Here is a 57671-nt window from a genome sequence, read left to right as displayed (position 1 = left end):
CCAGCGCGGCGGGGTCGGGGGCCGGCCGCTGGGGCACGGCCGGGCGCCAGGGCCCGGTACGGGGGACGGGTTCGCCGGCGATCTGCTCGGCGAGTTCGACGTAGACCGGTCCGGGCGTGCCGTTGACGGCGAGCGCGGCGGCCTTCTCCAGGGCGCCCGGCAGCCGCTCGGCGTGGTCGACGCGGACCGCCCACTTCACGTACGGGCGGACCGCGGCCAGCTGGTCCAGCTCCTGGAAGGCGCCGGTGCCGACCCGGTCCAGCCGGGTGCCGTCGGCGATCAGGATCAGCGGTACGGCGGCGGAGCGCGCCTCCAGCAGGCCGGTGAGCGCGTTGGTCACCGCCGGGCCCTTGCCGATCACACAGACCCCGGGGCGGCCGGCGGCGAGCGCGTAACCGGTCGCCATGAAGACGGCGTTGCGCTGGTCGCGGCAGAGCACCACGTGGACGTCGGAGTCCTCCAGCGCGCCGAGCGGTGCCATGTCGTCGCCGGGCAGCCCGAAGACCGCGGTGGTGCCCAGGTGGTGGAGGTGGTCGGCGATCGCCGCCCAGGCGGACGGGTGGGCCGCGGGATGCTGGTTCATCGGCCGCCTCCCGGACGGTGGGCGGCGACGGCCTTGGAGATCAGCACGGGCTCGGCGCGCAGCTCCCGGCCGTCGGAGATGTAGTTGGCCATCCGGCCGTAGCCGCCGAAGGGGGCGTTGCCGTCGTCGATGGACAGCAGGGTGGTGTCCAGGGTGACGGTGGTGCGCCGGCGGAGCGCCTCGACGAGGGCCGGGGCGTGACCGTAGACGCTGGAGCCCAGGGCGCGTTCGGTGAAGGTGCCGGTGGTGAGGGTCGCGGCGAGCGCGTCCTCGTCGCGGTAGGAGGCGACGTTGAAGATCGGGGCGAAGAACTCCGGCACGTGGGTGCGCGGGGTGACCTCGTCGCCGACGACGACGGCGGGGTCGAGGCGGCGGGCCCGGAAGTCGACGTGCCCGCCGTGCACGATGCCGCCGCGGTTGCGGGCCAGGAACTGCGCGCCGTCCTCCAGCGCGCTCTCGTAGAAGATCGGCCCGAAGTCGGCGTCCGGGTCGGTGTACGGCCCGTAGCGCAGCCCCTTCAACTCGCTGACCAGGGCGTCCACGAACGGGTCGAGGAGCGAGGCGTGGACGGTGAAGAGGTCCGGGCCCAGGCAGTCCTGGCCGGTGTTGAGGACACGGATGGCGAGGGCGTCGCGGGCGGCCCGCTCGACGTCGGCGCCGGGGGCGACCACGAACGGGTTGACGCCGGAGCCGAGGAAGAGGAACAGCTGGCCGGGGGTGAGCCGGGCGCGGATCTGCTCGGCGTTGGCGTAGGCGCCGGTGAAGACGACGACGTCGGCCGGGCTGACGTGGTCCTGGAGGAACTCACGCTGGCTGGCGGTGGTGAGGGTGATGGGCAGGCGGTGCTGCTCGGCGAGCAGGGCGTGCAGCCGGCGCATCTGGTCCTTGACGCGGCTGGAGGGGCGGAAAACCAGCCGCTCCGTGTAGAGCGCGGGGACCAGGAGGTAGAGGGCGTAGGAGTAGAGGATGACGTTCGACGGCATGAAGGCGGCCAGCCGGGGGACCCGGCCGGGCCGGTGGGTGGCCACCTCGTCCAGGGCCCCGTCGAGGGTGGCGACGGTGGACTCGATCTCGTAGCGCGCGGCGCGGTGGGTGGAGATCTCGCACAGCAGCGCGTGCACGGTGTCGGCGTTGTCCACCAGAAAGTCCCGGACCCGGCGGACGGCCGCCGCACGTCGGCCGTCGACACGGTCCTCCGGCTCGGCGGCCACGGTCGGCCATGCGGGAGCGGAGCTCATATGTCCCTCCTCGGGGCGTAGTCCATGGAGGGTCAGCGTCAGCCAATTGTCATTTATTGTCAAGTAAAGTCATTACACTCGACCGGCCTTTGTGACAAGCATCCCTCGTCGCACCCCGTCCGCAACCCCCGCCGCGGACCTGCCGATCCCGCCCCATCGGCCCGAACACGCCTCCGAACTGTCGCGATGTCCGTCGAACAGACAAGAGGAATACCGACCTCCGTAAGTGACAAAAAATGACTCCTCGCCGGAGCGAAGGTCGTCCACAGGGGCCCCCGAGCGGGCCTCCGGTGAGTAGACTCCCCGTCATCACGTTCCACTGTCCGGCGCCGTCCGTACACCGTCACTGTCCGTCCGCCCAACTCAACTGCGAGCGATTCCTTGGTGATTGAGCAGCCTGCTTTCGGGAAGCGAGTGCGGGAGGTCCGCCGCGCGCAGGGCCTGTCCCAGGGGGACCTCGCCGGGGGCGATCTCTCGCCCAGTTACGTCTCGCTGGTCGAGAACGGCCGCCGGATCCCGAGCCCCAAGATCGCCCGGTCGATCGCCGAACGGCTCGGCACGACCGTCGAGGCACTGAGCGCCACCGAGGAGCCCGGCGCCCGGCTGACCCAGCGCCTCGGCCTGGTCGGCCAGTTGGTGGCGGCCCGCGCCAGCCAGCTGGCCGGCGACTGGGCCGCGGCGCGGCGCCAGCTGGAGGCCGTGGTGGAGCAGGCCGGCGGCGCCGACCAGGACGAGGTGCGCTGGGAGGCCCACTGGGAGCTGGCCACCGTCCTCGGGCGGCTGGACGATCCGGCCCGCCACGAGGCCGCGCTGCGTCGGCTGCTCGACGACCCGCTCACCCGCACCGCGCCGGTCCTGCACGCCCGGGTCGCCATCGAACTCGCCCAGCTGCTGCGCACCGAGGGCCGCCTCCCCGAGGGCGTCCGCTTCGCCGAGGAGGCCGTACGGGTCACCACCGAGCTGGAGCCCGGCCGCCCGGAGCGGGCCCAGGCCCGGATGGCGCTGCTGTCCGCGTCCGTCGACAGCGGCGAGTGGAGCCGCGCCGAGCAGCTCGGCACGGAACTGCGCGCCGAGGCCGCACCGCTCCCGGCCGGCGAACTGCGGGCCGGCGCCCTGTGGGCGGTGGCCGGTGCCCAGTATCTGGCCGGACATCCCGACGAGGCCCTGGAACTCCTCGCCGAGGCCGAGGACCTGCTCGCCACGACCGACGGCGTACGGCTCCGCCTCCGGCTGGCCCGGGCCCGTGCGCTGCTGGCGCTCGCGGCGGGCCCGGCGGACGAGGCGGACGCCCTGCTCACCCGCGCCCGGCAGGCCACCGCGCTGGTCGGCACCCCCTCGGCCCGGACCTGGCTGGCGGTCCTGGAGACCGCCGCGGCACTGCGCCACGACGACGGGCCGGCGGCCGCCGACCACGCCGCGGGGATCGACCTCACGGCCGGTGACCTGTCCCCGCTCGACCGCGCCCGCTGCCTGCTCCACCTGGCCCGCGCGCACCGCGCGGGCGGCCACGAGGACGCCGCCGAGGCCGACTTCAAACTGGCCGCCGAGGGCTACGAACAGGCCGGCGCCTTCCGCCTGGCCCTGGAGACCTGGCGCGAACTCACGGCCGCCGCCCGCCGCCCGGAGAGCGGAGACCCGCACGCGGTCCTCATGCCGTAGTTCCGCTTTGCGGTTCCTCCCACGTACTTGGCCGTCCCGCCGCGGGGCTCCCTCGCCGTTGCGCTTTGCGGCGCCTCCCACGTACCCGTCTGTTCCGCCGCGGGGCTCGCTCGCCGTTGCGCTTTGCGGCGCCCCGCACGTACCTCGCCGTCCCGCCGCGGGGCTCCCTCGCCGTTGCGCTTTGCGGCGCCCCGCACGTACCTGTCTGTCCCGCCGCGGGGCTTGTTCGCCGTTGCGCCTGGCGGCGGGCGTGGTGTTGTCGGGTGCGGTGCCGGCCCTCCAGACTTCGTCCTCCGGTCCAGCCCCTCCCGTGAGTGGGAGTTTCAAAGCTGGTTGGGGGCGGATCTGGTCTGTTGCCTGCGGGCGCGTGGGCATTACGTGCACCCCCACCGTCGTTTTCTTCCCCTCTCACGGGAGGGGACGGGCCGGAGGGGCCGGTTGTGTGGACGTAAAGCGTCAGCAGTCCACACGACCGGCCCCGGAGGCCCGTCACCGCACCCACCACAACCCAGCCCGCCGCAGGCGCAACGGCGAACAACACCCGCGGCGGGACAGACAGGTACGTGCGGGGCGCCGCAAAGCGCAACGGCGAGAAACCACCACGGCGGGACGGCCAAGTACGTGGGAGGCACCGCAAAGCGCAGCGGAACGGCTACCTGGAAGGCACCGCAACGCGCCACGTACGAAGCCCCGACGCCGGGGCGGCCATGGCCGCGGAGGCGACCGTGCGCGGGCCGGTGGGGAGGTCGCGGACGTAGGCGATGCCGCCGGGGTGGGCCGGGGACGCCGGGATGACGACCTTGCCGTCGCGCGCCTCGCTCAGCGCGTCGATCTCGTCGGCGAGGGCCAGCCCGCCCCGGCCGGTCAGCCGCAGGGCCGCCTCCTTGCGGGTCCACAGCTGGGCCAGCCGGTGGGCCCGCCGGTCCTCCGGGGCCTCCTGGACGTAGCGGCGTTCCAACGGGGTGAAGGGCAGCAGCAGTTCGCTGACCGGGCCGCGCGGCACGGTGTGGACGGAGAGGGCCACCGGCAGGTCCCTGGTCACGGCGAGGAACTGGCGGCCAGGGTCGGCGGCGATGCCGAGGCAGAGACGCGCACCCGGGGGCCAGCCGACCGCGGGCGGGGGTGCGGCGGAGACCGGGCGGCCGAACCCGTCGTGGGTCACCGGAATATCCCGGGGAGAACACTGGAGTAACCGTCCGAGAAATTCCGTCAAACAGGCGGTCTGGCGAATGTCTGCGCCGTCGGGCCAGAATATGTGCAATGCGCCGTCGGCTAATTCATCGGCGCGATCCGGGTGCCAAAGCCCCTCGTCACCAGGTGTGTTGGACGTGCCGCCGGGGTCGGCATGACTGAGCGAATGGCCGCTCGGGTGCGCGTCACAGAAAGGCTCGTCCCCCGCATAGATCCCCTCGCACCATGTCGACTTTCTGTGGACGGTTGAGATCCACAGAAAGCAGTGCACTGAGTCGATTTGATTTACCGTTCGGAGATCCTCAAGGTAACCCTGGTCTATGCCTGCGTCAACAAGCGACGACCGAAAATCAACTCTGGTTTACTCACGGGCATTACCAAATTTCGCCAAGTTGCGGCCGAGGATCATGTCGGACGCTCTTCGTCCCGGTCCGTCCAGGACTGCCGTGGTCGGCGCGCACAGGTCCCGGACCTGCGGAGAAGTCACAACTACCGTGCAGGGATCGCCCGTTGGGTCATCTGACCGATATTCAAATTGACCACCGCTCGGTGCGCCAGCGGCGCACTCCTGCCGGACGGGACCGTACGCGGCAGGAGCGCGCGCCGGCCGGGGGACCCGCGTGGCGTAGGCGTTCCCGGGCGGGGCTCAGGACGCCAGCTGCTTCTCGACCCGGAGCACAATGTCCAAAACTCTACGCATGTCCTTCATCTCCTCTTCGGGCAGTGCGATCCCGAAGCGCTCCTCGGCGACCACGATCACCTCGGCCATGGCCAGGGAGTCCACGTCCAACTCCTCGACCAGGGACTTCTCTTCGGTCACCTCGGCCGGCACGACGCCGGCCACCTCGTGCAGGATCTCGGCGAGCTCGGCAACGATCTCTTCTCGGGTCGGAACGGTCATGACGATCACCTCTCTGTCGGAGACGGGCGGGAACAGGGGTCCACGGCCGGATGTGCGGCCGGATGGATGCCGGGCCGTACGACACGCGTACGGCCGGGCGGGTGGCCGGGCGTACGGCCAAAGGCGCGGCACCGTTGCCGCCCACGCGAGGTGACGGAGTGCGGCGGACGCCGGCGCGCTGACGTGACACAAGAGTCACTGTTTTGACTATGCTTGACTATTCTAGTCAACTGGAGGTCGGATAGGTTGTCAATGACGACCTATCAAGACCAAGGCCGGACATTGGCGTTGAGTTTTGTCCGGTGACTCTGGAGTCGATGACGAGTCAGACGGAGGCACCGCATGAGCGGTCTGCTCGACGGAAAACAGCTGGTGATCACCGGAGTGATCACCGAAAGCTCGATCGCCTACGCGGTGGCCCGGCTCGCCCAGGAAGAGGGCGCCAAGATCGTCCTCACCGCGTACGGGCGGCCGAGCCTGGTGGCCCGGCTCGCCCGGCGGCTGCCGGAGGAACCCCCCGTCGTGGAACTGGACGTCACGGACGAGGCGCAGCTCAGCACGCTCGCCGACCGGGTCGGCGCCCACCTGGACGGGCTCGACGGTGTACTGCACTCGGTCGCCCACGCCCCCGCCACCTGCCTGGACGGCGGCTTCCTGACCGCCCCGTGGCGCGATGTGTCCGCCGCGCTGCACACCTCCACGTACTCCCTGGTGGCGCTCACCATGGCCTGCCGGCCATTACTGCGCCCGGGCGCCTCCGTCGTCGGCGTGGACTTCGACGCCTCGCGGGCCTGGCCCGGCTACGACTGGATGGGCGTCGCGAAGGCGGGACTCGAAGCCTGTTCCCGCTACTTGGCGCGGGACCTCGGCGGCCACGGCATCCGCGCCAACCTCGTCGCGGCCGGCCCGCTGCGCACCCTGGCCGCCCGGGGCATCGGCGGCGACGGCCCGTCCTTCGAGAAGGACTGGTCGACACGGGCCCCGCTGGGCTGGGACCCGCAGAACGCGGAACCGGTGGCCCGTACCTGCCTGGCCCTGCTCTCGGACTGGCTGCCCGCCACCACCGGCGAGATCGTCCACGCGGACGGCGGCCACCACATGATCGGCGACTGACCCACGATGACGGGCAGAGCGACCCCCGGCCCGGCCGGCCCCACCGGCCCTCCGGCGCCCGGCAGCGGCAGCGGCAGCGGCACCGATGTCCTCCGCTGCGGCCCGTACGTCCTCGACCGGGCGCGGATCGCCGGGTTCGCCGCCGCGCTCGGTGACCCGCACCCGGCCTACACGGATCCGGTCGCCGCCCGCGCTCTCGGCCACCCCGACACCCTCGCCCCGCCCACCTACCTCGTCACCCTCGCGGCGCACGCCGAGGACCAACTGCTGCGCGCCCGGCCGGACCTACCCGGCCTCGACGGTGCCGTGCACCGGGCCCAGAGCCTGCGGCACGCCCGCCCCGCGCACGCCGGCGACGTCCTCCACGCGACCGTCCGCCTCGCCGACGTCGCGCACCTCGCCGGCCGTCGGCTCCTCACCCTCGACTGCGCCTTCCACGACGCGGACGGCCTGTGGGTGGCCACCACCACCTCCACCCTGCTGTGCCGTCCCCTCGACCCCACGGGATCGGAGCACCCATGACCGACACCATCGCCCCTCCGGTCGCCGCCGCCCGGCTCGTCGACGGCACCGCGACCCCGCGCGGCGGCACCCCGCCCGACGCCACCGGCGCCCTCGACGGACCGGCGCTCGGCCGCCGGCTGGCGGCCACCGCGCGGGCCCTGCACGGGCTCGGCATCCGCGCCGGCGACCGGGTCCTGGTCCAGGGCGACAACAGCATCGACTACGTCGTGACGCTGCTGGCCCTGATGCGGCTGGACACCTCACTCGTCCCGCTCGACCACCGGCTCTCCGCCGGTGACGCCGCCGCGGCCGCCCGCCAGGCCCGGGTCCGCTGGCTCGTCACCGCCGCGGACCCCACCACCGGCTTCCCCGGCGTCCCCGACCACCGCATCGTCCACTATCCGCACCTCACCCCCGTTCCCCCCTCCGCATCCACATCCTCACCAGCGCCTTTGGCCGCCGAGGCCGACCCCCTCGACGCCTGGTTCCGCCGGTCCGACGCGCTGGTCCTGTGGTCCTCGGGCACCACGGGACGCCCCAAGGGCATCGTCAAACCCGGTCACGCCGTCCTCGACAACTCGCTGCGCACCATCCGGGCCATGGGCTACCGCGCGGACGACGTCCTCGCACCGCTGCTGCCCTTCTCGCACCAGTACGGGCTCTCCGTCATCCTGCTGTGGTGGCTGACCCGTTGCACCCTGCTGGTCACCCCCTACCAGCGGCTCGACGCGGCGGTCGGCCAGGCCGCCGCGCACGGCGCCACCGCCGTGGACGCCGCACCGTCCACCTACCACTCGCTGCTCGGCGTCGTCCGCCGCCGCCCGGAAGTACGCGCCGGTCTCGCCGGCGTCCGCGTCTGGGGCGTGGGCGGCGCGCCCCTGCCGGCCCCCTGGCCGAGTCCTTCCGCACGACGATGGGCCGCCCGTTGCTGGACGGCTACGGCCTGACGGAACTCGGCAACGTCGCACTGGCCACGCCGGACTCACCGCACGGCTGCGGGCGCCCCCTGCCCGGCGTACGGCTGCGCGTGCTGCGCCCGGACGGCACCGTTGCCGCGCCCGGCGAACTCGGCGGCATCGAGGTGCGCTCGCCCGGGCTGATGGCCGGCTACCTGCGCGAGGACGGCTCGCTCCGTCCCGTCGACCAGGACGCCTGGTACCCGACGGCCGATCTCGGCAGCGTCGACGCCGACGGCACGGTGCGGGTGGTGGGCCGCAATCAGGCCGTGCACCGGCTGGGCTTCACGCTCTATCCCGAGAGCCTGGAGCGCCGTGCCGAGGCCTGCGGCCGCCCGGTCAAGGTCCTGGCGGTGGAAGACCAACGCCGCGGCAGCGCACTGCACTTCGTCGTCGCGGACCCGGAGGGCGATGCTCCGCTCACCTGGCGCCGGCGCCTGGCCGAGCACCTCGCGGAGTACGAACAGCCCAACGTGGTCCATGTCGTCGACCACTTCCCCCTCACCGCCAACGGAAAGCCGGACGCGCGCGCGTTGCGTGCTCAGCTGGGGTTGGGGTCCTGAAGGGGAGGAACTCTCAAGTCTTTGGGTGTTGTTGAGCTAGGGATTCAGCTGGGGATTCCACTAGGGATTCCGCTGGGGATGGTGCGCTTCACGTCGTGCGAGGGCGAGGGGTCTGCGTCTCGCCGTACCCGCGTCTCGTCTGCGTCTCGTCTTGTCTGCGTCTCGCCTTGCCTGCGTCTCGTCGTCGGTCTGCGTCGCGTCTCGTCGGCGCGGAGCTGTCACGCGCCGTCCCGCCTGTGTCAGGGCCGGCGGGCCTGGCCGGTGGAAATGCTCGCGCGGAACTGCCGCTGCCCGGCTCAGACCGTACGGGCGGGGTGCGCACGGCGACGGGCGGCCGGGATGGCCGCGGGACGCGGGTTCACGCTGCCGGCGGTCTGCGGGGCGGCCCCGGCGGAGGCGGTGGACAGCGGCTCGGTGCCACGGATGCAGCGGCTGCGCAGACCGGGCGAGGCCCCGTGCGCCTCGGCGTGGATGCGCTGCTTGATGGTGGGCGGCAGCTCGGGCCGGGCGAGCATCGGCCGGGCGGGCGCGGCCTGGCCGTACCGCGTCACCGTGCGCGGAGCCGGCACCGTGGGCCCCTCGACGACCGGTGTCTCCAGAGCGGGCGTCTTTGCCGCGGGTGCCGGGGCAGCGGGTGCCGCCGCGACGGGTGTCCCTGGTGGCGGGGTGTCCCCGTCCGGGCCGGCCGCGCCCCGCGGCTCGGTGCCCGCGTCCGCGTCGCCCAGCGTCCGCTCGTAGAGCGCGGCCTCCCGGCGCGCCGCCGACGCCGGCGCGGAGACACCCAGCGATGCCAGCAGCTTGCCGAGCACGGCAAGGCACATCGCCCAGAACGTCATGACCTTGTTCGCAGCCATGGCTCCTCACTTCCGATCAGGATCTCCCGAGAGATCCGCTTGCTTCCCTCTGTACTTCGGTTGCACTGCCTCAGTTGCCGCGTTCCGCTCGCATCGCTTACGTTGCGCCGCTTCTGTTGCGTTTTCTTATGATGAGTACGCAATGGGAGGATTCACGGACCGACGCCCCCGGGTCGGCGTTCTTCCGATGAACACCACCCGTACGCAGTAGCCACCGCGGGTGCGCGCCACGGATTCCCGGGTTATGGCGGGTCGCGGGCAGGCCGGGGCGGGGAGCCCGCAGGCCAGGAGGGAGCCGGGATTCAGCCCGGGATTCAGGCTTCAGGCCGGGGTGACCGGGTGCGGCGTTCCCGTGCGGGCCATCTCCGCCATCATGCGGACGGCCTCGGGCTCGGGGGTGGCGGGCGGGATGATCTGCAGGTCCCAGCGGCCGTTGCCGGTGGAGACCAGGCAGAGGGTGTCCGGCCCGTGGTGGCCGCTGGTCCGGCGCAGGCGGACGACGTGGCCGTCGACGATGATCCGGGCCGGCAGGGCGGGCCAGGCGTCGCCGTTCACGGTGGCGTGGGTGATCCGCGGCCAGTCGAAGGGCAACGCCATCAGCAGCGCGGGGAGTTCGGCCAGCAGATCGGTCGCATGCGGCCACCAGATCCCGTCGATGCGCCGGACCGTCTCGCTGTGCGGGGCGATGGCGACCCGGGCGACGGGCGGCGGGGCGTGGTGCTGCCCGGCGGTCGTCACAGGTCGCCGCCCGTCTTGCCGGAGGGCGGTGGGGTGGGGGGCGGTGGGCCGGCCAGGGGGCCCGGGTGGGCGGCGTCGCGCGGGTGCCTGCGGATCCGCTGCCGCATCGACTGCTTCCAGTCCGCGTACCGGTGGGTGGCCATCCGTCCGGTCTGCTGGGCATTCAGCCGGGCGAGGAACAGCGCCCCAGCGCGATCAGCGCCAGCAGTACGACCACGGTCAACAGAGTCTGCATGGTGCTCACCTCACTCGGGCGAACCGCGGCAGATCGGTGGACGGCGGACGGTCTGTGCGCGGCAGACGGTCGGTGGATCGCGGCCGATCCTGGTGCGCCCGGTGTTGTGGGTCCCCGAGTCCCTTGGTGCTTTTACGGTACCCCGCACGGGCCCGGCGCATCCCTCCGTAGCAGGTGAAAGGCCCTGTGCGCTCGGTAATCGGCCCGGAGGAGGGCGATCTCCGGGCCGGGGGGCGCGACCTCGCGAGGGACCTCGGGGCAGGCGGGCGCCGGACCTCCCCCGCCGCCCTCCCGGACCTCTCCGGGCCCGGCTCCGCCGCTCAGGCGCCGACGGGTGCCGGCGTCTAAGATGCCCGTCGTCCCGGCCGGCGGGACACCCCGCGCGATGGGAGGCGACGGCATGGGCCAGAAGCCCTTCGGGACGGCGCCGGACGCCGGGGGAACCGGCCGCCGGCGCGGGCAGGGCCAGCTGGAGTCCCAGGTGCTGGCCGCGCTGCACCACGCGCCCGGGCCGGTCACCGCCGCCTGGGTCCAGGAACGGCTCGGCGGCGACCTCGCGTACACGACCGTGATGACCATCCTGTCGCGGCTGCACGCCAAGCAGGCCGTCTCCCGTGAACGCTCCGGCCGCGCCTACGTGTGGACCCCGGCCGCCGACGAGGCCGGGCTCGCCGCGCTGCGGATGCGCCGGGTCCTGGACGGCGAACCGGACCGGGACGCGGTCCTCACCAGCTTCGTCTCCGCCCTCTCGCCCCACGACGAGCAATTGCTGCGCACCCTCCTCGACCGCGCCGCGGACGACGCCTCCGGCGCGGACGGGACGGACATTCCGCAGGGGACCGCCCACCCGGACGAAGCCCGCGGAGCCTGACCGGTGGGCGTCTTCGTGTTCCTGCCGCTGGTCCTGCCGCTCACCGCGCTGCCGATCGCCCGGCTCGCGGAAACAGCACCTCCACCCGCGCGCCGGCACCCGGCTGCTGACCCTGCTCGCCGCCGTCCTCGGGCTGTGCAGCACGCTCTGCCTGGGGCTGCTGATGGTCGTCGGCACGGCCCAGCTGCCCGGCAACCCACTGCCCGACGGCTGGTCGGACCCCGAGGTGCGGGCCGCCGTCCCGTACGCCGAGGTCGCCGGCGCCGCCGCGATCCCGCTGCTGGCCGCCGCGCTCGCCGGCTGCGGGACCGCGCTGCTGCGGCACCGGCGGATCCGGGACCGTACGCACCGCGCGCTGGACGGGCTGCCGGCCGGCGCCGACCCGGCGGTGCTGCCCGACGACGAGCCGTACGCCTATGCCGTGCCCGGCACCGCCGGCCGCCCCGGCCGGATCGCGGTCTCCCGGGGCATGCTGCGCAGCCTGGACGAGGACGAGCGGCGCGCCCTGTTCGCGCACGAGCGCGCCCACCTCGCCTGCCGGCACCACCGCTACCTGCTCGCCGTGCGCCTCGCCGGCTGCGTCAACCCGCTGCTGCTGCCGCTGCGTTCCGCGGTCGCCTTCGCCGCCGAGCGCTGGGCGGACGAGGAGGCCGCGCGGGAGGTCGGCGACCGGCGGCTGACCGCCCGGGCGGGGCAAGGCGGCGCTGGTCACCCGCGCCGCGCCGGCTCCGGGGCTGGCGCACTTCGCGGCCGCCGAACCGGGCCCGGTGCCGCGCCGGGTGGCCGCGCTGCTCGGTCCCGTGCCGCCGGCCCGGCACTGGCCCCCGGCGCTGACCCGGGCCGGCCTCGCCGCGCTGGTGGCGGCCGCGGGCACCGCGGCCTCCGCGCTCTCCGCGCTCAACGCGGCGGTGGCGCTGTTCCTCGTCCTGAAGGCGGCGACACCGCTCTGAGGGAAGACCCGCTCCGGGGGACGACGCCCCGAGCGACCGGAGTCCGGCGGCGAGCCGCCGGGGTCCGTTGTGCCGTTCCGGGGGCGGCGGGTCCGCACGGCGGGCACACTGTTCGGATCTGATCCGGCTCCGCTCCCGTTCCCCCTCATCGGCGTCCTTCTACACGCATGTAGAACTTGCCGGTACAGTTGCCCGCACACATGCGCAACGGGCGTGTCCGGAGGGGGAGATGGCGACGAGGTGCGGACTCCTGAGCCGGGACTGCCCGCCTCCAGAGGCGGAGGTGCGGTGGGTCTACCAGCCGGTGGAGGTCCAATACCGGACGACACCTGGGTCTTGGGCCGGATCAGCGGCTGGTGGACGGACGCCGCGGGCGAGGTGTGGTGCCGGCTGCGTACGCTGCCCGGCGGCGACGGCCCCCGCTGGTTCCACTACGACCCGGAATCCGTCCGGCTGTTGCCCAGCGCGGGCATCTGACCCACCGCCTCCGCACCGGCCCGTCCGGCCGGTGCCGCCGTCACCCTGCCGGCCGCCCTTGCCCGCGACTTTGGCGTCCCGTGCAACCTTCGGGGCGCCCGAACCATCTGCTTCAGCAGACCGGCGCACTCCTCGTACCGAGTGCGCCCGGCACGAGCAGTTCGACCAGCACCACCCCCGACCAGCAGAACCAGCAGCAGGACCGGCAGGAACGGCCTTTCCGGCAGGAACGGCTTCCCCGGCGGGTCCGGCGCGATCAGAAGAGCCAGAAGGGCCATCCGCGTGCATGACAGGCAGCCGCACCAGCAGACGGCCCCTGGGACGACGACGCGACCACCGACGCCACGCCCCACGCCTCACCCGACGGGCCCGGACGCCGCTCCGGCGGCTCCCGCAGGGCGAACCGGGCGAAGCCGTCGGGCCGGCGGAGCGCGTCAGGAGGGAAGGTCCGGATGACCCGACGCGGCCGGATCGTGGCCTGGACCGGCGGGGTGCTCGGCGTCCTGGTGCTCGGCACCGCCGGGGTCGGGGCGTGGGTCTACCAGCACCTGGACAGCAACATCCACGGCGTGGACATCGGCGTCGACGGCAAGCGGCCGGTCAACCTCAGCCCCGGCTCCAAGAACATCCTGGTCGTCGGGTCCGACAGCCGGGCCGGCGCCAACGCCAAATACGGCAAGGGCCTGACCACCATGCAGTCGGACACCCTGATGTGCTGCACATCGCGGCCAACCATAAGTGGGCCACCGCGGTGTCGTTCCCCCGTGACTCGTGGGTGCAGATCCCCGCCTGCAGCCGCAGCAACGGCTCGAAGTCGTCCCCGCACCACTTCAAGATCAACGAGGCATTCTCGATCGGCGGTGACGGCGGCAGCGTCACCAAGGCCGCGGCCTGCACCATCAAGACCGTCGAGAAGAACACCGGCCTGCGGATCGACCACTTCACCTCGATCGACTTCCAGGGCTTCAAGGGGATGGTCAACGCGCTCGGCGGCATCGAGGTCTGCCCCAAGCACGCCATCCACGACAAGAAGGCCCACCTGGACATGGACGCCGGCTGCCAGAACGTCCAGGACGAGAAGGCGCTCGGCTACGTCCGCACCCGCTACAGCGTCGGCGACGGCTCCGACCTCGGGCGGATCGGCCGTCAGCAGGAGTTCATGAAGGCGCTGGCCGCGAAGGCGCAGTCCAAGCTGACCAGCCCGGGCGACCTCTACGGCTTCCTGGACTCGGCGACCAAGTCCCTCACCACCGACAACGAGCTGGCCGGCCTCAAGCAGCTCTACGACCTGGCCTCGACGGTCAAGGACATCCCCTCCGACCGCCTCACCTTCCTGACCGTGCCCAACTACTACCGCGAGGCCGACGTCCCCACCGACCACGCCAATGTGATCTGGCAGTACCCGCAGGCCGGGCAGTTGTTCAGCGACCTCGCCCACGACCGCGAGATCGGCGCGGCCGGCAAGGCGAAGTTCGCCGAGGCCGCCAAGAGCCCGATGACCGCCCGCTCCGTGCGGGTACGCGTCCTCAACGGCACCGGCACCCCCGGCCAGGCCGCCACCGCGGCGGGGCAGCTGCGGCAGCTCGGTTTCACGGTCATCGGCACCGGCAACGCCCCCGCGACGGACAAGACCACGCTCACCTACCCCGGCTCCCTCAAGGCGCAGGGCGAGATCCTGGCCGCCCGCCTCCCGGGCCTGAAGCCGACCCAGGCCGCCGACGCGACACCGGACACGGTGACGCTGACCATCGGCCCGGACTTCACGGCGCTGATGGGCGGCTAGCCACGCGGCGGGGGCCACCGCGGGTGGCGCGGCGGATGACCGGCCACGCCGCCACGGCCCCGGCCAGCACCCCGGCCGTGTTGTTCGCCCAGTCGACCGGCTGGCAGGAGCGCACCGGGCGAGGCGAGCCGTCCGCCCGCCCCGGCCACGATCTGATCGGGCAGCGTGATCCCCAGACCGGACGGCACAGCGTGCCAGAGCAGCACAGTGTGCCCGAACCGCGCGGTGCGCGCCCGGGCCCCGTCCTTTCCCCGCGCCTCAGCCCCGCGTACTCCTCACGCCTGCAGCCGCTCCACCGGCCGGGCCGTGTGCACCTCGATGTCGTGCGCCGCCCGCTGCAGCAGCTGGTGGCTGAGGTCCGACATCGCCCGGGCCACGGCCAACTCGTCTCCGATGGCCGGGACGTTCTCGTCCGCGGGATTGCACCGCGCCGAGCCCTGGCCGACCATCTGGCCGCCTTCCTTGCCGCGCAGCCTGGCCTCCGCCCGGACCTCGCTGCCGGTCTCGGTGATGCTGATCTCGGTGTTCCATGTCTTCGTGGCAGTCACCGGAAGCCTCCTCATCCGCCCGTACGCAGCACATGAACCGCCCCCACGAAAATCCTCGCACCGGGGCCCGCGGGTCGCACCTGCAGCTATGTGCACCCCGACCCTCGGGTTTTCCCCATGGTCCGCGCCCCCGCCGGCGCCTTAACCTCTCTCTTCGCGGTCGTCCGGCGGCCCGCCTCTTTCGACCGCTTCCACCCACCAACTGCCTTTCGCACCGGGGGACTTCATGCCGCACCGCCACCACCACCGCACCCGCCTCCCCCGCCGCACCCTCGCGGCCGCCGCGGCGGCCGTCGTCGCGGTGTGCGGCATCGCTGCCTGCGGCCTTTTGCCCGGGGAGACGTTCGAGGACGACGCCGTGGTGTCGAAGAGGATCACGGCGGTCCGCCTGGACAGTGACTCGGGCGGTGTCACGGTGCGCGGCGGCGAGGGCGGCGGCAAGAACGGCGCCGCGGTCTCGCTGCACCGCTCGGTGGAGTACCACGGTGACCGCCCCCAGGGGGCGACGCACCGGGTCGAGGACGGGGTGCTGGTGCTCGGCGGCTGCGGCGACGAGTGCTCGGTGACGTACACGCTCGATCTTCCGGCCGGCATCCCGGTCAGCGGGGAGACCTCGAACGGGGCGGTGAACCTGAGCAAGGTGGGCGCGGTGAAGGTGACCACGAGTTCCGGGCCATCGACCTCGACGGCGTCACCGGCCCGGTCGACGTGCGGACCAGCAACGGCCGGATCACCGGACGCGGCCTGGCCGGCGGGCACATTTCCGCCGAGACGTCCAACGGCGCGATCGACCTGACCCCGGCCCGGCCGCAGCACGTCCGGGCGAAGACCTCCAACGGCTCGGTCACCGTACGGATGCCGAAGGGCAGCTACGACATCGCTGCGGACACCAGCAACGGCGCGAAGCACATCGGCCTGGCCGACGACCCCGAGGGCCGCTACCGGCTGATCCTGAGCACCTCGAACGGGGACATCACCGCGAAGGCGGCGTGACGCGCGAGGCGTAAGGCGTGAGGTGCCGGTGCCCGGCCGGTCGGCCGGGCACCCGGGAGGACTACTCCTCGCCCTCCAGCTCGCCCTCGGTCTCCAGGAAGACGTCGCGCAGCGCGGCCAGGGTCTCCGCGTCCGGCTTCTCCCACATGCCGCGGGACTCGGCCTCCAGGAGGCGTTCGGCGATGCCGTGCAGGGCCCAGGGGTTGGCGTCCTGGAGGAAGGCGCGGTTCTCGGGGTCGAGGACGTAGGTCTGGGCGAGCTTGTCGTACATCCAGTCGGCGACCACGCCCGTGGTGGCGTCGTAGCCGAAGAGGTAGTCCACGGTGGCGGCGAGTTCGAAGGCGCCCTTGTAGCCGTGGCGGCGCATCGCCTCGACCCAGCGGGGGTTGACGACCCGGGCGCGGAAGACCCGGGAGGTCTCCTCGACCAGCGAGCGGGTGCGGACGGTCTCCGGGCGGGTGGAGTCGCCGATGTAGGCGGCCGGGGCCTGGCCGCCGCGCAGCGCCTTCACCGTCGCCACCATGCCGCCGTGGTACTGGAAGTAGTCGTCGGAGTCGGCGATGTCGTGTTCGCGGGTGTCGGTGTTCTTGGCCGCGACCGCGATCCGCTTGTACGCGGCCTCCATCTCGTCCCGGGCCGGGCGGCCTTCGAGGCCACGGCCGTACGCGTAGCCGCCCCAGACGGTGTAGACCTCGGCGAGGTCGGCGTCGGTGCGCCAGTCGCGGGAGTCGATCAGCTGGAGCAGGCCGGCGCCGTAGGTGCCGGGGCGGGAGCCGAAGATGCGGGTGGTGGCGCGCCGTTCGTCGCCGTGGGCGGCCAGGTCGGCCTGGGTGTGGGCGCGGACGAAGTTGTCCTCGGCCGGCTCGTCCAGGCCGGCGGCGAGCCGTACCGCGTCGTCCAGCAGGCCGGTGACGTGCGGGAAGGCGTCGCGGAAGAAGCCGGAGATGCGCAGCGTGACGTCGATGCGGGGGCGGCCGAGCTCGGTGAGCGGAATGGCTTCGAGGCCCGTGACGCGGCGGGAGGCGTCGTCCCACACGGGGCGGACGCCGAGCAGCGCCAGTGCCTCGGCCACGTCGTCGCCGCTGGTCCGCATGGCGCTGGTGCCCCACAGGGACAGGCCCACGGACTGCGGCCAGTCGCCGTTGTCGGTGCGGTAGCGCTCCAGCAGCGAGTCGGCGAGGGCCTGACCGGTCTCCCAGGCGAGCCGGGAGGGCACGGCCTTGGGGTCGACGGAGTAGAAGTTGCGGCCCGTCGGCAGCACGTTGACCAGCCCGCGCAGCGGCGAGCCGGACGGGCCGGCCGGGACGAAACCGCCGTTCAGGGCGTGCACCGCGTGGTCGATCTCGTCGGTGGTGGCGGCGAGCCGCGGGACGACCTGGCGGGCGGCGAAGTCGAGGATGTCGGCGACCTGCGGGCCGTGGCCGGCGGCCACGCCGGGCACCGCGGCCGGGTCCCAGCCGGCGTCCTCCATCGCCTGGACCAGGGCGCGGGCCCGGGCCTCGGCCTCGTCGGCGGTGGTGCGGGTCGCGGCGGACTCGTCGAGGCCGAGGGCCTCGCGCAGGCCGGGCAGGGCGGAGGTGCCGCCCCAGATCTGGCGGGCGCGGAGGATGGCCAGGACGAGGTTGACCCGCGCCTCGCCGGCCGGGGCCGCGCCGAGGACGTGCAGGCCGTCGCGGATCTGGGCGTCCTTGACCTCGCACAGCCAGCCGTCGACGTGCAGCAGGAAGTCGTCGAAGCCGTCGTCGTCCGGGCGCTCCGCCAGGCCCAGGTCGTGGTCGAGCTTGGCGGCCTGGATGAGCGTCCAGATCTGGGCGCGGATGGCCGGGAGCTTGGCCGGGTCCATGGAGGAGATCTGCGCGTACTCGTCGAGCAGCTGCTCCAGGCGCGCGATGTCGCCGTAGGAGTCGGCGCGGGCCATCGGCGGGACGAGGTGGTCGACGAGGGTGGCGTGCACCCGGCGCTTGGCCTGGGTGCCCTCGCCGGGGTCGTTGACCAGGAAGGGGTAGACGAGCGGGAGGTCGCCGAGGGCGGCGTCCGGGCCGCAGGCGGCGGACAGGCCGGCGTTCTTGCCGGGCAGCCACTCCAGGTTGCCGTGCTTGCCGAGGTGGACCATGGCGTCCGCGCCGAACCCGCCGTCCTCGCGGGACGCGGCGATCCAGCGGTAGGCGGCGAGGTAGTGGTGGGACGGCGGCAGATCGGGGTCGTGGTAGATCGCGATCGGGTTCTCGCCGAAGCCGCGCGGCGGCTGGATGAGCACCAGCAGATTGCCGCGGCGCAGCGCGGCGAGCACGATGTCGCCGTCGGGTTGTGGGTGCGGTCCACGAACATCTCGCCCGGCGGCGGCCCCCAGTGCCGCTCCACCGAAGTGCGCAGCTCCTCCGGGAGGGTGGCGTACCAGCGCCGGTAGTCGGCGGCCGGGATGCGGACCGGGTTGCGGGCCAGCTGCTCCTCGGTGAGCCACTCCTGGTCGTGGCCGCCGGCCTCGATGAGGGCGTAGATCAGCTCGTCGCCGTCACCGGATGCGAGGCCGGGGACGGGCTCGGCGCTCTCGTCGCCGAAGTCGTAGCCGTCCGCGCGCAGCCGCCGCAGCAGTTCGACGGCGGAAGCCGGGGTGTCCAGCCCGACGGCGTTGCCGATCCGGGAGTGCTTGGTGGGGTAGGCCGAGAGCACCAGCGCCAGGCGCTTGTCGGCGTTGGGGAGGTGGCGCAGCCGGGCGTGGCGTACGGCGATGCCGGCGACCCGGGCGGCCCGCTCGGGGTCGGCGACGTAGACCGGCAGGCCGTCCTCGTCGACCTCCTTGAAGGAGAACGGCACGGTGATCAGCCGGCCGTCGAACTCCGGGACGGCGATCTGCGAGGCGGCGTCGAGCGGCGAGAGGCCCTCGTCGTTCTCCTCCCAGGCGCTCCGCGGCCCGGTCAGGCACAGCGCCTGGAGGATCGGGACGTCCAGCGCGGCCAGCGCGCCGGCGTCCCAGGACTCGTCGTCACCGCCGGCGCCGGCCTCGGCGGGCTTGGTGCCGCCGGCGGCGAGGACGGTGGTGACGATGGCGTCGGTGGTCCGCAGCGCGTCGATGAGTTCGGCCTCGGGGGCGCGCAGCGAGGCGACGTACAGGGAGAGCGGGCGGCCGCCGGCCGCCTCGATCTGCGCGCACAGTTCGTGCACGAAGCCGGTGTTGCCGCTCATGTGGTGGGCGCGGTAGTAGAGCACGGCCACGACCGGGCCGGTGCCGTCGGCGGCCGGTCGCTCCAGGCGGCCCCAGGTGGGGGCGGGCACGGGCGGTTCGAAGCCGTGGCCGGTGAGCAGCACGGTGTCGGAGAGGAAGCGCGCGAGCTGTTCGAGGTTCGCCGGACCGCCGTGCGCGAGATAGGCGTGCGCCTCGGCCGCGATGCCGACCGGGACCGTGGACTGCTCCATGAGCTGGGCGTCCGGGGCCTGTTCGCCGGTGAGGACGACCACCGGCCGGTGCTGGCCCTCGGCGAGCAGCAGGTCGAGGCCCTCCTGCCAGGCGCGGATGCCGCCGAGGAGGCGCACGACGACGAGGTCGGTGCCGTCGAGCAGGGCGGGCAGCTCGGTGACGTCGAGGCGGGCGGGGTTGGCGAGCCGGTACGCCACCGGGCCGGTGGCCGCGCGGGCACTGAGCAGGTCGGTGTCGGAGGTCGACAGCAGCAGGATTCGGGGGGCCGCGGGGTGGTCCCCGGACGAATGCAGCATGCGAGCGCTGGCCTTCCTCGGGGTGTCCGCGCCCCGGGTGGTCGTAAGGACGGCGGGAGTTCCTGACTCACCCGGCTCCGGCCGGGTTCACAGTGGCGGGACCGCGCCGGATTCTCACCGGGCTTCCTCCCTCGGGCCCGAGGGCCCGGCGCCGTCGCTGGCGTCCGACGGGTCAGCCGACCCGCCGACCTGCATAGTAAGGGCTGCGGGCGACGGAGGTAAGCGGGCCTTCACGGGGGCGGTGCGCGGCCGCGGGCAGGGGATTCGGTACGCCCGGTACGCGGGGCTCCATCACCCGTGCCGCGGTGGCCGGATTCGTCCGATTCATGGCCGGATCCGCCCCGGATCGGGCGCGCACGGTCGTAGGTATGCTCGCCGCCATGCCGCCCTCCCCCTCACCACGGCCCCGACCGGCCGAGCCGCCCGTGCGGGCCCGCGGTGACGCCTGCCCGGGAGCGCTGCGGCTGCATCCGGCCGCCGACGGCCAGCTGGCCCGAGTACGCATTCCCGCGGGCGATTTGACGGCCCATCAGGCCATGGCGCTGGCCGATGCCGCGGACGTGCTCGGCGACGGCCGGCTGTCCCTGACCTCGCGCGGCAACGTCGAGCTGCGCGGCCTGCCGGACGGCTGCGGCGGCCGCCTCGCCGGGCTGCTGCACGACGCCGGCCTGCTGCCGTCCGAACGCCATGAACGCATCCGCAACATCCTCGCCTCCCCGCTCGCCGGACTGGACCGGAACACCCCTGCTGACGTGCGGTGGTGGGCCCGTCGGCTGGACGCGCTGCTGTGCGCGAGCGACTCCGCGACCGCGCTGTCCGGCCGTTTCCTGTTCGTCCTGGACGACGGGCGGGGCGATGTGGCGGCGCTCGGCGGCGATGTGACGTTGATCGCAGAATCGGGCATCACGGGTGCGGCGGGGTCCGGTGGCGGGGCGCTGCTGCGGGTCGGCGACGACCCGGCGGCGCTGCGGATCGCCGGCCCGGACGTACCGCGCGCGGCGCTGGCCGCCGCCGAGACGTTCCTGGCCGCCGCGGCGGCCGGCGGCAGCGGCGCCTGGCGGGTGCGCGAACTCCCGGACGGCCACGGGCTGTCCGCGCGGGACCTGGCGGAAGCACTGCGCGCGGCGGGCATCGAGGCGTCGTACGTGGCGGAGACCACCGGGGTGCGGGGCGCGGCGCCCGGCCCAGCGGGTGCGTACGCGGACTCCTCCGCCCCCGGCATCGTCGAGGGCCGCGACGGCCGCCGCGCGCTCTCCGTACTGGCGCCGCTCGGCAGGCTGTCGGCGGCCCAGTGGCGGCTGCTCGCCTCCGTCGCGGCCGATGACGGATCCGGCGAACTCCGCCTCACCCCGTGGCGCGGCATCGTCGTCCCCGGCCTGCCGGCCGCCGCGGCCGCGCCCCGCCTCCGCGCACTGGCCGCCGCGGGCCTGGTCACCGACCCGTCCTCCCCCTGGCACCGCATCGGCGCCTGCATCGGGCGGCCGGGCTGCGCCAAGTCCCGCACCGACGTCCGGGCGGACGTGGCGGAGGCGGTCGAGGCGGGCTCACCGTTGCCGCGGGGCGTAACCCCGCCCGTCGACTCCGCAGCCCTGCCCGTCCACTGGTCCGGCTGCGAGCGCCGCTGCGGGCACCCGCACGGGGCCTGGATCGACGTGCTGGCGACCGAGGCGGGCTACCGGGTCGCGGTCGTCGACCCGGAGGCAACACCCGCCGCACCCACCACGCCGAAGACGACGCCAACCGCACCACCCGCAACACCAGGAACGCCAGAAACGAGGCCAGAGTGACCGCGTTCGACTACGAGAAGGACGGTGCGGAGATCTACCGCCAGTCCTTCGCCACCATCCGGGCCGAGGCGGACCTCTCCGGCCTGCCCGCCGACGTCAGCCGGGTCGCGGTCCGGATGATCCACGCCTGCGGCATGGTCGACCTCGTACGCGATCTGGCCTTCACCCCCGGCGTGGTGGCCGCCGCCCGCAAGGCGCTGCGCGACGGCGCGCCGATCCTCTGCGACGCCAACATGGTCGCCAGCGGCGTGACCCGCAAGCGGCTGCCGGCCGGCAACGAGGTGCTCTGCACGCTGGCCGACCCCGCGGTGCCGGACCTGGCCGCCCGGATGGGCACCACCCGCAGCGCCGCGGCCCTGGAACTGTGGCGGGACCGCATGGAGGGCGCCGTCGTCGCGTTCGGCAACGCCCCGACCGCCCTCTTCCGGTTCCTCGAAATGATCGAGGAGGGCGCGCCCCGCCCGGCCGCCGTGATCGGCATACCCGTCGGCTTCATCGGCGCGGCGGAGTCCAAGGACGCCCTGATCGCCCATCCGTCGGAGCTGGACCACATCGTGGTGCGCGGACGGCGCGGCGGCAGCGCCATGGCCGCGGCCGCCCTCAACGCCCTTGCAAGCGAGGAAGAGTGAGCGTGAGCGAGCAGCAGGAAATCGGCACCGGCACGGGGACCACCGGCCGTCTCTACGGCGTGGGCCTCGGCCCCGGCGACCCGTCCCTGATGACCGTACGGGCCGTCGAGGTCATCGCCGAGGCCGACGTCATCGCCTACCACAGCGCCCGCCACGGCCGCTCGATCGCGCGCTCCATAGCGGCCGGGCACCTGCGCGCCGACCACATCGAGGAGCCGCTGGTCTACCCGGTCACCACCGAGTCGACCGACCACCCCGGCGGCTACCGCGGCGCGCTCGACGAGTTCTACGAGGAGGCCGCGGCGCGCCTCGCCGCGCACCTCGACGCCGGCCGCACGGTGGCGGTCATCTCCGAGGGCGACCCGCTCTTCTACGGCTCCTACCAGCACATGCACAAGCGGCTCGCGCACCGCTACCCGACCGAGGTGATCCCCGGCGTCACCTCGATCAGCGCCGCCGCGGCCCGCCTGGGCAAGCCGCTCGCGGAGGCCGACGAGGTCCTGACGATCCTCCCCGGCACGCTGCCCGAGGAGGAACTGACCGCCCGTCTGGCCGCCACCGACACCGCCGTGGTCATGAAGCTGGGCCGCACCTTCCCGACCGTCCGCCGCGCCATGGAACGCGCCGGCCGCCTCCCCGAGGCGCACTACGTCGAACGCGCGACGATGACGGGCGAGCGCACCGCCGCACTCGCCTCGATCGACTCCGACACGGTCCCCTACTTCTCCGTCACGGTCGTCCCCAGCCGCATCGCGGCCCAGTCCGTGACGCCGCCGCAAACCGAGGCGCCGTCGCAAGCCGAGGCCGCGGAACCCGTCCACGGCGAGGTGGTCGTCGTGGGCACCGGCCCGGCGGGCCCCCTCTGGCTCACCCCCGAGTCCCGCGGCGCCCTCGCCGCCGCCGAGGACCTGGTCGGCTACACCACCTACCTGGACCGCGTCCCGCCGCGCCCCGGCCAGCGCCGCCACGCCTCCGACAACAAGGTCGAGTCCGAACGCGCCGAACTCGCCCTGGACCTGGCCCGGCGCGGCCGCCGGGTGGCCGTGGTCTCCGGCGGCGACCCCGGCATCTTCGCCATGGCCACCGCCGTCCTGGAGGTCGCCGCCCAGGACCCGTACCGCTCGATCCCCGTACGCGTCCTGCCGGGCGTCACCGCCGCCAACGCCGCGGCCGCCCGCGCCGGCGCCCCCCTCGGCCACGACTACGCGGTCATCTCCCTCTCCGACCGCCTGAAGCCCTGGGAGGTCATCGCCGAACGCCTGCACGCCGCGGCCGCCGCCGACCTGGCCCTCGCGCTGTACAACCCCGGCTCCCGCAGCCGCACCTGGCAGGTCGGCAAGGCCCGCGAGCTCCTCCTGGAACACCGCGCCCCGGACACCCCGGTCATCCTCGCCCGCGACATCGGCGGCCCCGAGGAATCCGTCCGCACCGTCCCGTTGGCCGACCTCGACCCCGCCCAGGTCGACATGCGCACGCTCCTGATCATCGGCTCCTCCCAGACCCAGGCGGTACGCCGCGGGGACGGCACGCAGGTGGTGTGGACGCCGCGGAGGTATCCGGAGAAGTAGGCCGGAACGAGCGGGTGGCATGACTCCCTGGGAGCCCAGGGGTCATGCCGCCTGCCGGCAGACCGGACAGCGGTCCGTCCCGTCCCACTCCTCCCAGCCGAAGGTCGCGGGTGCGAGGAAGCGTCCCTCCAGTTCCTCACGCACGGCCACGCGGTAGGCCCAGACCGCTTCGAGGTAGGGGTGGTAGACGTCGTGGAAGGCGCGCGAGCTGTGCCCGGCGCCTTCCGCCACGGCTCGCTGGAGCGCCCGCAGCCGCTCGAACATGGCCTGTCCCGCGCCGGCGACGGCGGTGCTCGCGTCGATGAACAGCCGCTCGCGCACCTCGTGGATCCCGGCGTCGGTCAACGCCGCCCGCGCGGCGGATTCGTTCTCCGCCCCGTCGCCCGCCCCCTGCGCGATCTGCCGAAGCCGCGCGTGGCACACCCCGGCCGCGGAGATGAACTCGATGTAGACCGCCCGCCGCCGCTCCGCGCTACTACGGGCTTTCTCGTGCCGCTGCTTGAGCTGATCCGCGAACACGGTCCCGGAAATGGCGATCAGACCACCACTCACGGTCGCGACGAGAGTCCCCCAGTCCACGCGTCCCCCTTCACGCCGGCTATGAACGACGACCAGGCGGCGACGGGAATGCACAGCGTGGGGCCGTCCGGATTCTTGCTGTCACGGACCGGGACCGCGTTGGGAATGCCGTCGGCGACCTCGATGCAGTTGTCGTCCCCGCCGTCGCAGTAGCTGCTCTTGCGCCACGTGATGGTGGGGCTCGACATCCCCCTCACAGTTGGTCTTCCTTAACCGTTTCTATGAAGGCCGACCACGCCGTCGCACGGAACCACAGCACCGGGCCGTCCGGGACCTTGCTGTCACGGACCGGGACCGCGTTGGGAATGCCGTCGGCGACCTCCAGGCAGTTGTCGGCACCCCCGTCGCTGTAGCTGCTCTTGCGCCACGTGACCTCGACCAGTTCGGGGATGGTCCTCATGGTCTGTTGTCCTCCACCAACCGCTCGATGAATGCTGCCGAATCGCGAGGCGAGAGCGCTGCGTCGCGCAGTTGATCGTAAGACAGGCGGTATCGCTCAACCTCCCCTGGCTCATCGAGCAGTTCGCCTGACTTGTTGCCTTCCAGGTAGGCAACAGCGCTACCGTCCGCCATCCACAAGAGCCAGAGTGAACCACCCATCAGGCTATGCACCGCTGCGGCGAACGGAAGCACTTGGATGGCCACGTTCTGAGTCTTGGCAGCCTCCGCGATCCGCACCAGCTGGGCATGCCAGACCGCCGGATCGGGCGCCGGGCGCCGTAGTGCAGACTCGTCGAGGATGATCCGGACGCTCGGTGACCGATCGCGCTGTAGCAGTTCCTGCCTACCCAGGCGAGCGGCAACCGCTTCTTCGAGCTCGTCAGTGCTTATGGGCGTCGGCGACGAGGAGAGCACTACCCGGGCGAAGTCCTCGGTCTGGAGCAATCCAGGGACACTGATCGCGTACGAGTGCAGGATCGTCGCCTTCGCCTCATGCTGCATGAACAAGCGGTACTTGTCCTTGAACGCATCCAGTCGCGCCAGCTTCCAGAGCCTCACCAGCAGTCCCGCCGTCCCGTAGGCCCGATCCAGGGCCTCCATGACGGGCAGCTTCGACAGGCGTTCGCCGGTTTCCAGGCGGTTCAGGTACGTGCGGTCGTAGTTGGTGTCCTCGGCCAGTTGGGCCAGCGACTTCCCCGATGCCTCGCGTAACCGGCGGAGTTCACAGGCGAGGACCCAGCGGGCGGAATCCTCATTCTCGGAATTCTTTTCGACCATCCCCACTCACTCCCCTTGTTGCTTATTCTCACGACAACGCCCACCTGCTTTCGCAAGCGAGGCCGCATCCACAACTCTAGGCATCGGCAAGGGCGTTGGCAGCCCTTGCCAGGATCCGAACTTGAGGAAGGGAAGAAAAGATGGTGGAGCGCAGTCGGGCCGCCGCGACGATCAAGGATGCGGAGAACGCGCGGGATGAGTTGCGGGTGGCGTTGAAGGGCGCGGGGCTGACCTTGCCCTCGTTGACGCTGGACGGGGTTTCCTTGGCGGGGGATTTCCCGCGACCCCTCGTCGACCTGGGGCGTTGTACGCCGCAGACCGCGCGGCGGCTCGCCGAGGCGTTGCGAGGGGAGGTTCGGTGAATGCTTCGGTGAATGGTTCGGTGAGGGGCGAAGAAAAAGAGCCCGAGACGCCACGTGAGCCGGAACGCGCGGCACGGAATGTGGAAGTCGCGCGGCTGCGGCTCGAAGAGCTGGTGCAGCGGGTGCGGGAAGCGAATCGGCTCAGTGTGCAGCGGCCTCGTTGAAAAGAAGGCGGAGCCAATTCGCCGCCTCGGCCGGAGTGGCCGCCTCCGGAATTCCCTCCGGCGTCGGAGGCCGGCGTACGACCACGACCGGAATTCCCGCCTCCCGGGCCGCGGCCAATTTGGGGGCGGTGGCCGCCGCGCCACTGTCCTTGGTGACGAGGACGTCGATGCGGTGGGTACGGAGGAGCTCGCGCTCGCCCTCCAGGGTGAAGGGGCCGCGGTCGAGGAGCACCTCCATCCGGGGCGGGTGCGGGGGCTCGGGGGCATCGACGGAGCGGACGAGGAACCAGAGGTCGGCGAGGTGGGAGAAGTGGGCGAGGCCCATGCGGCCGGTGGCGAGGAAGATGCGGGACCCGAGGGCGGGGAGGGCCGTCGCGGCCCCCTCCAGGGAGGCGACCTGGTGCCAGGTGTCGTCGGGGCCCGGCACCCAGCCGGGACGGCGGAGCGCCAGCAGGGGAACATGGGCGGTGGCGGCCGCCTCGGCCGCGCTGAAACTGATCGTGCCGGCGAAAGGATGGGTGGCGTCGATGAGCGCGTCCACCGCGTGCTCGCGCAGCCAGCGGGCGAGGCCCTCCGGGCCGCCGAACCCGCCGATGCGCACCTCCCCGTCGGGCAGACGCGGCGCGGCGACCCGGCCGGCGAGCGACGACGTCACGCGCAGCGCCGGCTCCGCCGCCAGGGTCGCGGCCAAGCGGCGGGCCTCGGTCGTACCGCCGAGGATCAGTACGTGGCGTGGCGGGCGTGCTGCGTCGGACATGGGATGTGGGTTCCTCCGTGGGTGAAGCGCAACCGCAGGGTACGGGGCCGGGCAACGGGCAGGCCGCGGGAGGGCGGAGTGCGCAGCTGGCGCACACCGGGCTGCGGCACGGGTGGACGACCGGTGCCTGTGCGACGGCGGCGAGCACGGCCGCGTACACCGCGCTGCTGAGCGGCGAGTTCCCGGACCCGGTGACGATCACCCTGCCGAAGGGCCAGACGCCGTCCTTCGCGCTGGCGGTGGAGGAGCTGGACGCCGGGTCCGGCGGCGCCATGGCCGGGGTGGTCAAGGACGCGGGGGACGATCCGGACGTGACGCACGGGGCGTTGATCCGGGCGCGGGTGCGGAGGCTGCCGCCCGGGTCCGGCGTGGTGTTCAAGGCCGGGCCGGGCGTGGGGACCGTGACCCGTCCCGGACTGCCGCTGGACGTCGGCGAACCGGCGATCAACCCCGTACCGCGGCAGATGATGCGGGAGCATCTGGGCGCGGTCGCGCGGCGGTACGGCGCGGCCCCCGGCGAAGGCCGCGAACCCGACGTCGAGGTCGAGATCTCCGTCGATCACGGCGAGGAGATCGCCCGGAGTACGTGGAATCCGCGGCTGGGCATCCTGGGCGGGCTGTCGATCCTGGGGACCACCGGGATCGTGGTCCCGTACTCCTGCTCGGCGTGGATCGATTCCATCCGGCGCGGGGTGGATGTGGCACGTGCGGCGGGGCGTACGCATGTGGCGGGGTGTACGGGATCGACGTCGGAGAAGGTCGCGGTCGCGCTGCACCATCTGCCCGAGGATGCGCTGCTGGACATGGGGGACTTCGCGGGCGCGGTGCTCAAGTACGTGCGGCGGCACCCGGTGGAACGGCTCACGATCTGCGGCGGGTTCGCCAAGCTGTCCAAACTGGCGGCCGGACATCTGGACCTGCACTCGGCGCGGTCCCAGGTGGACAAGGGGTTCCTCGCGGAGCTGGCCCGGCAGGGCGGGGCCGACGAGGCGCTGGCGGAGGCGGTGGCCGGGGCCAACACCGGGCTGGCCGCGCTGCAGTTGTGCGCGGCGGCCGGGGTGCCGCTGGGCGATCTGGTGGCGGCGCGGGCGCGGGACGAATCGCTGGCCGTGCTGCGCGGGGCGCCGGTGGCCGTCGACGTGATCTGCATCGACCGGGCGGGGCTGGTGGTGGGCCGGGCGGAGCCGCGGGGGCCCGGGGCCGGCGGCGGGCGCCGCTGACGCCGGCCGAGGCCCCGTGGCTCCGCCCGTGGCCTTCAGTGCCTGGCGCGGAGGACGTCCTTCCGCCCCGTCTGGGCGGCGTCGCGGAAGCGGTAACCCATGCGGTCCGCCACGCAGTCGGGGCCGTTGGTCAGGCTGCCCAGGGCCGTGCCGAGGGCGCAGGTGGCGAGCCGCAGGGGGCTCTCGCGCATCCAGTCCGTGCGGTAACGGCGCTCGCTGGTCCGGCCGTAGTCACGCAGGCCCGTGCTCTCGTGCGTCCGGGCCACCGGGTCGGTGCTGCCGCCCACCGGTGCGGGGTCGGTCTTCGGCCGGGCGGCCGTCTGGTGGGCCGGGGTGTCGGCGACGGCGACGGTGCCGCCGGCGAGGGTGAGGAGGGCTGCGGCGGCGACGGATCCGGCGGCCAGTCTCGTGCGGGTGCGGGTGCGCATCGTGGGTGCTCCTTTGCTCGGGTGCCGCGGGCTTCCCTTGGTCCGCGCGTGTCCACGTTCCTTACCGGTCCCGAAGGGCCGGTAACGGACATTCACCCCGATGCGGTCATATGATCAGTCAGACGCCCGATCAGTGGGCGCGTCCCCGCCTCAGCCCGCGTCGGACGCCGTACGCCCGCCCGGGACGGCCCCCGGCGCGCCGTCGCACGGACCGTGCGGGCGTTCGCGGTCCGCCGAGTACAGGTGGCTGTCGCGGAACTGCTCGGCGCCCAGCGTGCGGCCGACCATGATGACCGCCGTACGGACCACGCCCGCGGCCTTCACCTGGTCCGCGATGTCGGCGAGGGTGCCGCGCAGGACGAGTTCGTCGGGGCGGGAGGCCATGGCGACGACGGCGGCCGGGCAGTCGGCGCCGTAGTGGGGCAGGAGTTCGGCGACGACCCGGTCGACGTACATCGCCGCCAGGTGGAGCACCAGCAGAGCGCCGCTGCGCCCGAGGGTGGCGAGGTCCTCGCCCTCGGGCATCGGGGTGGCGCGCTGGGCGACGCGGGTGAGGATGACGGTCTGGCCGACGGTGGGCACGGTCAGTTCGCGCTTGAGCGCGGCGGCCGCGGCGGCGAACGCGGGGACGCCCGGCACGACCTCGTACGGCACGCCGGCCGCGTCCAGGCGGCGCATCTGCTCGGCGACGGCGCTGAAGACGGACGGGTCGCCGGAGTGCAGCCGGGCGACGTCGTGGCCCTCCTCGTGGGCGCGGACCATCTCGGCGGTGATGGTGTCGAGGTCGAGCTGCGCGGTGTCGATGAGCCGGGCGCCGGGCGGGCACTCGGCGAGCAGTTCGCGCGGCACCAGGCTGCCGGCGTAGAGACAGACCCCGCAGGACGCGAGCATGCGGGCGCCGCGGACGGTGATCAGGTCGGCGGCGCCGGGGCCGGCACCGATGAAGTGGACGGTCATGGTCGTTCGGTCTCCTGGGGAGGCGGGCGGTACGAGGAGGTGGGCCGCGGGGTCACGACCGGTCTTCCGGCGGTTTGACCGCCGCCCACTGGGTCACCGGCATCGCCTGCCGCCAGCCCGTGAAGCCGCCGACCGGGGCGGCGTGGGCGACCGCCAGCCGGACCAGTTCGCCGCCGTGCCGCCGGTACCGGTCGGCGAGCAGCGCCTCGGACTCCAGCGTCACGGTGTTGGCGACGATCCGGCCGCCCGGGGGCAGCGCCTCCCAGCACGCGTCCAACAGGCCGGGGGCGGTCAGGCCGCCGCCGATGAACACCGCGGGGGTGGGCAGGCCGGCCAGCGCGGCGGGCGCGGGGCCGTGCACGACGTGCAGCGCCGGGACGCCGAGGGTGCGCGCGTTGCGGCCGATCCGTTCGGCCCGTACGGGGTCGCGTTCGACGCTGACGGCGCGGCAACTACGGTGCGCGCGCAGCCACTCGATGGCGATGGAGCCGGAGCCGCCGCCGATGTCCCAGAGGAGTTCGCCGGGGGCGGGGGCCAGCGCGGCGAGGGTGGCGGCGCGGACGTGGCGCTTGGTGAGCTGGCCGTCGTGCTCGTAGGCGGTGTCGGGGAGGCCGGGCACGGTGGAGAGCGGTGCGGTGCCGGGCTCCCGGACGCAGTCCAGCGCGATGACGTTGAGCGGGTCGGCCGGCGCGTCCCACTCGGCGGCCACCCCCTGCGTCAACTGCTCGCGCTCACCGCCCAGTTGCTCCAGTACGCGCATCCGGCTCGGCCCGAAACCGTGCGCGCGCAGGAGGGCGGCGACCTCGGCGGGGGTGCCGGCACCGGCGGACAGCACGAGCAGCCGGTGGCCGTCGTACAGCGCGCGGGCCAGGTTCTCGACGGGCCGTCCGACGAGCGTGACGACCTCGGTCTCCTCGACCGGCCAGCCGAGGCGGGCGCACGCGTAGGAGACGGAGGAGGGGTGGGGCAGCACCCGCGGCCGGTGCCCGGCGCCGCTCTCCGCCAGCACCTCGGTCAGCGTCCGCCCGATCCCGTGGAACATCGGGTCACCGCTGGCCAGTACGCACACCCGGCGCCCGGCGTGCGCGGCGAGCAGCCCGGGGACGGCGGGGCGCAGCGGCGACGGCCAGGTGACGCGCTCACCGGGGCACTCCCCACCGGGCAGCAGCGCGAGCTGACGCGCACCGCCGATGACCACCTCGGCCGCCCGCAGCACCTGCTGCGCGGCCCCGGACAGTCCCTCCCAGCCGTCGGCTCCGATACCGACGACGGTGAGCTGCTCGGAACCGGCCGGTGCGGATGGTGCGGGGCTCACTGCCGTCTACCTCTTGCCTCTCGCCTCGGGACCTTCGCGCGTCGGGGCCTTCGCGCGCGTGTCGTACGGGAGCGGAAACTCTACTGACCGGGGTGGGCGGGGCCTCGACCGGGACGGTCACACCGCGTCTCGGGCAGCCGGCAAGGTTTCCGCAAGGGTGTGGCAAGGCTTCCGTCCGGCCGCCCGGGCACTCCCCCCACGACGGACCGTCCGCGACGGTCCGAGCAGCGTCGACATCGCACAGACTGGGGGATGCCATGACGGCATTGCGAGTGTTCGAGGGCAGGCAGCAGCAGCCGTTACGGGAGTGGCTGACGCTCACGGGACGCAAACGCGTCCTGGTCGTCGTACACACCGTGCCCTACGGGAAGCGGCTTCAGGAGGTCTTCTGCCTCCTGGAGTCGGACCTCCGGGTCCAGGTGGTCTTCACCGCCCCGCCGCACCCGTTCAGCGACGGGGTGGCCCGGCTCATCGAGCGGCTGGGCGGCGCCGTACTGCCGTGGGAGGTCGCCGTCCGGATGGAGTTCGACCTCGCGCTGGCGGCCGGGCCGCGCGGCGTGGAGCAGATCCGGGCGCCGCTGATCATGCTTCCGCACGGTGCCAACTTCCTCAAGCGCGTCACGGAGGGGGCGGTCACCCGCGTGGCGGGCCTCGGCCGGCAGGACCTCACGCCGGGGGGCCGGGGGCTGCCCGCCGCCGTGGTGCTGCCGCACCGGGACGATCTGGCGGGCCTGGCGTACTCCTGCCCCGAGGCGCTGCCGGTGGCGACGGTGGTCGGGGACCCGGTACACGACCGGATGGTGGCCAGTCTGCCCCGGCGCGGTGCCTACCGCCGTGCGCTGGGGCTCGGCAAGGGAGAGAAGCTGATCGCGGTCGTCTCCACCTGGGGGAGCCGTTCGTCCTTCGGGGCGATCGAGGCGCTGCTGCCCCGGCTTCTGGAGCTGGTGCGGCGGAACCGCAAGGTGGCGGTCCTGGTCCACCCCAACGTCTGGTCCGGCCACGGTGCCTGGCAGGTACGGGCCTGGTTGGCGCAGTGCGTCCGGCGTGGCATCGCGGTGGTGCCGCCGGAGGCGGACTGGCGTTCCGTGCTGATCGCGGCGGACACGATCATCGGGGACCACGGGTCGGTGACGCTCTACGGCACGCTGACCGGGGTGCCGATCCTGCTGGCCGCCTCTCCGGAACAGGAGATCAACCCCGCGTCGCCGGCCGCCGCCCTCGCCCGCACGGCGCCCGCGCTGTCACCGGCCCACTCCCTGGCGAGCCAGCTGACGTATGTGGCGGCCGAATACCACCGTCACCATCGGGAGGAGTACGGGGCGATCGCCGCGCGCATCACCTCCGAGCCCGGCCGGTTCAGCCGGAACATGCGCCGTCTGCTCTACGGGTTGCTCGGACTCGGCCAGCCCGCCCACCCGGCGCCCACCCGGCCGCTGCCGCTGCCACCGCCGCTGGCCTCCTGGTCGGCCGCGTCGGGCGAGCGGTACGGCTACGGACCGGACACCGGGACGGGGGTGTCGGCATGACGACCACGGCCACCACGGGTGCGGTCTGGGCCGTCCGGGGCCGACGCCGAGTGCGGGTGACACCGTGCAGGGCCGCGGGGAGCGGCACCTCGATCGCCGTCACGGTCTCCGTCGGGGAGAGCGGGGAGAGCGGGGGCGCCGCCCCGGCCGCCGATGCGCACTTCAGCAGTCGGGACACCGGCGCCACCGGGGAGCACGCGCACGCCGCCATCGGCGCGCACGCCGGTGTCGATGACCACTTCGCGGTGGACGCCGATGCCTGCACCGACGAGCGCTGGCTGGTCTGTGCCGATGTGCTGCACGGCGGACGGCCCTGGCCGGCCGGGAGCGCGGTGGCCTGGGCGCGGGAGCTCCTCCTGCGCTACCCGGGCTGCCGGCTCGCCGGGCTGCCGCTCATCGGTGGCGGCTGGGTGGTCGCGGAACGCCTCGGCGGCTGCCGGCTGCATCCGAAGGTGTTCCGCCGGTCCCCACGGACACACCCGGAGCGGGCGCGGGCGGCATGGGAGTACTCCCTGATGGCCTCGTGCCTGCACGGTCTGGTCGTGACCGGGCACTCGCTGGACGAGCTCCTGCCCCTCACGGTGCTGGCATTCGCCCGGCACGGCGCGCCACCGGCCCGTTAGACACCGGCGCACGGCGCTCAACGGGGCGCCGGCCCTTCAGGATCTGCTGGTTCCGCATCCGCCGGCTCCGCATCCGCCGGCTCCGCATCCGCCGGCTCCGCCGGAGCGGTCGCCAGCAGATCCGCCATCCGTTGCGCATCGGACGGGCTCTGCAGGGCGTACAAGTCCCGGGCCCGGCCGAAGCAGTCGTACGCCGTCCGGGCGTCCGCGTGGTCCGCGGCGCTTCGGCCCAGCATCTCCAGCACGCGGGCCTGCCAGGGCGTGGCCCCGGCCTCCTCGAAGAACGCCAGCGCCGCCCTGAGTTCGCCGGCCCCGTCCTCGTACGCCCCGGCCACGGCCCGGGCCCGCCCGTGGAAGGCGAGCGCACGGGCGGCGTCGTAGGGGTCGTCCACGGCGAGGAGCGTCCTGCGGGCGAGCGCGAAGTACTCCGCTGCGGGCCGCCCGTCCCAGAGCGCGCCCGGTGACTCCAGTGCCATCTCGCCCAGCACGATGCGCGACAGGGCCGCGCCGCGCGGGTATCCGACGGCCTCCCAGGTCTCGATGGCCCGGTGCAGGAAGGCTCCCGCCTCGCCGAACCGGCCCGCCTGCCGGTGCGCCGACCCGATCCCGTGCAACGCCTGGCCCTCGTCCCGGGCGTCGCCGGCCTCCTGGGCCGCCTCCAGGGACCAGGTGAACCACCGGACGGCGTCTTCGACGCGGCCGGCGACGCTGAACCCGATGGCGCCGGAGTTGAGCATCTGGCGCTCCGCGGCCCGGTCCTTGCCGCGCCGGGCGGCCCGTAACCCCACCATGTGCGCCTCCAGCCACAGCTCGTGGTGGCGCAGCCGGTGGAAGAGCGGCCAGAGCGCATCGACGAGCTGCCACGCCAGGTCGTCCCAGCCCTCCTCGTACGCGGCCCGCACGGCCGCGAGGAGATCCAGGCGGTGCCCGTCGAGCCAGCCGAGGGCGCCCGAGGGCTCGGTGAACGGGCAGGGGAGCTCGACCGGATGGACGTAGGTGCGGCGCAGCGTCAGCTGGATCGGGGACAGGAACCGCTGGGCCTCGGTGGCGGTCGCCAGGTACCAGTCGCAGACCCGCCGTAGCGCCTCGCTGCGGGCCTCCGGCGGCTCCTCCGCCCGGCCGCGCTCCGCGGCGTGCAGGCGGACGAGGTCGTGGAAGCGGTAGCTGTCCGGGCCGATGTCCTCCACGAGGTTCGCCTCGACCAGTGCGTCGAGGAGTTGTTCGGCCTCCTCCAGCGGGACCGCGCAGGCCGAAGCGGCGATCCGGGCCTCGACGGTACGGGCCGGCAGCAGGGCCAGGCGGCGGTAGAGCCGCGCGGCGTCGTCCGGCAGTACCGCGTAGGACGCGTCCAGCGCGTGGTGCACGGAGGATTCCTCCTCGATCGTCAGAGCGGCCAGCCGGCGCCGGCCTTCGGCGAGCGACTCCACCAGGGAACGCATCGGCTGCCGGGGGCGGGAGGCCAGGCGGGCGGACGCCAGGCACAGGGCCAGCGGAAGTCCGCCGCAGAGCGCGATCAGCCGGTGCGCGTCACCCGCCTCGCTCCGCACCCGCTCCGCCCCGACCCCTCGGGAGAGCATCTCTTCCGCGGCAGCCGCGTCGAGCAGCCCGAGTTGGTGGTGGAGCGCACCGTCCGCCCGTAAACCGGTGAGGCGGTGTCTGCTGGTCGCCACCATCAGGCCGCTGCGCCCGCCCGTCAGCAGCGGGCGGACCTGGGCGGCCGAGAACACGTTGTCCAGCATCACCGACACCCGCAGTCCGGCGGTGACGGAGCGCCAGAGCGCGGTCTGTTCGCCCAGCCCCGCCGGTATCGGGCCGATCCCCAGCGCGCGCAGGAACTGGCCGAGCACTTCGGACGGGGTGGCGGGGCCGTCGGCGGAGTGACCGCGCAGGTCCGCGTACAGCTGGCCGTCGGGGAAGTGCTCGGCGAGGTCGCCCAGCCATCGCGACACCAGCGCCGTCTTGCCTACCCCGGCCGGCCCGGAGACGACGATCAGGGGTGTGGACCCGTCCGGGCCGCTGGTGCGGAGGCCGTTCAGCGCGGCGAGGTCGCCTTCGCGGTCGGTGAAGTGCGCTGAGACGGGCAGGAGTTGGCGGGGCACCGGCAGCCGGGCCGGCGGGCCGGCCGGATCGCGGGCATGGATGTGGATACCGCCGTGGACATCGCCGGCCTGGACGGTGGGCCCCTCGATCCTCGCCGAGCCCCCTATGGCATTGCCGTTCCGATGCATCTGCAGCCCCCGTCCCGGTAGGTCCCGGATCGCTTCAGCCTTCCCCGCGGCACCGGCCGGGAGTCCACTGCCCAGGTCGGGCCGCTCGATCCCGGCCAGCGCCCCGAGGCTCTCTGGCCTCTGCCACTGGCGAGTGCCATGCTCGCTACAACAGATGGTGCGCCGATCAGGGGGAGGCGCTGGTGGACATCTACGTACTCGGCCCCATTTGTCTCGGAACTCAACGACACAGAATCGGACTCGGCTCCGACAAGGAACGCTGCGTGCTGGCCTCGCTCGCCCTGTCGGCCGGCCGGCCCGTGGCCCTGGAAACCCTCGTCGACCGGCTGTGGGACGACGTCCCGCCGGCCAAGGCCCGCCAGTCCGTCCACACCTACGTCTCGCGTGTCCGCCGGGCCCTCCGTACGGCCGGGCCGGACAGCGCGCCGCGGATCACCCAGCACGCCCACACCTACACCCTGGCCGTCGCCCCGGACCGCGTCGACTGGCACCGCTTCCAGGGGCTGACGGCCCGGGCCCGGACGCACTCGGCGGAGGGCGACGACGGCGCCGCGGCGGCCCTGCTCCACGAGGCCGAGGCGCTCTGGGACGAGGAAGCCCTGGCCGGGCTGCCGGGGCTCTGGCCGGAGCGGATGCGGGCCCGGATGGCCGAGGAACGGCTCGGCGCCGCCACCTCCCGGATCGCCGCGGAGCTGCGGCTACGGCGGTTCCACGGTGCGATCGGCCCGCTGTCCTCACTCGTCGGGCAACACCCGCATGACGAACTGCTGCTGGAATACCTGATGTTGGCCTATTACGGCTGTGGGCGGCACGCCGATGCGCTGCGCGTCTACCAGCGGGCCCGCCGTCGGCTGCGCGAGGACCTCGGCGCCGACCCCAGCACCGAACTGACCCGTGTCCACCAGCACATCCTGCGCCGCGCGCCGCTGGGCGACCTGCTCGGCCCGCCGGCCGTTCCGCGCCGCGCGGCGGAGGCCGCGCCCGCCACCCTCCGGAACCTCCCCCGCCACACCGCGCTCGTCGGGCGGCGTACGGAGTTACGGCGGCTCTGCGCCGCCGTCGACGACACGACCGGTGCCCCCGCCGACACCCCCGCCCCCGGTGCGGTCATCGCGCTGGAGGCGATCTCCGGCATGGCAGGGGTCGGGAAGACGGCGGTGGCGGTGACCGCCGCCGAACGCCTCGTCGCGCGGTTCCCCGACGCCCAGCTCTACCTGGACCTGCGCGCGCACGCGCACGTCCACGAACCTCTGCACGCCGGGGCGGCGCTGGCCCATCTGCTGCGCCTGCTGGGGATCGCGCCGGATGCGATACCCGGGGAGATCGAGGAACGCAGCGCGCTGTGGCGCACGTTGATGGCGCAGAAACGGGCGGTGGTCATCCTCGACGACGCCGCCGACACCGACCAGGTGCGGCCGCTGCTCCCCGACAGTGGCTCGTCGTCGCTGGTCATCATCACCAGCCGCCGCCACCTGGCCGGTCTGCCCGGAGCCCACTGGCTGGCTCTCGACATCCTGCCTCCGGACGACGCGACGGCGCTGTTCAGGAAGTTCGCGGGGGAGGAACGCACCCAGGACGCCGCCGCGGTCCGGCACATCGTGCGGCTCTGCGGCTATTTGCCGCTGGCGATCGAAATCGCCGCGAACCGGTTCAACGCCCGGCCGTCGTGGACCCTGAGCACCCTCCGGGAACTGCTCTCCCGGGGTCCGGGGCGGATCAACGAATTGCGCGACGGCTATTCGGAGGTGGCCCGCGCATTCGAGATGTCGTACCAGACCCTGAGCGTGCCCCAGCAGATCGTCTTCCGGCGGCTGGCACTGCACCTGGGCTCCGAGTTCGGGCCGCACGCCGCGGCGGCTCTGGTGGATCTTCCGTTGGCCGAAACGGAGCGGTTGCTCGAAACGCTGCTGCATTGCCACCTTCTCCAGGAACCCACACCGCACCGCTTCCGCTTTCACGATCTCCTCGCGGAGTACGCCCGCACCCTGGCCTTCTCCGAGGACACCGAGGAGCAGCGCGGCGCCTCGCTCCGGCGGCTGGTGGACTTCTACCTCCGGGCGGCGGACGCCGCCGACCGGCTGCTCTACCCACGTCGCCTACGGCTGTCCCGGCCCGGCCCCGGGAACGCGCCGCCGCCGCTGCCCTCCTTGAGCCATGCGGACGCCGCCAAGGACTGGCTGACGGTGGAGCGTGCGAACCTCCTCACCACCGAGCGCTACGCCCGCACCCACGGCCCGGCCGGCCACGCCGCGATGCTGAGCCACATCCTGGCGGGCTTCCTGGACGCCGAGTGCCACTGGACGGACACCGACCGGATGCAGCGCCACGCCGTCGAGCACTGGGAGCAGGCGGGCGACCGGCATGCGCTGTGCCTGGCGCTGCTCGACCTCAGCGGCACGCACGCCAACACCTCGCGCTATCCCCAGGCCGAAGCGGCCGCCCGGCAGGCCCTCGATCTGGCCCGCGCGGTGGGGGCGCCGGACGCGGAGGCGGAGGCCCTCCGCGGGCTGGGGGTCCTGCAGTGGCACCTCGGGCGGAACCAACAGGCGCTCAGCCTGCACCGGGAGACGCTCGGGATCCATCTCCGCTCGGGCGACACCTGGGCCCGGGCCCGCTGCGAGAACAACATCGCCATCGCGCTGCTCTTTCTCGGCGAACACCAGGCGGCTCTCCACCATTTCACCCACGCCATCAACAACTTCCGGCTCGCCGGCGACGAAGGAAATGCCGGAAAATGCATCAACAATCTCGGTGATTTGCATATGCGCACGGGAAATGCCGAGGCTGCGAGGCACTCCTACGAGGAATCTCTGGCCCTTGCCCTCACCTATGGCAGTCTCGCCGAACAGGTCACCACTCAGGCCAATCTCGCCGGACTTCTCCTGAGGTCGAACGAAGCCGAAGACCTCACCTCGGGACTGGCCATGTACCAGGAATGCCTCTTCACTTTCCGCCGGCTCGGCGACCGCCGGAACGAGGCCAATGCGCTGATCGGGGTGGGCATCGCCCACCACCGGCTCGGCCGCTATCCGGAGGCCGCCGGACACCACGCCCAGGCCCTGGTGCTGGCCCGCGACATCGGCGCGGCCCACGAAGAGGCCCATGCCCTGCACCGACTCGGCGCCGCGGAGGCGGCACTGGGCAAGCTCGGCGAAGCCGCCGGGCACATCGAGATGTCCCTCGCCCTCGCGGACCGCATCCAGGAGCGGGAACAGCAGGCCCGCTCACTGGATGCCCTCGCCGGGGTTCGACTGCAAGAAGGGCGGCACGAAGAGGCCCGAGAGTTGTGGCAAGATGCCATTGGCATATTCCAGGAGCTCGACCCCTCGGAATCCGCCCGGATCGACCGCCACTTGGCCGCTCTCGCCGAAACGGAACCGAGTCGCAGGCGTCGCCACATCGGTTCGTGAGGCGAATTGCCACCTATCTGCGCTTTTCGAAAGTTACCGATTGGTTTTCGTTTGCCTTGTGCGCTTCTTCCATGGTCAACTCCTCTCCCTTCGACCTTTTCCACAGCCTCTACAGGGACGGAAGTTGACCATTTATCTGAAGCGTGCCGGAATGACTGCGGCAGTCATCACCGCCGGCACGATGGCGGCCACGCTGGGCCTGCAGACCCTTGGCGCGCAGTCCGCGGCGGCGGCACAGCCCACCGCCGCCGAACGACCGATGGTCGCCGCGGCCGGCAGGAGCGCCTCGGAAACCATCTGCATCCCGACGTTCCACCGCGGCGACTGACACCACGCGGACCGGACGGTCGGGGTCCGTTCAGGAGCCCGGGCCGTTCGGTCTCGCACCGCTCTGACCAGGCACGATACGCCGTTCGACGGTAATGACAACGGTCACCGGTGCAGCCTTTGGATCTTTTGCCGAAGTGCTGTTTGCTTCGCAAGGAAGGGACCGGAGGAAGGAGCGCCATGAGCGGGCACGCGCACAGTCACGGGCACGGTCACAGCCATGCGCACGGGGTGGCGCCGGACGCCGACCGGCGGTGGCTGCGGGCCGCGCTCGGGCTGCTCACCGCATATATGGCGGTCGAGGTCGTCATCGGTGTGCTGGCCGGGTCGCTGGCGCTGATCTCGGACGCCGCCCACATGCTCACCGACGCGGTCTCGATCCTGCTGGCGCTGATCGCGATGCGGCTGGCGGCGCGGCCGGCGCGCGGCGGGTACACGTACGGGCTCAAGCGCGCCGAGATCCTGTCCGCGCAGGCCAACGGCATCACCCTGCTCCTGCTGTCGGTCTGGCTGGCGTACGAGGCGGTGCAGCGGCTGATCTCGCCGCCCACGGTGGGCGGGGCGATGGTCCTGTGGACCGCGCTCTCCGGGATCGTGGTGAATCTGATCTGCACCTGGCTGCTGTCCAAGGCCAACCGCTCCAGCCTGAACGTCGAGGGCGCCTACCAGCACATCCTCACCGACCTGTTCGGGTTCGTGGCCACCGCGCTCTCCGGTCTCGTCGTGCTGACCACGGGCTTCGAACGGGCCGACGCGATCGCCACGCTGGTCGTCGTCGCGCTGATGCTGCGGGCCGGTACGGGGCTGGTGCGGGAGTCCGGGCGGATCTTCATGGAGGCGGCGCCGGCCGGGCTGGACCCGGACGCGCTGGGCGATCGGCTGGTCTCCCAGGACGAGGTCGTCGAGGTGCACGACCTGCACATCTGGCAGATCACCTCCGGGCAGCCGGCGCTCTCCGCGCACATCCTGGTGGCCCCCGGCGGCGACTGCCACAAGGTGCGCCGCGGACTGCAGGAGCTGCTGAGCGGCGAGTACCGCATCACGCACGCCACGCTCCAGGTCGATCACGTCGGGGAGCAGGCCGAAGCCGGCGAGGTGCTGACGCTCGGCCCGCGGCCCGGCACCGGGGCGCAGCCGGAGCCGCCCACCGCCCCCGACCACTGCGAGGACGCACACGGGCCGGTGCACCGGCCGTGGCCGCACCGGCACTAGCGCCCGTCCCCCGGGCCGGTGTCCCGGCCGCACGAACGACTTGGCCGAACGGCTTTCCCGAACGACTTTCCCGCCGCGGTCACATTTCTCCGTCGCGATCCGTCAGGGCAGTGACAGCAACACGAAAGCCCGAAGGAGACGGCGATGGAAACGCGTGCGATCACGGCGGAGATCCCGATGGTTCCGCGGATGACGGAGGACCCCGCGGAGCTCGTACCCGAGCTGGCGGCGGTGTCGGGGGCGCTGTTCAAGCTCACCGGCAACGGTTCGGTGCCGCGCTCCACGATCAGTCTGGTCCAGCTGCGTGCGGGCCAGATCGTCGGCAGCACCTACCTGACGGTCCTGCACACGGGCTTCCTGCGCAAGGCCGGGGAGTCGGAGGAGCGCATCACGTCGGTGGCGTCCTGGCAGGACTCGCCGTACTTCACCGGTGCCGAGCGGGCCGCGCTGGCACTCGTGGAGGCCGCGCTGCAGCCGTCCGCCCACGGTGAGCGGGTCTCCGACGAGCTGTACGCCCAGGCAGCGGAACACTACGAGGCCAAGGCGCTCGCCACCCTGATGTTCGCGATCGGCCAGGTCAACTTCTTCATCGCCGTGGCGGTCATCGCCAAGCCGGTGCCCGGCCGGTCGTTCACCGACCCGTGGAATTGAGACCGCCCGGGTAAATCGGGTGAACCCGGGGCGGCGGCGGGCCGCATGACGCCGGTCGCGGGCGGCGCGGTGCTCCGATGGCGGGATGAGAACCGGCATGAGAACCGGCACGAGGACCGGGACGGGGAGCGGCACGGGGACCGCCGTTGTCCGCGCGGTGCTGTGCGCTGCTGCCACCTGCGTCGTCACGCTCCCCGGACCGCCCGCCGCCGCGTACGCCCCGCAGGTCGCGCAGGCGGCGCCGGCCGTCTCCGTCACCGTCGCGGTGACCGACGGGACCGACGACGCCGAGGCGGGGCGGCGGCTCGACTACCGCGTGACCGTGCACAACCTGGGCGCCGATGATGTCCACGGGGTCCGGGTCGAGCAGCGGATGCCCGCGACCACGACCTCCGTGACCGCTTCCGACGGCGTCGTCGAGGGGCGCGGAACGGAGGAGCGGAAGGTCACCTGGCGGGCCGATCTGCCGGCGCGCGACATCCAGGTGTTCACCGCCGAGGCCGTGCTCGGTGACCGTCCCGGCGGCGCCGCCACCGCCGCGCCCGGGACCCTGCGGGCCGCCGCCACCGCGTGCGTGTACCTGGGCGACTCCTACGCGCCGGTGGCCTGCTCGGGCGATGTGGACGACCTGCCGGAGTCCCGGGCGGAGGACCCGGGCGGCGGTGGCTGGGTGTGGTGGGCGACGGCCGCCGCGGCCGCGGCGCTGCTCGGGCCGGGGGCGGTGCGGGTGGTGCGCCGCCGGCGGGCGGCCGGTGCGGGCTCCGCGGGCTGAGGCCACCGCGGCAGCCGGGCTCACGGCCGGGCTCACCCATTGGCACCGGTCCCGGTCGCGGGCGCCGGGCGTTCCCACTTGCCTGGAAGGTGGTCGCCGTGATCGCCGTGCAGGAAAGGACAGGACGCGATGCCAGCGAGCGCACCCGTACGCCTGGGCGGGCGGGTGACGGAGGGGGACGGGCCGCCGGGCGGAGTGCGGTGGCCGGGGCGCGCGCTGGCCGGCGGGGTGCTGCTGGTCGTGGGGGCGCTGCTGCTGCCGCTGAGCCTGGCCGCCACCTGGGCGCGGTCCCGGCTGACCGAGACGGACGGCTATGTGGCGGCGGTGGCGCCGCTGGCCGGGAACGCCGCGGTGCAGCAGGCCGTGGTCGACGACGTGACGGACGCGGTGATGGCGCACGTCCGGATCGACGGGCTGCTGAAGGCCGTCAGTCCCGCCCGGCGGCCCGCGGTGCGCCGTCATTTCACCCGCGGCATCCGGGAGTTCGTGGCCAAGCAGGTGCGGCAGGTGGTCACCGGGCGCGGCTTCGCGGACATGTGGAAGGGCGTCCACCGGTCCGCGCACCGGACGCTGGACGGCAGCCTCGCCGCCCCCGCCGATCCCCGCGCCCCGGTCACACTCGATCTGACCCCCGTCGTGGAACGGGTCCGCCGTCAGGTGGCGCACAACGGCATGGGGCTGGACCTGCTCCGCCGGGTGCCGCGGTCCGGGGTGGAGATCGTGCTGCTCAAGGCCCCCGACGTCCCGCGGATCCGGGCCGGTTACGAGGTCGTCCGCAGGGGGGCGCTGCTGCTGCCGCCGGCCGCCGCGCTGTGTCTGGGCGGCGGGCTGCTGCTGGTGCGGCGGCGCCGGCGGGCGCTGGTCTGTGCCGGTACGGGCTGCGCGGCGGCCGCCGCCCTGCTGACCGTGGCGCTGGCGCTGGTGCGCGGCCGCACGCTGGCGGCGCTGCCCGCGATGGTTCCCCGGCCCGCCGCCGGGGCGTACGCCGATGCGCTCACCGGGCCGCTGCGGACCGGGGTCTGGCTGCTGGTGGGCGCGGGGACGCTCACCGCGGTGCTGGCCGCGGCGGGGCCGCCGGCGGTCCGGGCCTGGCGGAAGCGGAGCTGACGCCCGGCCGGGTCGCTCAGACGGTCAGGACGGTCTTGCCCTGGGCGCGGCCGGTGCGGCTGGCCTCCAGGGCTTCGGGGGCCTCCTCCAGGGGGACCTCGCGGCCGACGAGGACCGTCAGCCGGCCCGCGTCGACATGGCCGGCCAGGATCTCCAGGAGCTGCGGCGAGGGGCGGTTGACGAAGTTGAAGCCGCGCAGGTTCTGTTCGGTGAGCTCGTCCGCGTCCGCCGAGCCGATCAGGGAGACGGCGGTGCCGCCGTCGCGTACGGTCCGGGTCAGCTCGGCGAACTCGGCGGGGCCGCCGGTCATGTCGATCAGCACGTCCACGCCGTCCGGATGGGCCGCGAGGACCTGGTCGGCGACCGGGCCCGCGGTGTGGTCGACGGTCTCCGCGGCGCCCAGCGTGCGCATCAGCTCGGCCTTGGCCGGGCGGGCGGTGGCGATCACCTCCGCGCCGCGGCCGGCGGCCAGCTGGGTGGCGAAGGTGCCGACGCCGCCGGTCGCACCGACGATCAGCACCCGCTTGCCCTCACTGATCCGGGTCTCCTCGACCAGGTTGTACGCGGTCATGCCGGCCGTCGGCAGCGCCGCGGAGGTCGCGTAGGTGACGCTGCGGGCGGCGTGCGCGATGCGGTCCTCGTCGGCGAGGGCCAGTTCGCAGTACGAGCCGCCGCCCCGCTCCGGCCGCTGGAACTGGCCGAACACCGCGTCGCCGACGGTGAACCGCCGGACGCCGGTGCCGATCGCCAGCACCTCGCCCGCCCCGTCCGTGCCCAGCACCAGGGGGAAGGCCACCGGAACGGCGTCGCCGAACATGCCGTCGGCGATCTTCCAGTCGACCGGGTTGAGTCCGGCGGCGGACAGCCGCACCAGGACCTCGCCCGGCCCTGGTTCGGGCTGCGGCAGATCCATGAGGCGCGGCTGTTCACCGAATGCGCTGACTGCTACGGCTCTCATCGTGGCGTTCCCTTCCACCCTTCCGACCGGTGGCCGAAGGGGATCGTAAGCACGCCGGTGCGGCCGGACGCGGCAGGAGGAGAGGCGGTGCGGCGGAAGCAACTCGTACGGCCCCCGGGCCATGCCGCCAGCCGGGCCGAAGCATGCCGCCGGCCGGGGACCGCCGCGCCGCCCCTTCCGTCGGCCGCCGCGGTGAACAGGCGCGCTCGCCGGGCTCCGGCCCGCCGCATCGCCGTACGCCGCCCCGACCGGCTCCCGCGACCGGCTCCAGCGCGGTGAATTCCCCGGTCCGCCGCGTTGCGGCGGAAGCCGTTCACCGTGCGAGAAGGTGCCCCTCGGGTACACATGACGCCATGCGCGTACTGGTGGTGGAGGACGAGGAATTCCTCGCGGAGACGATCGCTGCCGGCCTGCGCCGCGACGCGATCGCCGCGGACATCGCCCACGACGGCCGGGCGGCGCTGGCCAAGATGCGGCTCGGCGCGTACGACGTGCTCGTCCTGGACCGCGAGCTGACCGGGCTGCACGGCGACGACGTCTGCCGGCACGTCATGGAAATGGGCCTGCTGACCCGGGTGCTGATGCTCACCGCGTCCGGCACCGTCCACGACCGGGTGGCGGGGCCGGGCCTCGGCGCCGACGACTACCTCACCAAGCCGTTCGCGTACGAGGAGTTGCTCGCCCGGGTGCTGGCACTGGGCCGGCGCACCGGGCCCGGGCTGCCACAGGTCATCGAGCGGGCCGGGGTCGCCGTGGACACCGGCCGCCGGCTCGCGCTGCGCGACGGCCGGCCGCTGCCGCTGTCCCCCACGGAGTTCGGGGTGCTGGAGGTCCTGCTGCGCGCCCAGGGCGCGGTGGTCAGCGGGGACGATCTGATCGAGGAGGTGTGGGAGGAGCACATCAGCTACCGCACCAACGCGGTCCGGGTCACGCTCAGCACGCTGCGCGCCAAGCTCGGCGACCCACCGGTGATCGAGACCGTGCCGGGCGCCGGCTACCGGCTGTGCGACCGGCCGGGCGGCGGCCGGTGAGGCTGCCGCGGCCGGACCCGATCGCCCCCGTGACCCGATTGCCCGCATGACGCGAAGGGGCGCGAGCAGCGGGATTCAATGGGCCAATGATCCGGTTCGACTCCGTCACCAAGCAGTATCCGGACGGCACCACCGCCGTGGACGACCTGTCCTTCGAGGTCGAGGAGGGCGAGCTGGTGACCCTCGTCGGACCGTCCGGCTGCGGCAAGACGACGACCATGATGATGGTCAACCGGCTCATCGACCCCACCCGCGGCCGGATCTTCGTCGACGGCGCGGACATCGCCGGTGTCGACCCCGTCCAGTTGCGCCGCCGGATCGGCTACGTCATCCAGCAGACCGGCCTCTTCCCCCACCGGACCGTCCTCGACAACACCGCCACCGTGCCCTTCCTGACCGGCTGGAAGAGGGCCAAGGCGCGGGCCCGGGCCGCCGAACTCCTGGACCTGGTGGGCCTGGACCCGGACATCTACGGCCCGCGCTACCCCGACCAGCTCTCCGGCGGCCAGCGGCAGCGCGTCGGGGTCGCCCGAGCCCTCGCCGCCGATCCGCCCGTCCTGCTGATGGACGAGCCGTTCGGCGCGGTCGATCCGGTCGTCCGCGAGCGCCTCCAGAAGGAGTTCCTGCGGTTGCAGGCCACCATGCACAAGACGGTGCTGCTGGTCACCCACGACATCGAGGAGGCCATCCGGCTCGGCGACCGGATCGCGGTCTACGGGGCCGGCCGGATCGAGCAGTACGACACCCCCGCCAGCGTCCTGGGCGCGCCCGCCACCCCCTACGTCGCCGAATTCGTCGGCACCGACCGGGCGTTGAAGCAGCTGTCGGTCACCGGCATCGACCGCGGCGACCTCGAACGCCCGCCGTTCGCCCGCCTCGGTGAACCGGCGTCCGAGGCGGCGCGGAGACTGCGGGCCGAGGGCGCCCGCTGGGCGGTGGTGCTGGACGAGGACGGCGAACTGCACGGCTGGGTGGGCACCGAGGAACTGGCCGGCGCCGCGGGCACGGTCGCCGGGCACGCCCGCCGGATGGAGGCGTGGGTACCGTTCACCGGCACATTGAAGGCCGCGTTCAGCGAGATGCTCAAACACGACGCCGGCTGGATCGCGGTCCTGGACGGCCACCGCTTCCTCGGCGTCCTCACCCCGACCAAGTTGCACGAGGCGCTGCGCCGCACCATCGACTCGGACGAGCGGGGGGTGCCGCGGGACCGGGCGAGGGTGGACTCGGTACCGACGGAGTGAGGCACGGCCACGCGCAGGCACGGCCGGCTGTTTCACGTGAAACGGCGCGGTCGCGGAGAGGGTGCCGGTTTCACGTGAAACACCCTGCCGTCGCCGCCCGCCTCAGCCCTTCGGCAGCAGCCCCTTCTCCTGCAGGTAGTGACGCGCCACATCCGCCGGCAACCGTCGCCAGCTGTCCACCTGCTCGTTGAGATGGGCCAGGTCAGCCGTGGTCAGGACCTTGTTGAGACGGTTGAGCGCGGCGGCCGGCCGGGCGCTGCCCGCGCGGGACCGGTTGACGACGGGCAGCACGTAATCGGCGTTCTGCAGCTTCTTGTCGTCGGTGAGCACCACCAGCCCGAACTGGGCCAGGGTCGCGTCGGTGCTGGTGGTCAGCACCATCTGGTCCTGCCCGTTCTGCACGGCCTGCTTGGCGGGGGTGGTGCCGACGCCCTTGGGGTCGATGGCGGTGACGTTGATCCCGTACGTCTTCCGCAACCCCGGGGCGCAGAAGGGCCGTTGCACGCATTCCTCGCCCGCCGCGAGGCGTACCGGCAGTTTGGCGCGGCCCAGGTCGCTGAGCGTCTTGAGGTGGTGCTTGCGGGCGTACGCGGCGCTCACCGCGAACGCGTTCTGGTCCACGGCCCGGCCGGCCGGGAGCACGGTCAGCCCGCGGGGCCCGGCCAGCCGGTGCAGTGCGCGCAGTGTCACCCCGAGGTCGGGCGAGGCCACCGGCGGCGCCTTGGAGCCGTGCGCCTTGGCGTTCAGCCAGTCCGCGAAGGTGGCCGCGTACTCGGGCACGACGTCGATCTGCCCGGCCTCCAGCGCCGGTTCGTACAGCTCGCGGTTGCCGACGGTGAGGACGTGGGTGCGGTACCCGGCGTGGTCGAGCAGCGCGGCGTACATCTGGGCGAGCAGCTCGCTCTCGGTGAAGCCGGCCGAGCCGATCGCCAGATCGCGGCTGTCCCCCGGCGAGGCGGTGATCTGAGAACGGGTCTCCAGGGAGGGCCGGTGGCGCAGCCGGCGAGCACCGGCAGCGCGACCAGGCCCAGCGCCATCAGGGCGGCGGCCGCCCCGGCCCTCACCGGCCCCGCCCCCGCGCCCAGCCGCCCGGCGCATACCGTTCGACCAGCTCGAACCCGGCCTCCATCAGCAGGGCGAACACCGCGACCAGCACCGCACCTGCGACCACCTGTGGGGTGCTGGCGAGGCTGAACCCCGCGGTGATGATCCGGCCGAGCCCGCCGCCACCCACCAGCGCGGCGAGCGTGGCGGTCGCGACGAGCTGGACCGCGGCGATCCGCACACCGGTCAGGACGAGCGGGAAGGCGAGCGGCACCTCGACCCGCCACACCAGCTGCGCCCCGGTCATCCCCATGCCCCGCGCGGCCCGCACCACGTCCCGGTCCACGTCACGCATCCCGACGTACGCGTTGGTCAGCAGCGGCGGCACCGCGAACAGCACCAGCGCGATGACCGTCGGCCACTGCCCGTGCCGGCCGAGGGGCGTGAGCAGCAGCAGGACCAGCACGGCGAAGGTCGGGACGGCACGGCCGACGTTGGCGAGGTTGACGGCCAGCGCCCCGCCACGCCCGAGGTGACCGAGGGTCAGCGCGACGGGCAGTGCGATCAGCGCGCTGATGACCAGGCAGGAGACGGTGAGGACGAGGTGCTGGAGGAGGCGGTGCCAGACGCCGTTCTCCCCCGACCAGTTGGCGCCGGTGGTCAGCCAGTCCCAGACCGCGGCGAGGGTGTTCACGTCCGCCGTCCCGACGCCGCCGCGACCGGCCGCGGGTGCCCGGCGGCGCGGCCCCGCCGCCCTGCCCGCCGCCCCCGCGCCGTACGGCCCGCCCGCCGCCAGGGCGTGAGCAGCCGTTCCGCGCCGAGCAGCAGCAGGTCGAAGACGATCGCGATCAGGACGCACAGCACGGACGCGGTGAGCACCTGTGCCTTGAAGAAGGAGTTCATCCCCGCGTAGATGAGGTTGCCGAGTCCGCCGTAGCCGACGATCGCGCCGACGGTGGTGAGCGCCACCGCCGAGACCGTCGCGATCCGCAGTCCGGCCATCGCGGCGGGCACGGCCAGCGGCAGTTCGACGGTGAGCAGTTGGCGCAGCGGGCCGTAGCCCATGCCGCGGGCGGCGTCCCTGGCCTCGGCGGGTACGCCGTTCAGCCCGGCCAGCAGGTTCCGTACGAGCAGGGTGAGCGAGTACAGGGCCAGCCCGACCACGACGAGCGTGGCGGACAGCCCGTAGACCGGCAGCAGCAGCGAGAACATCGCCAGCGACGGGATCGTGTAGAGGACCGTGGTCACACCGAGGACCGGGCCGACCGTCCACCGCCACCGCCGGGCCAGCAGCGCCAGGGGCACCGCGACCAGCAGCCCGAGCGCCACCGAGACGACGGTCAACTGAAGGTGCTGGAGGACCGCGTCGAGCAGGATCTGCCGGCGCGTGGACAGGTAGTCGCCGCAGATCCACTCGTTACGGGCCAGACAGTCGTCCGGCGACGGTGCGGTCACGGTACGAGTCCACCCCGGCGGGGTCGGAGTGTCGCGGCGGACGCGTCCGATCGTGCCCCGGGGTTCGCGCCCGGAGCTCTCTCCACCGCATGTATACATCGAGTGTGTACTGCGTGTGCATAGTCCCGGAGGGGCGGTAGCCACCCGTATCCGGGCTGCCCCGTACCCCTCACCACTGCCCGCCCGAGAGCACCCCGAGAGAGCCCCGAAAAGAGCCCCGCATGCCGAAGCACTTCCGCACCCCTGTGGAGCGTGACCGCCAAGGACTACGAGACCAACGACTCGGCGCTGATCACCAAGCGGGTGCTGGAACAGACCGAACGCGACGGCATCATCCTGCTGCACGACATCTACCCGGGCACGGTCCCGGCCGTCCCGGACATCCTCAAGGAACTGAAGAAGCGCGGCTACACGATCGTCACGGTCTCCCAGCTGCTCTCCCCGGCGAAGCCGGAGCCGGGGATGGTGTACCGGCCGTAGCGGCCGACGCCGGTACCGCCGCGGGGACGCCGGCGGTTCCGGGAACGCCGTGAGCCCGGCCCCTTCTCGGGACCGGGCTCACGGCTACAACTACCGTTGTTCGGCTGCGGGTTGGGGCGCGCTCAGCCCTGCGGCCGCTCGGCCTCCACCCGTCGGCGGCCCTTGTCATCGGTGGTCCCGGCCGGCGCCTTGGACGGCCCGGTCGGCTTCGCCGGGGCGCCGCCCTGGCCGACCTTCGCGCCCGGCTTGCGCTGCGCCGGCAGCGGCACGGTGTCCTGCGGGAACGTCAGCTGCTGGCTCTGCCACTCCATGGCCGGCACGACCTCGCGCCGCCAGGTCGTGAACTGGTGGCTGCCCTGCGGCAGGATGATCGAGTCCACCGTCATCGGCGCCTTGACCGCGTGGATGAACTGCATGGTGGCGCCGTAATCGGCCTCGCCCTTACGGCTGCTGGCGACCAGCGTGGAGACCTGCGGCGCGGGCAGGTGCTTCAGCCGCCACAGCAGATCGTGCTCGCGCTCTCGCTGGGCACCCTCCGGACCGGCGCCGAACAGGCTGCCGGTGGTCAGGTCGTCCTTGATCGCGTAGTCGCCCGAGAGCGAGACCGCCGAGGTGTACACCTTCGGGTTGCGCATCGCGAGCTGCAGCGAGCAGGTGCCACCCGACGAGTACCCGAACGCGCCCCAGGCGCTGGGGTCATGACCCACCCGGTACGTCGACTTCATCGCGTCCGGCAGGTCCTTGGTGAAGAACGTCTCCGCCTGCGGCCCGCCCGGCACGTCCACGCACTCGGTGTCGCGCGGCGGCGCGATCGTCGGCCGCACCATCACGATCACGGTCGGCTGCATCCGTCCCTGCGCGATCAGCCGGCCGGCGTTCTGCGGCACCTGCAGATGCTGCGCGAGGTTCATGATCCCGCCCGGGTAGCCGCTGATCACGACCATGACGGGGAACCGCTGCCGGCGGTACTGCTGCTGGAAGTACTGCGGCGGCAGGTAGACGAATCCGGGGTTGATGGCCCGCGTACGGCGCCCGATGATCCGCACGGACTCCATCTTGCCGACCTTGTTGGCGGGCCCCTTGGGCAGACCGGTCACCCGGTCGAGCCCCTGAGGACCGGCCGGCTGGATCAGCCCGGCCTTCATGTTCCCGACCGACGCGTACTGCCCGCCGCCCTGGCTCACGGCCACCGGCGGCGCCTTCTCGTTGTTGCCCAGCAACTCGTCCCAGTTGCCGTAGAACTCGAAGTTCGTGTTCACGGCGAGCGCGAGCGCGCACACGATGGACACCTGGGTGACCACGATGGCGCCCAACCTGCCCAGGACGGGTCCGATCCCGCGCCGCGACAGCCGGGGCCACAGCCACACCGTGGCGGCCACGCAGGCAACCGCCAGCACGATCACCGTGTATTCGAGCGACTGACTGGTCAGCCCCATGCGCCCACATCTCCCGTCACCCTCGGAAGGGTTCTTGCCTTCTTACGGCCGCCTAAGGCACAACGGGCGGCTCCGGACAATGGTCACCGGAGAAGACGGGCACACCTGCGCATCGGATACCTGAACGACCCAGTTCTTACTTACCTCTTGCCACATCGTTTCCGCGGCGTGATGTGCGAGCACCCCGGAGGACACCCGGAGAGCCCTCGCATCCACACAGGTCCAGACCAACTCCCCCTCCCTCACGGCCTCCACGCCCCGTCCCCACGTCCTGTCTTCACGGATGTGATATCCCGGCGCCGTGCCACAGCGATGTCACACCGGCCCCGGCCGAAACCCGACCGGCACCCGGTTCGCCCTGGATGGCCCCCGGATGGCCCACGGATGGCCCACCACACGAGCCGCAGGGTCCCACGATGAGGCCGCTCCCGGCCGCTACGCTTACGTATCCGTCCTGGTCAGGGACATGTCCGTGCTTCACGGACATACGCCGCACCGCACCCACCACACGCAAGAGAGGTTCGCCGATGGGCATTCGGAGTCTGCTGCGCAACGCTTTCGGTCGCTCCAAGGCGACCCGTGAAGAAACCGGCGCGGCACAGAACAGCGCCGGCACCCCGGAGTCCGCGACCATCCCGGAGGCCCGCGAGGAGTCCACCCCGGCCGCGTCCCCCAAGTCCCCCAAGCCGTCCGACAAGCCCGCCGAGGCCGAGGTCCCGGCCGCCCGCACGGCCCCCACCGAGCCCCCGGCCACCAACCCGGCCCCGACGACCGCCACCCTGCCCGCCCAGGGCTCACCGGTGGACCGCGCGGAGCCGCCCGTACGGGAGAACGCGGAAGAGCCCGAGGCCAAGGACGACGACAAGGCCGAGGCACACGCCCCCGAGGCGGACATCGCCGCCTCCGACACCGCCGCCTCCGACCTCGTGAGCCAGGCCTTCGACAACCCGGCCCCGGCCACCAAGCCGGAGCCGTCCACCGCCCCCGAATCGCAGTCCACCCCTGAGGCGGAGGCGATCACCGAACCGGCGGCCAAGACGGATGCCGAACCGGCGGCCCGGGTGGACACGGAACCGGCGGCCCAGGCGGACGCCGAACCCGCGGCCCAGGCGGACGCCGAACCCGTGGCGCCCGAGCCGCAGGCCGACGAGCAGGCCGAGCCGGAGGCCAAGGCCGAGCCCGAGGCCGAGGTCGAGGCCAAGGTCGAGGCCAAGGTCGAGGCCGAGCCCGAGGCCGAGGTCCAGGTCGAGCCCGAGGCCAAGGCCGAGCCGGTGCAGGAGCCGGAGCCGGTGCAGGACGTGACGCCGGAGCCGGCAGCCGAGACCCCGGCGGCCGAGCCCGAGGCGGAGACCGAGCCCGAGGCGGAGACCGCGACGGCCCCGAAGGCGGAGGACGCTGCGGAGGCCGAGGCCAAGGACGACGACAAGGACGACGACAAGGCCGCGGACGCGCCGAAGGCCGAAGCCGCACCGGAGCCGGCGACCGAAGCGGACCCGGAGGCCGAGACCACCCCCGAGCCCGAGGCCACCCCGGAGCCGGCGGCCACGACGGACGCCGAGGCCGTGCCCGCCCCGGAGGGGAAGATCCCCGCCGGCCTCCTCCCCCTCCACGCCGCCGCCGGCGCCACCCTGGAGAAGCACGGCCTCACCACCCAGCGCGCCGTCGTCTACCTCGTCCTCGACCGCTCCGGGTCGATGCGCAACTACTACAAGGACGGCACGGTCCAGAATCTCGCCGAGCAGGCCCTGGCCCTCTCCGCGCACTTCGACGACGCGGCCACCGTGCCCGTCGTCTTCTTCTCCACCGACATCGACGGCACCGCCGATCTGGACCTCGCGCACTACGAGGGCCGCATCGAGGAACTGCACGCCGGCCTCGGCCACATGGGGCGCACGAACTACCACTGGGCCGTCAACGCCGTCGTCGAGCACTACAAGAAGTCCGGCAGCACCGCCCCGGCCTTCGTCATCTTCCAGACCGACGGCGCCCCGACCTCCAAGCCGGCCGCCGAAAAGGCACTCTGCGAAGCCGCGAAGCTGCCCATCTTCTGGCAGTTCATCGGCTTCGGCGACCCGGAGGCCAAGGGCTTCGACTTCCTGCGCAAGCTCGACGACCTGACCGTTCCGGAAAAGCGCGCGGTCGACAACGCCGGCTTCTTCCACGCCGGCCGCGACCCCCGCAGCCTCTCCCACGACGAGCTCTACCAGCAGCTCATGGTCGAGTTCCCCGAGTGGCTCACCGAGGCCCGCACCGCCAAGGTCCTCAAGGACAGCTGACGCCCCTCCTCCACGCGACCCCCACCGGCCGCGGCCGGGCCCCACGGCCCGGCCGCGGCCGCTTGGCATTGCGCCGACGCGCGCATCGCTCCGGCAGCCCCGAAGATCACCCGGTGATGCGCCCGGTGATCAGCCGCCGCGGGCACTGTCCGCACTGCAAAAACAGCCGCGCGGGCACCCCCACCCCGTCCAGTACGATATTGACGTTCCGTAAAGCAAATCCTCACTCACCGTAGCGACTTGGGAGCAGCCGGCAATGGCTCGACACCTCATCACCAGCGCCCTTCCGTACATCAACGGGATCAAGCACCTGGGCAACATGGTGGGGTCCATGCTCCCGGCCGACGTGTATGCCCGGTACCTGCGGCAGCGGGGCAGCACGTGCTCTACATCTGTGCGACGGATGAGCACGGGACGCCGGCCGAGCTGGCGGCGAAGGAGGCCGGCCAGTCGGTCGACGCGTTCTGCGGCGAGCAGCACGAGAAGCAGAAGGCGATCTACGAGGGCTTCGGGCTGCGCTTCGACTACTTCGGGCGGAGCTCCTCGCCGGAGAACGTCGAGCTCACGCAGCACTTCGCGCGCAAGCTGCACGAGAACGGCTTCATCGAGGAGCGGGCCATCCGGCAGGTCTACTCGATCGCCGACGAGCGCTTCCTGCCCGACCGCTACATCGTCGGCACCTGTCCGCACTGCGGCTACGACAAGGCGCGCGGCGACCAGTGCGAGAACTGCACCCGGGTGCTGGACCCGACCGACCTGATCGACGCCCGGTCGGCGATCAGCGGCAGCGGTGACCTGGAGGTGCGGGAGACCAAGCACCTGTTCCTGCTCCAGTCGAAGCTGCAGCACGAGGTCGAGGGCTGGCTGGAGGGCAACGGCAGCAAGGAGTGGCCGACCCTCGCGTCGTCGATCGCGCACAAGTGGCTGACCGAGGGCCTGCAGGACCGGGCGATCACCCGTGACCTGGACTGGGGTGTTCCGGTCCCGGCGGACGTGTGGCCGGAGCTGGCGGCCGAGGGCAAGGTCTTCTACGTCTGGTTCGACGCGCCGATCGAGTACATCGGCGCGACGAAGGAGTGGGCGGACGCCGACCCGGAGAACCGCGACTGGAAGTCGTGGTGGTACGAGGCCGAGGACGTCCGCTACACGGAATTCATGGCCAAGGACAACGTGCCGTTCCACAGCGTGATGTTCCCGGCGACGCAGCTGGGGACCCGCGAGCCGTGGAAGAAGGTCGACTTCCTCAAGGCCTTCAACTGGCTGAACTACTACGGCGGGAAGTTCTCCACCTCGCAGCGCCGGGGCGTCTTCACGGACGCGGCGCTGGAGCTGCTGCCGGCCGACTACTGGCGCTACTTCCTGATGGCCCACGCGCCGGAGTCGGACGACACCTCCTTCACCTGGGAGCTGTTCTCGTCGTCGGTGAACAAGGACCTCGCGGACACGCTCGGCAACTTCGTCAACCGGGTGCTGTCGTTCTCCCGCAAGCGGTTCGGCGACGAGGTCCCGGCGGGTGCCGAGGCCGGTGCCGCGGAGCAGAAGCTGGGCGAGGAGATCGCCGGGCTGCTGGCCGAGTACGAGGGCCACATGGAGGCGCTGCAGTTCCGCAAGGCGTCGGCCTCGCTGCGCGCCCTGTGGAGCGCGGGCAACTCCTACCTGGAGGAGAAGGCCCCTGGCTGGAGATCAAGACCGACAAGGACGCGGCGGCCCTGACGCTGCGCACCGCGATGAACCTGATCCACCTGTACGCGGTGGTCTCCGAGCCGTTCATCCCGGCGTCGGCGAAGGCGATGCGGAGTGCGTTCGCGCTGGCGGACGACACTGCCGTGTGGGTCTCGCAGGACGAGGCGAAGGCGCTGGCGTCGGTGCCCGCGGGGACGCCGTTCACGGTGCCGCCGGTGCTCTTCGCGAAGATCACCGAGGAGGACCTGGACTCGTACCGGGAGCGTTTCGGTGGTGCGGAGGGTTAATCCTCCGAAACACCGGACGGCCGGCCGGTCCTGCCGCCTTTGCGCCCGTTCCGCCCCTGAGGGGTGGGACGGGCGCACGTGTGTGGAGGAGCGGGCGGCCTGGGGTGTCTCAGGGCTTCGTGCCCGGTGAGACGTAGGCGGTCAGCGCCTTCAGGCCGGGGGTCGGGGGAGGGGGGCCTTGCGCCAGCCGCGGGCGTAGTGCGGGGGCCGGTGGCCGGCCGCGAGGAGGATGGCGGCGGGGCGGCGGGTGCCGAGCCGGGCCAGGGCGGTGGGCGTGATGCTGGCGTCGTGGCCCGCGGGCTGGCGGGACGCGCAGCCGGCCTGGTAGGCGACCCGGACGGCCTCCTCGCCACTGACGGCGCACGGCGGCCGCAGACCGGCGGTGCGCAGGGTGCGGACGATCCGGCCGATGTCGTTCTGGGCGCGTACGGTTCCGCGCTGCATCTTGTGCAGGATCGCCAGCTGGACCGCCTCGTGCCCCAGCAGCGCGACGATCAGCAGGGCCACCGCCGGGGCGTGCCGGCGGCGTGGGAGCAGGACCAGCCGGCACAGGAACCAGGCGGCGGGCATCATCAGCAGCGCGTACGCGGGCAGCAGGAAGCGCGGGGCGGCGTAGTCGACCGCCAGGAGGTAGGGGGCGGCGAGGCAGAGGCCGATCAGGGACGGGAGCACGACGGGTGCCGCGCCGTAGCGGTGCAGCGAGCCGTCGGGGTCGTGGAGGCGGAGGGTCGGCCAGGTCTGCCCGTCCCGCTGGCCCACCCCGCCCGTGCCGAGGCGGTCGGCGCGGGCCGAGTCCAGGACGAGGCTGCCCAGCCGTACGGGGTCGAGCCAGAGGCCGTCGCGCCGGCCGGAGTGCGGTCCGTGGCCGGGCGGCCACACCGGTCCGTAGCGGTGCAGCGGGCCGCCGGGTTCGCGGGCGCGGACCGCGGACCAGACCGCGCCGGCCACGGCCAGCGGAAGCGCGCACCACCATGCCGCCGCCACCGGATGGTCCCAGGCCAGGTGGCAGGGGCGGCACAGGGTCTTGCCCTGGAGCGCGCGGGCGTGGTCGGCGAAGGACGGGTGCCAGCCGAGGCCGCCCTGGATCTCCGCGGCCTGCCTCAGCCGGGCCGGGAAGCCGCCGTAGGAGACGTACGCCTCGATGATCCACTCGGCGCAGCCGAGGGCGAGGCCGACCGGGAGGGCGAGCAGGACGGTGGACCGGCGCCAGGCCGGTACGACGAGCCCGGCCAGGAAGAGCGGAACGGCCAGCCACACCGCATCGGTGGGACGCATCAGCGCGACCAGTGCCACCGCGGCGGCGAGGCCGGTGGCCGCGCCCCGGCCGGCCGTCGGAGCCAGCTGTACGGGCGGCTGGCGCACCGCGAGGAGGAAGCAGCCGGTGGCGGTGAGCGCGGCGTAGCCGACCCACAGGTTGGGCATGGCCTGCGGGCCGTAGAAGAGGGTGACCCACAGGCCGGCGAACAGCGCACCGCCGAGCGCGGGGACGGGTGGCGGCAGCAGGCGCCGCCAGACGCACATGGTGAGCAGGAGCCCGGCGCCGGAGAGCAGCGCGAGGTAGCAGTGCAGCGCGGGGGCCGAGGTCGTGAAGAAGACGACCGGGGCGAGGAGGAGGGTGACGCCGCGGGCGCGGGGTGCGCTGAAGTACGCGGCCGGGGTGTGCGGGTCGACCTGGCTGACGTAGACCGTCTCGTCCCATCCCAGGCCGGGGGTGGCGACGGCGAAGTAGAGCTGCCCGGCGGTGAAGACGGCGGCGACGGTGATCAGCCACCGCAGATCGCTGCCCGGTGCGGGGCGCGTCGGGTGGACCCGCGGGCCCAGTCCGGTCGGGCCGGGGAGGAGGCTGGCTTGCTGCATGGGCACCACCCTGCGGGGGTGGCGTGCGCCCGGCCACATGTGTGGTGCGGTTGGAGCACAGGGCGCCGCGCGCGGTGCACGGCCGGGGCGCCGGGTCGCGACATGGCGAGGGGCGGTGTTTCACGTGAAACGAACGACGTGAAACACCGCCCCTGCGGCCCGGCGGGAGCCGGCTCCGGCCCCGGCCGGTGGCGGCTACTTCACCTGCGGCTTGCGGATGTTGAGGCTGAGCTCCTTGAGCCGGGCCTCTTCCAGCTCGGTGGGCGCGCCCATCATCAGGTCCTGCGCGTTGCCGTTCAGCGGGAACGCGATGGTCTCCCGGATGTTCGGCTCGTCCGCGAGCAGCATGACGATGCGGTCGACGCCGGGGGCGATACCGCCGTGCGGCGGGGCGCCGAAGCGGAAGGCGCGGAGCATGCCCGCGAACTTCTCCTCGACGGTCTCACGGTCGTAGCCGGCGATCTCGAAGGCCTTGATCATGATGTCCGGCTCGTGGTTACGGATCGCGCCGGAGGACAGCTCGACGCCGTTGCAGACGATGTCGTACTGCCAGCCCAGGATGTCCAGCGGGTCCTTCTCCTCCAGGTCCTTCATGCCGCCCTGGGGCATCGAGAAGGGGTTGTGGGAGAAGTCGATCTTGCCGGTCTCCTCGTCCCGCTCGTACATCGGGAAGTCGACGATCCAGCAGAAGCGGAAGACGTTCTCCTCGAAGTGGCCGGCGCGCTTGGCGGCCTCGACGCGGACCGCGCCCATGATCTTCGAGACCTCGTCGAACTCGCCCGCGCCGAAGAAGACCGCGTGACCGGCCTCCAGGCCGAGGCGCTCGGTGAGGACCTTGACGTTCTCCTCGGTGAGGAACTTGGCGATCGGGCCGGACAGGGAGCCGTCCTCGCCGACGCGCACCCAGGCCAGGCCCTTGGCGCCCTGCTGGACCGCGTAGTCGCCGAGCTGGTCGAAGAACTTGCGCGGCTGGTCCTGCACGGCCGGCACCGGCAGCGCACGGACGTGCTTGCCCGCGAACGCCTTGAACTCCGAGCCCTCGAAGACGTCGGTGATGTCGACGAGCTCCAGCTGGGCACGCAGGTCCGGCTTGTCGGAGCCGTACTTCAGCATCGCCTCGCGGAACGGGATGCGCAGGAACGGCGAGGTGACGTGGCGGCCGCCGCCGAACTCCTCGAACAGCTCGGTCATCAGCTTCTCGACCGGCTGGAA

At 73.0% G+C, this 57671-nt stretch carries 46 protein-coding genes, 8 pseudogenes and 1 riboswitch (2 of these 55 running past the window's edge); of the genes and pseudogenes, 29 read left to right on the top strand and 25 right to left on the bottom strand.

What is annotated here, in order from left to right; genetic code table 11:
• On the bottom strand, positions 1-583 hold the 5' portion of the coding sequence (locus tag OJ254_RS09650; protein ID WP_265362006.1) for a thiamine pyrophosphate-binding protein. The gene continues 1142 nt to the left of window position 1, outside the view; 583 of the gene's 1725 nt are visible here — the first part of the coding sequence; the start codon lies at positions 581-583; the stop codon falls past the left edge of the window.
• Entirely contained in the window at positions 580-1821 is a 1242-nt protein-coding gene (locus OJ254_RS09645) for an aldehyde dehydrogenase family protein (RefSeq protein ID WP_265362005.1), read from the bottom strand. The genes OJ254_RS09650 and OJ254_RS09645 overlap by 4 nt, the downstream gene beginning before the upstream one ends.
• Positions 1822-2235: 414 nt before the next feature.
• On the opposite strand from OJ254_RS09645, the gene OJ254_RS09640 reads away from it, so the two are divergent.
• Positions 2236-3480, top strand: a complete 1245-nt coding sequence (locus tag OJ254_RS09640) for a helix-turn-helix transcriptional regulator (RefSeq protein WP_265362004.1) — start codon at positions 2236-2238, stop codon at positions 3478-3480.
• A gap of 652 nt (positions 3481-4132) precedes the next feature.
• Here OJ254_RS09640 and OJ254_RS09635 read toward each other — a convergent pair.
• Together OJ254_RS09635 and OJ254_RS09630 are read right to left on the bottom strand one after the other, a co-directional pair.
• On the bottom strand, positions 4133-4642 hold the full coding sequence (locus tag OJ254_RS09635; RefSeq protein ID WP_265362003.1) for a 4'-phosphopantetheinyl transferase superfamily protein: 510 nt from the start codon (positions 4640-4642) through the stop codon (positions 4133-4135).
• Positions 4643-5317: 675 nt separating this feature from the next.
• Positions 5318-5572, bottom strand: a complete 255-nt coding sequence (locus tag OJ254_RS09630) for an acyl carrier protein (RefSeq protein WP_261956818.1) — start codon at positions 5570-5572, stop codon at positions 5318-5320.
• A gap of 342 nt (positions 5573-5914) precedes the next feature.
• On the opposite strand from OJ254_RS09630, the gene fabI reads away from it, so the two are divergent.
• The 3 genes and pseudogenes from fabI (at position 5915) to OJ254_RS31545 (ending at position 8708) form a co-directional block, all read left to right on the top strand.
• Positions 5915-6685 carry an enoyl-ACP reductase FabI gene (fabI, locus tag OJ254_RS09625; protein WP_265362002.1) on the top strand — a complete coding sequence of 257 codons (771 nt, stop codon included), beginning with the start codon at positions 5915-5917 and terminating at the stop codon, positions 6683-6685.
• Positions 6686-6691: 6 nt separating this feature from the next.
• Entirely contained in the window at positions 6692-7207 is a 516-nt protein-coding gene (locus tag OJ254_RS09620) for a MaoC family dehydratase (RefSeq protein WP_265362001.1), read from the top strand.
• Positions 7204-8708, top strand: a pseudogene (locus OJ254_RS31545) (class I adenylate-forming enzyme family protein). The gene OJ254_RS09620 and the pseudogene OJ254_RS31545 overlap by 4 nt, the downstream one beginning before the upstream one ends.
• A gap of 296 nt (positions 8709-9004) precedes the next feature.
• Here OJ254_RS31545 and OJ254_RS09605 read toward each other — a convergent pair.
• From OJ254_RS09605 to OJ254_RS09595, 3 genes are all read right to left on the bottom strand, one after another.
• Complete coding sequence (locus OJ254_RS09605; RefSeq protein WP_265361998.1) at positions 9005-9562, bottom strand: DUF6344 domain-containing protein; 558 nt, start codon at positions 9560-9562, stop codon at positions 9005-9007.
• 321 nt (positions 9563-9883) lie between these two features.
• The gene (locus OJ254_RS09600; protein ID WP_265361997.1) at positions 9884-10300 is read right to left on the bottom strand and encodes a DUF5994 family protein; all 417 of its coding nucleotides are present in this window, start codon (positions 10298-10300) and stop codon (positions 9884-9886) included.
• On the bottom strand, positions 10297-10443 hold the full coding sequence (locus tag OJ254_RS09595; protein ID WP_265361996.1) for a hypothetical protein: 147 nt from the start codon (positions 10441-10443) through the stop codon (positions 10297-10299). The genes OJ254_RS09600 and OJ254_RS09595 overlap by 4 nt, the downstream gene beginning before the upstream one ends.
• A gap of 492 nt (positions 10444-10935) precedes the next feature.
• Here OJ254_RS09595 and OJ254_RS09590 point away from each other — a divergent pair, with 492 nt between their 5' ends.
• From OJ254_RS09590 to OJ254_RS09575, 4 genes and pseudogenes are all read left to right on the top strand, one after another.
• Positions 10936-11406, top strand: coding sequence for a BlaI/MecI/CopY family transcriptional regulator (locus OJ254_RS09590; RefSeq protein ID WP_265361994.1), 471 nt, complete (start codon positions 10936-10938; stop codon positions 11404-11406).
• Positions 11407-11409: 3 nt separating this feature from the next.
• Positions 11410-12356: pseudogene (locus OJ254_RS09585) on the top strand (M56 family metallopeptidase).
• A gap of 336 nt (positions 12357-12692) precedes the next feature.
• Entirely contained in the window at positions 12693-12833 is a 141-nt protein-coding gene (locus tag OJ254_RS09580) for a hypothetical protein (protein ID WP_265361993.1), read from the top strand.
• 452 nt (positions 12834-13285) lie between these two features.
• Positions 13286-14616 (top strand): annotated as a pseudogene (locus OJ254_RS09575) (LCP family protein).
• 275 nt (positions 14617-14891) lie between these two features.
• Here OJ254_RS09575 and OJ254_RS09570 read toward each other — a convergent pair.
• The gene (locus tag OJ254_RS09570) at positions 14892-15164 is read right to left on the bottom strand and encodes a DUF1876 domain-containing protein (protein ID WP_261956808.1); all 273 of its coding nucleotides are present in this window, start codon (positions 15162-15164) and stop codon (positions 14892-14894) included.
• Between the two features lie 226 nt (positions 15165-15390).
• On the opposite strand from OJ254_RS09570, the gene OJ254_RS09565 reads away from it, so the two are divergent.
• Together OJ254_RS09565 and OJ254_RS31540 are read left to right on the top strand one after the other, a co-directional pair.
• Positions 15391-15960 carry a hypothetical protein gene (locus OJ254_RS09565; RefSeq protein ID WP_341483597.1) on the top strand — a complete coding sequence of 190 codons (570 nt, stop codon included), beginning with the start codon at positions 15391-15393 and terminating at the stop codon, positions 15958-15960.
• A 59-nt stretch (positions 15961-16019) separates the two neighbouring features.
• The gene (locus OJ254_RS31540) at positions 16020-16157 is read left to right on the top strand and encodes a hypothetical protein (protein WP_423835872.1); all 138 of its coding nucleotides are present in this window, start codon (positions 16020-16022) and stop codon (positions 16155-16157) included.
• A gap of 61 nt (positions 16158-16218) precedes the next feature.
• Here the strand turns inward: OJ254_RS31540 and cobN are convergent.
• Positions 16219-19868, bottom strand: a pseudogene (gene cobN, locus OJ254_RS09560) (cobaltochelatase subunit CobN).
• Positions 19869-19905: 37 nt separating this feature from the next.
• Positions 19906-20033: riboswitch (cobalamin riboswitch) on the bottom strand.
• Between the two features lie 203 nt (positions 20034-20236).
• Here cobN and cobG point away from each other — a divergent pair.
• The 3 genes from cobG to OJ254_RS09545 are packed head-to-tail and all read left to right on the top strand — an operon-like array spanning position 20237 to position 23852.
• Entirely contained in the window at positions 20237-21655 is a 1419-nt protein-coding gene (cobG, locus tag OJ254_RS09555; RefSeq protein WP_265361992.1) for a precorrin-3B synthase, read from the top strand.
• A complete protein-coding gene (locus OJ254_RS09550; RefSeq protein WP_265361991.1) occupies positions 21652-22284 on the top strand; it encodes a precorrin-8X methylmutase in 633 nt (210 codons plus the stop codon). Before cobG ends, OJ254_RS09550 begins: the two co-directional genes overlap by 4 nt.
• Positions 22281-23852, top strand: coding sequence for a precorrin-2 C(20)-methyltransferase (locus OJ254_RS09545; RefSeq protein ID WP_265361990.1), 1572 nt, complete (start codon positions 22281-22283; stop codon positions 23850-23852). The genes OJ254_RS09550 and OJ254_RS09545 overlap by 4 nt, the downstream gene beginning before the upstream one ends.
• Positions 23853-23894: 42 nt before the next feature.
• Here the strand turns inward: OJ254_RS09545 and OJ254_RS09540 are convergent, their stop codons facing one another.
• The 4 genes from OJ254_RS09540 to OJ254_RS09525 are packed head-to-tail and all read right to left on the bottom strand — an operon-like array spanning position 23895 to position 25649.
• A complete protein-coding gene (locus tag OJ254_RS09540) occupies positions 23895-24431 on the bottom strand; it encodes a CchlQ (protein ID WP_265361989.1) in 537 nt (178 codons plus the stop codon).
• On the bottom strand, positions 24401-24619 hold the full coding sequence (locus OJ254_RS09535) for a DUF397 domain-containing protein (RefSeq protein WP_265361988.1): 219 nt from the start codon (positions 24617-24619) through the stop codon (positions 24401-24403). The genes OJ254_RS09540 and OJ254_RS09535 overlap by 31 nt, the downstream gene beginning before the upstream one ends.
• A 5-nt stretch (positions 24620-24624) precedes the next feature.
• Entirely contained in the window at positions 24625-24831 is a 207-nt protein-coding gene (locus OJ254_RS09530; RefSeq protein ID WP_265361987.1) for a DUF397 domain-containing protein, read from the bottom strand.
• Positions 24828-25649: a helix-turn-helix domain-containing protein gene (locus OJ254_RS09525; RefSeq protein ID WP_265361986.1), complete on the bottom strand. Its 822-nt coding sequence runs from the start codon at positions 25647-25649 to the stop codon at positions 24828-24830. Before OJ254_RS09525 ends, OJ254_RS09530 begins: the two co-directional genes overlap by 4 nt.
• A gap of 140 nt (positions 25650-25789) precedes the next feature.
• Here OJ254_RS09525 and OJ254_RS09520 point away from each other — a divergent pair, with 140 nt between their 5' ends.
• A complete protein-coding gene (locus OJ254_RS09520) occupies positions 25790-26011 on the top strand; it encodes a hypothetical protein (RefSeq protein ID WP_265361985.1) in 222 nt (73 codons plus the stop codon).
• A gap of 141 nt (positions 26012-26152) precedes the next feature.
• On the opposite strand, the gene OJ254_RS09515 is transcribed toward OJ254_RS09520, so the two are convergent.
• Positions 26153-26932, bottom strand: coding sequence for a cobalt-precorrin-6A reductase (locus OJ254_RS09515; RefSeq protein ID WP_265361984.1), 780 nt, complete (start codon positions 26930-26932; stop codon positions 26153-26155).
• A gap of 17 nt (positions 26933-26949) precedes the next feature.
• On the opposite strand from OJ254_RS09515, the gene OJ254_RS09510 reads away from it, so the two are divergent.
• Positions 26950-28152, top strand: a complete 1203-nt coding sequence (locus OJ254_RS09510) for a cobalt-precorrin-5B (C(1))-methyltransferase (RefSeq protein WP_265361983.1) — start codon at positions 26950-26952, stop codon at positions 28150-28152.
• Positions 28153-28187: 35 nt separating this feature from the next.
• Here the strand turns inward: OJ254_RS09510 and OJ254_RS09505 are convergent, their stop codons facing one another.
• The 3 genes from OJ254_RS09505 to cbiE all read right to left on the bottom strand — a co-directional run bounded on the left by OJ254_RS09505 (position 28188) and on the right by cbiE (position 30852).
• On the bottom strand, positions 28188-28580 hold the full coding sequence (locus tag OJ254_RS09505) for a hypothetical protein (protein WP_265361982.1): 393 nt from the start codon (positions 28578-28580) through the stop codon (positions 28188-28190).
• A 150-nt stretch (positions 28581-28730) separates the two neighbouring features.
• On the bottom strand, positions 28731-29537 hold the full coding sequence (gene cobM / locus OJ254_RS09500) for a precorrin-4 C(11)-methyltransferase (RefSeq protein WP_265361981.1): 807 nt from the start codon (positions 29535-29537) through the stop codon (positions 28731-28733).
• Positions 29538-29589: 52 nt separating this feature from the next.
• Positions 29590-30852, bottom strand: a complete 1263-nt coding sequence (gene cbiE / locus OJ254_RS09495; protein ID WP_265361980.1) for a precorrin-6y C5,15-methyltransferase (decarboxylating) subunit CbiE — start codon at positions 30850-30852, stop codon at positions 29590-29592.
• A gap of 257 nt (positions 30853-31109) precedes the next feature.
• Between cbiE and OJ254_RS09490 the strand changes: the two genes are divergently transcribed.
• Both OJ254_RS09490 and OJ254_RS09485 read left to right on the top strand, forming a co-directional pair.
• Positions 31110-32378, top strand: a complete 1269-nt coding sequence (locus OJ254_RS09490) for a hypothetical protein (RefSeq protein ID WP_265361979.1) — start codon at positions 31110-31112, stop codon at positions 32376-32378.
• A complete protein-coding gene (locus OJ254_RS09485) occupies positions 32375-33001 on the top strand; it encodes a hypothetical protein (RefSeq protein ID WP_265361978.1) in 627 nt (208 codons plus the stop codon). The genes OJ254_RS09490 and OJ254_RS09485 overlap by 4 nt, the downstream gene beginning before the upstream one ends.
• Positions 33002-33018: 17 nt before the next feature.
• On the opposite strand, the gene OJ254_RS09480 is transcribed toward OJ254_RS09485, so the two are convergent.
• A complete protein-coding gene (locus OJ254_RS09480; protein WP_265361977.1) occupies positions 33019-35229 on the bottom strand; it encodes an ATP-binding protein in 2211 nt (736 codons plus the stop codon).
• 182 nt (positions 35230-35411) lie between these two features.
• Here OJ254_RS09480 and OJ254_RS09475 point away from each other — a divergent pair.
• From OJ254_RS09475 to OJ254_RS09450, 7 genes and pseudogenes are all read left to right on the top strand, one after another.
• Positions 35412-37919, top strand: a pseudogene (locus tag OJ254_RS09475) (AfsR/SARP family transcriptional regulator); the annotation flags it as partial.
• Positions 37920-38639, top strand: coding sequence for a tetratricopeptide repeat protein (locus OJ254_RS31535; RefSeq protein WP_423836006.1), 720 nt, complete (start codon positions 37920-37922; stop codon positions 38637-38639).
• A 124-nt stretch (positions 38640-38763) separates the two neighbouring features.
• Positions 38764-38967 carry a hypothetical protein gene (locus tag OJ254_RS09470; protein ID WP_265361975.1) on the top strand — a complete coding sequence of 68 codons (204 nt, stop codon included), beginning with the start codon at positions 38764-38766 and terminating at the stop codon, positions 38965-38967.
• A 179-nt stretch (positions 38968-39146) separates the two neighbouring features.
• Positions 39147-40178, top strand: a complete 1032-nt coding sequence (locus OJ254_RS09465) for a cation diffusion facilitator family transporter (protein ID WP_265361974.1) — start codon at positions 39147-39149, stop codon at positions 40176-40178.
• 144 nt (positions 40179-40322) lie between these two features.
• Positions 40323-40829 (top strand): carboxymuconolactone decarboxylase family protein, encoded by a 507-nt coding sequence (locus tag OJ254_RS09460; RefSeq protein ID WP_265361973.1) that lies wholly within the window; start codon positions 40323-40325, stop codon positions 40827-40829.
• A gap of 97 nt (positions 40830-40926) precedes the next feature.
• Entirely contained in the window at positions 40927-41601 is a 675-nt protein-coding gene (locus tag OJ254_RS09455; RefSeq protein WP_265361972.1) for a hypothetical protein, read from the top strand.
• 129 nt (positions 41602-41730) lie between these two features.
• Positions 41731-42708, top strand: coding sequence for a hypothetical protein (locus OJ254_RS09450; RefSeq protein ID WP_265361971.1), 978 nt, complete (start codon positions 41731-41733; stop codon positions 42706-42708).
• Positions 42709-42724: 16 nt separating this feature from the next.
• Here the strand turns inward: OJ254_RS09450 and OJ254_RS09445 are convergent, their stop codons facing one another.
• Positions 42725-43666, bottom strand: coding sequence for an NADP-dependent oxidoreductase (locus OJ254_RS09445; RefSeq protein WP_265361970.1), 942 nt, complete (start codon positions 43664-43666; stop codon positions 42725-42727).
• 353 nt (positions 43667-44019) lie between these two features.
• On the opposite strand from OJ254_RS09445, the gene OJ254_RS09440 reads away from it, so the two are divergent.
• On the top strand, positions 44020-44697 hold the full coding sequence (locus tag OJ254_RS09440) for a response regulator transcription factor (protein ID WP_265361969.1): 678 nt from the start codon (positions 44020-44022) through the stop codon (positions 44695-44697).
• 86 nt (positions 44698-44783) lie between these two features.
• Positions 44784-45941, top strand: a complete 1158-nt coding sequence (locus OJ254_RS09435; protein ID WP_265361968.1) for an ABC transporter ATP-binding protein — start codon at positions 44784-44786, stop codon at positions 45939-45941.
• 102 nt (positions 45942-46043) lie between these two features.
• Here OJ254_RS09435 and OJ254_RS09430 read toward each other — a convergent pair.
• The 3 genes and pseudogenes from OJ254_RS09430 to OJ254_RS09420 all read right to left on the bottom strand — a co-directional run bounded on the left by OJ254_RS09430 (position 46044) and on the right by OJ254_RS09420 (position 48440).
• Positions 46044-46978, bottom strand: a pseudogene (locus tag OJ254_RS09430) (ABC transporter substrate-binding protein).
• 23 nt (positions 46979-47001) lie between these two features.
• A complete protein-coding gene (locus OJ254_RS09425; RefSeq protein ID WP_265361967.1) occupies positions 47002-47679 on the bottom strand; it encodes an ABC transporter permease in 678 nt (225 codons plus the stop codon).
• Entirely contained in the window at positions 47676-48440 is a 765-nt protein-coding gene (locus OJ254_RS09420; RefSeq protein WP_265361966.1) for an ABC transporter permease, read from the bottom strand. Before OJ254_RS09420 ends, OJ254_RS09425 begins: the two co-directional genes overlap by 4 nt.
• Before the next feature lie 240 nt (positions 48441-48680).
• Between OJ254_RS09420 and OJ254_RS09415 the strand changes: the two are divergent.
• Positions 48681-48920 (top strand): annotated as a pseudogene (locus OJ254_RS09415) (polysaccharide deacetylase family protein); the annotation flags it as partial.
• Between the two features lie 122 nt (positions 48921-49042).
• Here the strand turns inward: OJ254_RS09415 and OJ254_RS09410 are convergent.
• Positions 49043-50356 (bottom strand): alpha/beta hydrolase, encoded by a 1314-nt coding sequence (locus OJ254_RS09410; protein ID WP_265361965.1) that lies wholly within the window; start codon positions 50354-50356, stop codon positions 49043-49045.
• Positions 50357-50883: 527 nt separating this feature from the next.
• Between OJ254_RS09410 and OJ254_RS09405 the strand changes: the two genes are divergently transcribed.
• Entirely contained in the window at positions 50884-52632 is a 1749-nt protein-coding gene (locus OJ254_RS09405) for a vWA domain-containing protein (protein ID WP_265361964.1), read from the top strand.
• Positions 52633-52888: 256 nt separating this feature from the next.
• Positions 52889-54602: pseudogene (gene metG / locus OJ254_RS09400) on the top strand (methionine--tRNA ligase).
• 150 nt (positions 54603-54752) lie between these two features.
• Here metG and OJ254_RS09395 read toward each other — a convergent pair.
• A complete protein-coding gene (locus tag OJ254_RS09395) occupies positions 54753-56459 on the bottom strand; it encodes a hypothetical protein (protein WP_265361963.1) in 1707 nt (568 codons plus the stop codon).
• 195 nt (positions 56460-56654) lie between these two features.
• Positions 56655-57671: the 3' portion of an aspartate--tRNA ligase gene (aspS, locus tag OJ254_RS09390; RefSeq protein WP_261956779.1), read on the bottom strand. 747 nt of this gene lie beyond the right edge of the window; the window shows 1017 of its 1764 coding nt (coding positions 748-1764); its start codon lies beyond the right edge, outside the window; it ends in the stop codon at positions 56655-56657.

Origin of the sequence: Streptomyces endophytica (assembly GCF_026153355.1) — a bacterium.
GTDB classification, from domain to species: Bacteria; Actinomycetota; Actinomycetes; order Streptomycetales; family Streptomycetaceae; genus Streptomyces; species Streptomyces endophytica.
Note: the sequence above shows the minus strand (reverse complement) of the source record. Positions and strands in the feature narration are given on the sequence as shown.

Bases quoted from the DNA above. Each gene is read 5' to 3' on its own strand.
- OJ254_RS09645 (WP_265362005.1), bottom strand. From the start codon at position 1,821: ATGAGCTCCGCTCCCGCATGGCCGACCGTGGCCGCCGAGCCGGAGGAC.
- OJ254_RS09630 (WP_261956818.1), bottom strand. From the start codon at position 5,572: ATGACCGTTCCGACCCGAGAAGAGATCGTTGCCGAGCTCGCCGAGATC.
- fabI (WP_265362002.1), top strand. From the start codon at position 5,915: ATGAGCGGTCTGCTCGACGGAAAACAGCTGGTGATCACCGGAGTGATC.
- OJ254_RS09620 (WP_265362001.1), top strand. From the start codon at position 6,692: ATGACGGGCAGAGCGACCCCCGGCCCGGCCGGCCCCACCGGCCCTCCG.
- OJ254_RS09605 (WP_265361998.1), bottom strand. From the start codon at position 9,562: ATGGCTGCGAACAAGGTCATGACGTTCTGGGCGATGTGCCTTGCCGTG.
- OJ254_RS09595 (WP_265361996.1), bottom strand. From the start codon at position 10,443: ATGGCCACCCACCGGTACGCGGACTGGAAGCAGTCGATGCGGCAGCGG.
- OJ254_RS09590 (WP_265361994.1), top strand. From the start codon at position 10,936: ATGGGCCAGAAGCCCTTCGGGACGGCGCCGGACGCCGGGGGAACCGGC.
- OJ254_RS09565 (WP_341483597.1), top strand. From the start codon at position 15,391: ATGCCGCACCGCCACCACCACCGCACCCGCCTCCCCCGCCGCACCCTC.
- OJ254_RS31540 (WP_423835872.1), top strand. From the start codon at position 16,020: ATGCCGAAGGGCAGCTACGACATCGCTGCGGACACCAGCAACGGCGCG.
- cobG (WP_265361992.1), top strand. From the start codon at position 20,237: ATGCTCGCCGCCATGCCGCCCTCCCCCTCACCACGGCCCCGACCGGCC.
- OJ254_RS09535 (WP_265361988.1), bottom strand. From the start codon at position 24,619: ATGTCGAGCCCCACCATCACGTGGCGCAAGAGCAGCTACTGCGACGGC.
- OJ254_RS09530 (WP_265361987.1), bottom strand. From the start codon at position 24,831: ATGAGGACCATCCCCGAACTGGTCGAGGTCACGTGGCGCAAGAGCAGC.
- OJ254_RS09525 (WP_265361986.1), bottom strand. From the start codon at position 25,649: ATGGTCGAAAAGAATTCCGAGAATGAGGATTCCGCCCGCTGGGTCCTC.
- OJ254_RS09520 (WP_265361985.1), top strand. From the start codon at position 25,790: ATGGTGGAGCGCAGTCGGGCCGCCGCGACGATCAAGGATGCGGAGAAC.
- OJ254_RS09515 (WP_265361984.1), bottom strand. From the start codon at position 26,932: ATGTCCGACGCAGCACGCCCGCCACGCCACGTACTGATCCTCGGCGGT.
- OJ254_RS09505 (WP_265361982.1), bottom strand. From the start codon at position 28,580: ATGCGCACCCGCACCCGCACGAGACTGGCCGCCGGATCCGTCGCCGCC.
- cobM (WP_265361981.1), bottom strand. From the start codon at position 29,537: ATGACCGTCCACTTCATCGGTGCCGGCCCCGGCGCCGCCGACCTGATC.
- OJ254_RS09490 (WP_265361979.1), top strand. From the start codon at position 31,110: ATGACGGCATTGCGAGTGTTCGAGGGCAGGCAGCAGCAGCCGTTACGG.
- OJ254_RS09485 (WP_265361978.1), top strand. From the start codon at position 32,375: ATGACGACCACGGCCACCACGGGTGCGGTCTGGGCCGTCCGGGGCCGA.
- OJ254_RS09480 (WP_265361977.1), bottom strand. From the start codon at position 35,229: ATGCATCGGAACGGCAATGCCATAGGGGGCTCGGCGAGGATCGAGGGG.
- OJ254_RS09465 (WP_265361974.1), top strand. From the start codon at position 39,147: ATGAGCGGGCACGCGCACAGTCACGGGCACGGTCACAGCCATGCGCAC.
- OJ254_RS09460 (WP_265361973.1), top strand. From the start codon at position 40,323: ATGGAAACGCGTGCGATCACGGCGGAGATCCCGATGGTTCCGCGGATG.
- OJ254_RS09455 (WP_265361972.1), top strand. From the start codon at position 40,927: ATGAGAACCGGCACGAGGACCGGGACGGGGAGCGGCACGGGGACCGCC.
- OJ254_RS09450 (WP_265361971.1), top strand. From the start codon at position 41,731: ATGCCAGCGAGCGCACCCGTACGCCTGGGCGGGCGGGTGACGGAGGGG.
- OJ254_RS09445 (WP_265361970.1), bottom strand. From the start codon at position 43,666: ATGAGAGCCGTAGCAGTCAGCGCATTCGGTGAACAGCCGCGCCTCATG.
- OJ254_RS09440 (WP_265361969.1), top strand. From the start codon at position 44,020: ATGCGCGTACTGGTGGTGGAGGACGAGGAATTCCTCGCGGAGACGATC.
- OJ254_RS09435 (WP_265361968.1), top strand. From the start codon at position 44,784: ATGATCCGGTTCGACTCCGTCACCAAGCAGTATCCGGACGGCACCACC.
- OJ254_RS09410 (WP_265361965.1), bottom strand. From the start codon at position 50,356: ATGGGGCTGACCAGTCAGTCGCTCGAATACACGGTGATCGTGCTGGCG.
- OJ254_RS09405 (WP_265361964.1), top strand. From the start codon at position 50,884: ATGGGCATTCGGAGTCTGCTGCGCAACGCTTTCGGTCGCTCCAAGGCG.
- OJ254_RS09395 (WP_265361963.1), bottom strand. From the start codon at position 56,459: ATGCAGCAAGCCAGCCTCCTCCCCGGCCCGACCGGACTGGGCCCGCGG.